This window comes from Methanobacterium sp. SMA-27 (assembly GCF_000744455.1).
In the GTDB taxonomy this organism is placed as follows: Archaea; Methanobacteriota; Methanobacteria; order Methanobacteriales; family Methanobacteriaceae; genus Methanobacterium_B.
Map to the genome: position 1 here is coordinate 2010172 of NZ_JQLY01000001.1, position 57671 is coordinate 2067842.

The window sequence follows — 57671 nt, forward strand, 5'->3', positions numbered from 1 at the left end:
TCTTCTACAATTAAAATTTTTGTATTATTCATTCCCTGCCCCATGTCTCACTAGAAATTTAATTAGATTCGAATAAATACAAATTTTATAAACATTGATATTAAATTATGGGATCAAATAGTTAGAAATTAAAAAATTTTTATCAGAAAAATATGTTTATTAAAAGATATAATTAACCATATGAACATGGACTGCATATGTGGAGCTGGGTGTGTCAAAGATTCCGCAACTATATTAAAACAAATTAAGAATAAATACCCAGCTTGTGTACATTGTAAAAATCCACATCTTAAAAAATTCAAACCACTTAAAGATCAAATAGAATTTAAACGATTGAATGAAAATTTTGGATTGTGTACTTGTGGAAAAAGACATTTAGATGTTGTTATGGCACATATACTAAAAATCATGATTCACGAGGGCATAAGAGATGAAAACTCCACTTTAAGAAATACATGCACACCCTTAATAACTCCAGCATATCCAACAAAATCCCCACCTTATCTTATGGAAAATTCAATGGTCATATTAACAGATAAAATAACAAAAAATTGTGCTGATAAAATAATAAATGAAATACCCGAAGTGAAAGGTATTTTATATGGAGATATACGGCAAACAGTTGGATTAAAAGATTCAGATTCTGAGCCTAATGTATATAAACTCCTTGCAGGGTGTGACATGAGATGTGATGTGGTTTTTACACCATATGGCGAATTATGTATCTATCGAAACCAAGCTGAAATTCATGTTGAGTTTTCTAAACCAGTATCACCCAAAGTTGAGATATTAAAACCGTTCTTAGACAAATATAAAAACCCAAGCATTCTTGATTGTACTTGTGGTCCTGGAACACTTGGAATAACATGTTTAAAAGCAGGTGCAAAAAGAGTTGTATTCAATGATATTTGGTATCCTGCAATAAAAATGACTTTACTGAATCTCCAAGTAAATGGATATGATACTGATTCTTTTGATGTTAATAAAGGTTTAATAGGATCAGGTGAAAATTTCCAAGTTTACTGTCAAGATATTAAGAAATTAGAAGAATCACTCCAAGAGAAGTTTGATATATGTATTATTGATACATTTCCTGGTGTTGATACAGAAAATTTCATTAATTCTGTAAAAGGATTTTGCAAAGAGGTTATTGTGATTAGTTAGGAGATTAATTCTATTATTTAATTTATTTTGTTTAACTCACAATTATAACCCCGCATAAATAATAATCGCTGGAACAATTAGAACTCCCATTAGATTAGATTTGTTAACTCCAATATAATGTGGTATTAAACCCAGAGAAATTGAAGTGATATATACTAGTAATATATACAAAAGATTTGTATGTTCAATAAGTGCGAAAAAAAATACTAATACGCTCATAAAAGTAATAACTAGTTTTGAAAGTTTGCTATAGTTTATTCGATTTATATGTTTTATTAACATATCTCCCAGCTTTAGACATAAAAAGGTTGATATTGCTACTGCAGTGAGAGAAACAAATACAAATAAGAGGAGGTAGTTCACGTCAAAATTCTCGATCATTCTATCAATAAATACTGCGATACCGCTTCGAGGATTTCCAATTAAATATATTGCCATGAGCGAAAATAACGCATCGGATACGTTCACTCCACTCATTGCTACCAAAAACCCCTCTCGATTATTTCCCATATCCCCTCCACCACTTAATTCCTGTGCCAAAATACTTCCCTGAGCTGGTCCCATTCCCGGTAAAAATCCAAGAATACTACCTGCTATCCCTCCAGCAATTATTCCCCTAATAACTTTTTTATTTACTTTTAAACCTAATAAAATGTCTTGAACCGGTACCATGGAGTTCTTTGATAGACTATAAATTAAAGTACTAACCCCAAAAAGTCCTGTAAACATTGTTAAAAGAGAAACATTAGAGGATATGGGTGTGTTCAGCATTACCCATCCCATAATTCCTGAAAAAATAAATAAAAATATTGACCATGCCATTGAATATGTATCTCCATTAAGCCGTATTATCATGAAAACTACGGCTAATATCAGAATTATATAGATATAAGGTTTTAATATGCCATAAAGTGGAGGTAAACACATTACAAAGAGAGGTAGTAAAATTACTGTAACAATCAACGAACCAAATCCTCCAATAGTCACTAGTCTTATTGCTTCTCTACCCCTCCCATGTAGAATAAAATAATGACCAGGTAAAATTGATAGAACAGTACCCTCTTCAGGCACACCCAAAAAAATAGAAGGTAAAAAATCTATCATTGAATGTGAAATTGACATTGAAAGTAAGAATACAGCAAGAAATGCCGGTGAAAATGATTCTAATAGAAAGGTTGATGAAGCAAAGATAAAGGCGTCAACTGTGTTAACATGAATCCCTGGAATGATACCAGTTATTGCACCACATATAACACCAATTAAACATGCTAATAATATATCAAAAATTTAATCACCTAAAATAATATTTGTGATTTATAATTAATAATATTAATTATTAAAAAAGTATTATTATGATTATTTAAAAAATTTGGAAAATTAGAATTTTAGTTATATAAATAAAGAAAATAGTTATTAGAAGGTTTACATTAACCTTCTTACATCAACAACTTCAATACTAGCTACATCTTCGAGTTTAGATAGGTTTTCTTCTATCTTTTCTGTGCCGCCTTCTGCATCATCTACAACAACCGTCACATTAAGGGCAACAAGCCCAAATGCTATTGGTTCTTCTTCAATGCTGTGCAGTTCTGTATTTTCAGGTATTGAATTTTCTATTCCTGCCTTAACTTTAGCCAGATCAATTTCAGGACTTTCTGGCATTAACTTGATTGTTGCTACAACTTCTCCCATTATTTCGCCTCCTTACAATCATCAATCTTAAGATTGATTTAAGGTTGAATATAATTAATACACCTAAATTTAGGTGTATGTTTTACTTAAAAATTAAAAAAGATCTAAGTTATTATGGTCCTTTAAAGCCACATTCACATTTGTATAAATGTCCGAATGTTCTGCATTTCTGGCATCTGTAGAGCATTTTCTCGCATTCTGGGCATGGAAACTTAACATAGTTTTCCACTGGTGATATTTCCTGTTTACAGGATGTGCATTCTATTTTCTCCATTTAATTTCCTCCAATGAGTGTATATTTCGAGCTTCGTCCTTCGATAATCGATATTACCCTATCAGGGTATTTGCCGTTAACAACATAGCAATTAGATTTATATCTGATTAAAAGCTCGGGTAAAAATTCATCAACCGATGTTTCACCAAAATTTAGTAGTTTTTTTGCACCTATAATTTTTATAAGTTTCGCACCATCTTGGCTTGGATCATGCGTGTATATTCCATCTACATCTGTTGCTATTAATAGTTTGGCCTTCAGAAGATCTGATAAATAAAGTGCAATTGAATCTGAGCTCACTCTCCAGCTATGTTCCAAAGGATCTTGATATTCCATTATGTCTGAAGGAATAAAAACAGGTATACTACCATGATCAATTACACTTTCGGCCTTTTCAATAGATTTTACAGCTTCAAACCCTTCAACCTTGTCTGCAAGGAGTGTTCCTATTATGTCCATGCATAATATTGCTGATTTATGGTTGGCTGTATTTGAAAATTGTAGATTTTTGTCATAATCTCTTATTTTATTTGCAAATATTCCCCCACCACAAATTATTAATATTTTTATAGGAATTTGATTGGAATTATTTAAATCTTTAACAGCTTCACATAATTTAATTGCTCTCTCAGGAAACAAACTTCCTCCCAATTTAATTACCCAATCCATACATAAACACCACTATTTCAGGAGCTTGAGATCCTTTGTAATTTTATCAATCTTCTCATCTTCATCAGGACCTATTCCAAGACAGGTTATGGTTGATCTGGGCACTTCTGTGTGACCTGCATCATATACCAGGTAGATTGGCATGTTGGTGGCTTTTACAAGTTCGTATATTTCAAATAATTCTTCAAGATCCTTTACTTTTAATACAACCTTTTTTTCACCTTCAGATTCCCATTTTTTTAATATACGGTCATCTGCTTTTTTATACGCACCCAAACAACCATGACATGCTTGAGCAGCGATTTTACCCCGGCTCATGTTTAGATCTGCTCTCATTACTATGACTTGTTTCATTCTTTCACCATTAATATTTGTTAAAAAGAGAAAAATATTGTATCAAATTTATCTTTCGAATTAAATTTAAGATCTTAAAAGCCTCTTACCAACTCTGTCCACATCAACTGAGTAAAGTTCCATTCCGGGAATTAAAACCCTTACAACAGGAATTTCAATCTCTTTTCTGGTAAGATCAACGTATAAAATATCTCTAAATCCACATTTGTTCAGGAGGAGTTTAGATGTTTCAATATCATCTCCAAAGGATTTTCCAGATATATTTTTTATACTATTTAGTTCCACCGTAGTTTCTGATTCACCAAACCAGTGACTGTTTATTCGTTTCATCCTTTCGTACCCTGCTTTTCTCATGAAAACTGCTCTAATAGTGTCTTCCCGTGTACCATGAATTTGTGTAGCCCTACTCTGTGCAACCTCAGTAAGAGCTCTAATCGCTGCAACTTCGGGATCAAGATGAGTTCCAACACCCAATGTTAAAAGAGCAGGATCTTTAAGAACTGTGTCATCTGAAACTGCCGCAATAGTAGTTATCTTTACATCAGCCGTTAAATCAACAAGTTTCACATTTATTCCGGCATTCTTGAACATGGCCAAAATATCCTTGATTATTGGATTCTCTGTATTTTCACAGTTAATCTCTGGTTTTGATATACGTTTAGATTCGAAAATGCTCCATGCATCCCTTTCAACTACTTCCATTATTCCATGGAATACAGCTTCCTCTAACCTATTACCCGATGCAAGGCCATTTGTATTGGATTGAAAAAGTTTAATATTATTTTTTGGAGTATAGGGATGATAAACGGCATTTGCAGGTATTAAAACATCAGAGTCATCTTTGAGATTTGTTGATGTAACCCATTCAAGATCAACTGTTTCAGGATCAAAGAGAACTTCGGGGAGAATCAAAGATCCAGGATGTAAATAATTATCTAATCTTTCATCTGAGCCTTCAAAGACACCACAAACAAAATTTTGTCTACAATCATCATGTAATTCTGCAGAGTATCTTTCAAATGATTCCATCATAGCAGATGCTTTTGCTTGAGGTTTAGTAGCACCTTTACCTGCATATATGCTAACAGCACCATCTGCTGCTCCAGGTCTTATTGCAGAATAAACTGGAATTCCAACTCTGTCAAGATGAGTAATCTCTGCTACCCTAGTTACCCCGGCTACCCTCAACTTAGTTTCAACATTTTTTATAGTCTCTTCCGGAGCTATCGCCCTATGAGTGCATCCAAAATATTTTATAGGTACTTCTTTTAACATTGAAATCACTTAGAAATATTAATAATCGGAATTAATCTTTTAATAACCTTTTTACATTTGTAAATCCATTATTTTATAGTATATTTTAGATGTTAAATTCTTTGTGTAATCTAATAAAATTATTAAAAATAAATAGTATTAATAAATACCGAAATATGCTTTTACAGCTAAAATTATAGCCACAACAAATGTGATTCCCCATATAATGGGATTCCATCTTAAAACCTTAGCACCGTCAAATATACCCAATGGAATGAGGTTAAACGCTGCTAATATACTGTTTATTATGAAACCGTATACAACAATGGTTCCAAATATGAATCCCATAATATCTGTGGGATTTTTGGTTACAAATGGTGTTAAAACCAGGAATAACAGTGCCAGTGCAATATTTACCAACGGGCCGGCGATGGATATTTTACCGTTCTGTTCTCTTGAAATGTACTCCCCATGAATATATACAGCACCAGGCGCCACAAAAACGAATCCTAATATAAAAGCCGTGAATAAGGCAAAAATTAATCCTTCTAACCACATTTTAAATTCTGCATAAAATCCATATCTAACTGCCACAAACTTGTGAGCAAGTTCGTGTAACACGAATCCCAATCCAACTGCAACGAGTAATGAAGGTATCAATAATATCAAATTCTCATTTATATTGCGACCGTTAATGAGGTATGCGAATATGACTGCAATAACCAACATTGAGATGATTATGTCCCTAACCTCACGGGCTGTAAAACTGACCATAATTTATAGACCTAACTTTACACATATAATGATTTCCATAATAAAATAATATTAAGATTCAATATAGAATAATACACTATTAATTAGTTCATATTTATCATCTCATGGAATGTAGTTATAAATTATTATGCTAGATATATAGCCTTCGTTTCAGTAAAGATGCTAATAACTAATTTTAATTAACCAAATCTTAATTTATTCTCAAAAACAATGTTTTTTAGAAAGCCAATTCCCATCACTTACAACTAGATTATTCATAATTACAAGCCATGTCATTATCCATATCACATGGGAATTCTATAATAATATTATCTCAGACCATATTAAATCATAAGATCGTGAGCATATAATAATTATCATCCAATTATTGAAATGAAATTCGAATTTAAATAAAACTTGAATACAAGATTTACAATGGGATTAGAAGTGATAAAATGGCATGTGAATACTGTGGAAAGGGAGGATATGGTAAACTCATATTAGAAAAACCAAATTGGAAAATTTTTCTTGCCCCAAGTCAGAGGTATATGGGAACATGTGTAATTGCAATTAAAAGACATTGTAGTAATTTATCAGAACTTAAAGATGTTGAGTGGATTGAATTTTCCAAAATAGTCAAAGAAATGGAATCTGTGTTATATAATATCTTCAAACCAACACTTTTCAATTGGAGCTGCTTCAAAAATGCAGCATTTAGGGTAGAAAATCCTCATCCAGAAGTTCACTGGCATTTGATTCCCAGATATGAGTTTGAAACTGAATTTAATGGTATTAAATTTGAAGATCCTGACTTTGGATATATTCCCCAACCGATAATAAGGGAAATTCCTGAGGAAGTTATGGAAAAAATGGTAAATAACATAAGAACCTATCTCAAATGATAAAATTTAATTTATATTAATTTTCTAAAAAAAATGAGGAGATCTAATGAATACCAAATTGAAACAAGTTATTGAATCAATGCACAAAGAGAATATAGATTCCATGATAGTATTAAAACCTGAGAATATAAGATATTTAACCGGATTCAGACCTTCAAGTTCTTCAATCTTGATATTAAAGGATAATCCTGTTCTTCTGGCATCCAAAATTGATCGGGAAGATGCATCTGGAAGATCATTGGTTAATCTTGAAGTATACAAAGAATTTAAGGATGTAAAGAATTATTTGGAAGGTAAAATTGGAATTGAAAATTCCATGAATGTTGAAACTTATAAAAAACTTACTGGAGATTTTGAACTTGAAACAACAGATATTATAGAAATTTCAAGAGCTGTTAAATCTAAATGGGAAGTTGAAAATATTGAAAAAGCCCTTCAAATAGCTGAAAAATCATTATTGGAATTGAAATTTTCAGGTACGGAAGTGGAGTTAGCTGCTCAGCTTGAATATAATATGAGAATTAATGATTCTGAAAGATCATCTTTTGAAACTATTGTGGCATCCGGATCCCGATCAAGCCTCCCACATGGTTCCCCAACAAAAAATGAAGTTGAATATCCAATATTAATAGATTGGGGTGCGGTTTACAATAATTATTCCTCAGATACAACTAGAACAATTATCGAAACAGAAAAACAGGAGGAAATATTTAACATAGTATTGGAAGCGCAGCAAACTGCGATTAAATCCATAAAACCCGGAGTAAAATCTTCAGAGATAGATAATATTGCCAGAGAGGTTATAACAGAATATGGGTATGGTGATGCTTTTATCCATTCAACAGGTCATGGTGTGGGACTTGAAATTCATGAAAAACCTTCTTTATCAAAAAATGATGAAGGTATACTTGAAAAGGACATGGTGGTCACTGTTGAACCGGGTATTTATCTGGAAGGAGAATTTGGTATTCGAATAGAAGATATGATTCTAATAAAAAATCGTGCCACAGTTTTAAACAAAACTAAAGCAAAGTTAAGCTTTTAATAAATTTTATATGATTTATATTTAATAATTTTGAAATTTTTATATCTAAACAATCAGCAACCTATATATGGATATAGTTAAAAATAGTAAATCATTATAAAAGGTGGAAAAAATGGCAATTATACCCCCAGCATTATCACCAATTTCAAGAGGCCTTGACAACGTTATACCCGAGAGGTATGTTGTTCTAATACAGGAAAATCTCATAAGATCAGGAATGTATGTTAAAGCATCAGATCTTTTGACGTTGATGCTACTAGGAGGTTTATTATTTGGTGTTCTTGGACTGGTACTTTTCATAGTGATCGGAATTAATCCAATCATTGGATTAGTTGTGGGTATTGTAACACCAACTGCCATAGTTTTCGGTTGGTTATTCTTTTTAATGGAACGTAGAGTTGATTCAATTGAACAAACTACACCTGATTTTTTAAGACAAATTGCCTCCTTATTAAGGGCTGGTGTTGGTATTGAAACAGCATTAGAGGACATATCAAAACAAGGCGCAGGACCACTGACTGATGAGCTTAAAAGAGTAGTTATTGAAATAAAAATTGGTAGTACATTCGATGATGCCCTTCTTTCAATGGGAGAAAGATTAAAATCAAAAACCCTTGATCGAACATTTAGGATGATTCTTGAAGGCAAAAGAGTCGGGGGAAGCCTATCAGACGTTATTGAAACAGTTGCAGAGGATTTAAGGTCAGTACTGGCTTTGAAACGTGAACGAAAAGCAAATGTTATGATGTCAGTTATGTTCTTGATTATAGCAGCAATTGTAGCAGCACCATTCGCACTTGGAATGATAATGATATATTCTAGTTTCATCGAATCTCTTGGTAAACATAATCCATTAGTTGATGCAGCAGCCATATCAGCAGGCGGATATATTATTATTCATTCAATTATAGCAGGTCTGTTAATTGGTATTGTTCTTTATGGTAGTGCAAGGAAAGGTGTGAAATTTGCACTTGTCCTTGTTCCTGTCGCTTATGGAATTTTCTACGTAATAAAAACCTTTGGAATGTTGCTCATAGGATTTTAATAAGAGTATTGGTAGGTGGAAATATGGATATTATAAATGAGGAAGCAGCACAAAGTTCAGCAGAATTAGTGTTACTATTTGGAGGCATTATAGTAATTGCAATTGTGGCTGCTCTTTTCTATAAGAATTACTTATCTGGACTTGGAAATGGGATAAACAATACAGATCTCCAGAATGTAAACAACAAAATTAACAACCTCAGTAATAAATTCAGCTGATTTAAAATATATAATTAAATTCACATTTTCAAATCAGTAAATTATTTTTTTTAACTTTTATTTAACCAAAAACCCAAACCATTTGTTTAAACACAAAATCATCATTTTAGGGGGTCCATTAAATGAAAATGGTAATAAATGGAAAATTAATCGATAAAGACGATAAAATTGATGTAATAAACCCTGCAAACAACCAAATGGTAGATACTGTCCCATCAGGAAGTCGTGAAGATATCAAAAATGCATTAAAGGCTGCTAATGATGCAAAAAAAGATATTAAAGAAATGTCTTCACGTAAAGTATCCAGGATCCTCTACAATATCTACGAAGATGTGTTAAAAAATTCAAATAGTCTTGCTGAACTTATAACACTTGAAACTGGTAAACCAATAAAAGATTCAAAAGATGAAATTAAAAGATCTGTAGAAACTATTTTACTATCTGCAGAAGAATCTAAAAGAATATATGGCGAAACCGTGCCTATGGATGCTTGTATTGGCGGCAGAACAACTCTAGGATTTACAATAAAAGTACCAATAGGAGTCGTATCAGCAATAACACCATTTAACTACCCTGTAAATCTTGCAATTCACAAAATAGCCCCGGCAATCGCAGCAAAGAACACAGTTATTTTAAAACCTTCAATAAAAGCCCCATTAGCTGCTTTGAAACTCGCCCAAATTATGGCTAGTCACCTTCCAGATGGTGTTTTAAATGCTGTAACAGGACACAGTAGAATTATTGGAAATGAAATGGTATTGAGCCCACTGGTTGACAAAATATCATTTACAGGAAGTGTTGAAACAGGCATTTCAATTTCAAATAAGGCAGGAATGAAGAAGATTAATCTCGAATTAGGTGGAAACGACCCATTAATTATTTTGGAAGATGCAAATATTAATAAAGCAGTCACAGCAGCTGTGAGCGGATCATTTCTAAATGCAGGACAGGTATGCATAGCTGTTAAACGTATAATACTACATGAAAATGTAGCAGATGAATTCATAAATAAATTAGTTTCTGAAACCAGCAAATTGAATATGGGAAATCCTATTGAAATAAAAACAGATATAGGGCCCTTAATTGATGAAGATGCAGCCATAAATGTCAGCACATTAGTTGATGATGCATTAAATAACGGTGCTGAGCTGTTATTGGGCGGAAAACGAAATGGTTCATTTTACTCACCCACAATTCTAGATCATGTTACCCCCAATATGAAAATTGTTAAAAATGAAACATTTGGACCTATAGCCCCATTAATAAGAGTTCAAAGTGTTGATGAAGCATTTGAAGTTGCAAATGATTCCAAATATGGACTCCAAGCAGGAGTATTTACTGGAAGCATTGAAAATGCACTCAAAGCAGCAAGAACAATTGAAGCAGGAAGTGTTATAATTAACAGACAACCAACGTTCAGAACTGACAATATGCCTTTTGGAGGATTTAAAATGAGCGGGATGGGTAAAGAAGGAGTTAAATATGCTGTTGAAGACATGACTAAAACAAAATTAGTAATTTTTGGATGAAATTTCTTTTTATTTTCATAATTTTTTTGATTGATGAGGATATACAACTTTTATACCATCTTCCTCAAGTACTTTGAAAAGCTCTTTGTTCTCTGTATGGATAGGATAGAGGATTTCAGGATGTACATCCCTTATCATCTCAAGTAACTCTGGCCCTGAAGCATGGCCAGAAACATGCATTTTGTACACCGGACACAGATTAAAATGTTTTAACCAGTTGTTTACACGTTTTTCATCAAATTCCATTTCATCATCAAAGGGTTCTGTAACCGATTTAATATAGATGGCTTTTTTCGGTTTTACATCTATTAATTCCTTTAGTTCGAAGAAATCACATCTAAATAAATATTTTTCAGGATCTTTACGAAGATCCATGTAGTTTACAGTATTGTCCCCTTCAATAAACTCTCTTTCCCAATTCTTGAAATCAGAAGATCTCTGGGATTCATCTATCTCTGATCCACATAACCATTCCCCATCCCAACAAACAAAAGAATCGTCACCAATTAACCCCCAACCTCTTTTAGGTACATATACACCTACATCTTTTAGCTCAGGATATCCCCTGCCACTGAAAAGTTTAAGCATGTATGCCTGTTTCAAATTGAGAACAAGAATTCTATCTGTTTCTCTGGCCACTTTATAAAATGTTAAAAGCCTATCAAGATCTCTAACTGGAAAATTGACAATAACTAGACCATTAAAACCTGATATGAGAGTTTTAGCTTTAATTTCTATGTCTTCCTCTGTTTCTGTACTTGGATTATCAATTCTTGTGCCTTCAGATATCATTACTTGAGGATTGGCTTTTTTTGATTCTTTAACAAATTTTTTTGTAATTTCCGGTTTTCTACCATGAAATCTAAGATCTCCTGTGTAAACCAATGTTTCTTTGTTATCTTCAATTATGAAACCAGTAGCTCCAGGAAGTGAATGATCAACAGGAGCGCTTTTAATTGTGAAATCACCTATTTCAAAGTTTTTATAAGGTTTAACAATATTCAATTCCCTTTCAATCCTAGCATCTTTTCCAGTAAGTCTTTTAAAACCTTCTACCCGTTTTTTTGGTGTGAAATGAAAGGTTTGCTTATATTCAAGTGTTTCACCAAATGAAATAACACTAGTATCTTCTAAAACCTTAAGAATTAACTGGGACTCTTCTGTCATGTAAAGAGGTATATCATGACGCAAATGATGTATATAAGCCGAATGATCCATATGTGCATGACTTAGTAAAAGCCCTTGTACTGAAGGCTTTTTCAAAGAGTTTAATCCACAGTGGCGAAGATAATCGTCCCTGTAGACTCCCTTAATCTTAGGTAAAAGTCCCATCTCAATAAAATCCATGATCCCATTGCCCTTACGGGGTTGAAGAAATTCTGAAAAGTAATCATTGGCTTTATTAAAGCTCATTCCAAAGTCTAAGAATATTGATGTAAAATTAGAGCCCAATAATATTTTATTTCCACCTATTTCGTCCACTCCGCCATAAAAATCAATTTTAACCATGTTTTTATTTGTGGGTAATCTTACATTAATTATTTTCTATTTGATAATTTAAAAGAATAAATGAGAATCTTTTAAAAAAGGTAGAATATCTATTTTAAAAAAGTCTCAACTAAGTTTCGGGTTTCATTAAGCGAGTCTAGAGGAATTCCACGAGGCATTTCACCTAAATCTCCTTCAACTTCTTTAAGAACACCATTACCCGAGCCAAGAAACATTCCTTCACTTGCAACTCCCATAAAAACCGATGGAGGTAAAATTGCAACTCCCACTCTGTTTCCCTCTTTAACTGTCAAATCATTGGTAACAACTGTTAATGCTGTGTCTCCAAAATTAACGTTGCATACTAATAATTTATCCAACTTTTGAATACTCACTATTTCTCCTGTTTTGATGTCTATACCAATAACAGGATCATTTATGGGTCCAAGAGATAAACGCTTGTTTACAGTTGAAATAGTGTTCAAAGCAAATTTCATTTTAGCTATAGATTCTTGAAGCTTTACCTTCTCATCCTTAGTTACAAGCTTTAAAAACTGAAGGTGCCAGTGATCCCCGCCGAGAGCCTCTTTTATCTCTTTTACTTGTTGTTTCATACTCTCTATTTGTTCAGAATTTGCAAGATCTTCTGGTTCCATATATGAGAAATACATAACTTGTATCTCGGGCAACATTGCTCTAGCAGTTGTTAAACATTTCTTTTTATTCCATATACCTTTTAAATTCGCACCTTCAGCTGTTTTTATGAATAATTCAACCGATTTTTCTAAAACACGTAATCTATAATCCTTACTTGTATCCCACATTTTTTCACCTGGTAAATAGTATAATATATGAATTAAATTCTCTAAAGCTTTTAGGAATTTATCCAGATAATTTTGTTTTGTTTTGATTTTAACCTTATTTTATTTTTATTTTTATGGCATTCTCTTGATACGCAAACTAAATAAACTATAATGTTCTCTGAAATATTTAAGTAACTCGAAATGTTCGATAGAAATAGCTATTAATATATATTCATAAATTTTGGTGCTAATAATGAAAGAATTCCATGCTGATAATTACGATGATTTTATTGTTATTTCATGTTCAGACAAATGTAATGATTGTCTTTTTAAATGTGAAGTTGTTGTAGCAGATATGAAGCAAGTAAACATTTCATGCAGACATCCCAAGGGTCCTGGAAATCCTATTCATTGTATATACTTTAAAAATCGAAGCGAAAATTAAAATTAATTTGTAAACCAATTTTTTAATAATTAATCATAATTTAATAGATTATCAATTCCAAAGGTTTTCTATCTGATTTCAAAAAATTATTGTTCAGTTTCTTAATTATCATCATGTAATAAAATCAAAGTTGATCAGAGAAAATTAATTGATGTTAAATGAAAATTAAAAAAATTATATATTTATATCTCTAGATTATATTTCTAAATATAAAAATAGGATTATAAAAGCAGTTACTCCACAATCCCGATTTTTAGGAGATCTTTGTGATCATCCCATAATAATCATAAGGTAAAATGCTGTTTAAAAACTAATAAAAAGTGGTACAGAAAAATGTCATACTCTAAAAAAATTTCAGCTTATTGGCAGTTGACTAGATAAATTTTAATTGTAAACTAATTTTTTTTTTATATGTAATTTCACGATTTATTAAATCTCTAAATGGAATTTTGTTTTTTTATTTGTTTAGTTCTGAAAATGGAGTTATTGACTTATTCGTCGTAAGGTTTAAGTATATAGAGGGATTTAAATTTATATTAGTTAATGAATTTGATTGAGACTTTGAAAAGATAAAATGGCAATCTTCTTTAGTATGTACTTGCCATAATAAAGAATAGGTGGTAGTAATGGTAGATTTATCAAGCCTGTACAATTTAGATGTATACACAACACGCGGAAAATACGTTGGAAGAATTCAGGACGTTGTATTGAACATTAAGAAAGGCAGGGTATCCATCTTAAAAACAACAGCAATGAAACCTGATAAAAAAAGTGTCGGAATAAAAGACGTAATAAAAACCAGCATAAGAATTGTTCCAGAAGGGGATGAAATTCGACCTCTTAAAGAGGAAGGAAGCATAGAAATACCATATGAACGAGTTCAAGCTGTTGGGGATATTTTATTAATAAGTCCAGAAATAGTGGAAACCCCTGTAAGTAATCCACAACTATAGGAAGACTGATATGAAGGTTGGTATCCTCGGATGTGGCGCCATAGCTAACATTATAACTAATTTTGCAGTTGAAGGCAAGCTCGGTGTTGATCTGAAATATTTTTATGATAGGGATATGGAACGGGCTGAAAACCTAGCATCACAGGTTGACGGAACTGTTGTACTCGACATAAATAATATGCTGGACAAAGTTGATCTTGTAATTGAAGCGGCATCACCCCAAGCAGTTTCAGAAACAGTGCCACAGGTGCTTGAACATGGTGTTGATATTATTATTATGAGCATTGGCGCTTTGATGGATCCGAAACTTAGGGAAAAACTTAAAACATTGGCAGCACAGAACAATGCAAAAATATATGCACCCTCCGGGGCAATAGTAGGACTTGATGGTATTAAAGCTGCTTCAATCGGGAAAATACAAAGTGCAACACTGGTAACCAGAAAACCTCCAAGATCTTTAGGGGTTTCAGCAGATGAAGAAACTATTCTATACGAGGGAAAAGCTGGAGATGCTGTTTTAAAGTTTCCTATGAATATAAATGTTGCTGCTGCACTCAGTCTTGCATGTGGAAGAGAAATTGATGTTAAAATTATAGCAGATCCCTCAGTTGACAGGAATATGCATGAAGTGCATGTTGTAGGAGATTTTGGAGATATAACAACCATAACTCAAAATGTTAGATGTGCAATAAATCCTAAAACAAGTGTTATGGCCGCCTATTCTGCTATAAAGCTGTTAAAAAGTTTAAATGAAACATTAAGAATAGGAACATAATTATATATTAATATTTTAAAATAATGTTTAAATAACACTTATTATATTCTATTTTATTCTTTCAGAATTTATTTATCATACTGATGCCATAATTTCACTGTGAATTATAAAAATAATAGAATTAAATGGTTACAAAATGAAGGAATGTGAGATATTTTCAAATTTAAGAGTTCCATGTGGTTCAAAAATTGTTATAAGGGCCGATGGTAGAAATTTTTCAAATCTATCTAATGATCTGAAACTTGAAAGGCCCTACGATCCTCATTTAGCAAATTTAATGGTTGATGTATGCAATGATTTTTTCATGGAATTCAGTCCTCAGTTTATATTTACCTTTTCAGATGAAATCAATATTATGCTTTCTGAGGTTCCATTCAATGGTCGTGTTGAAAAACTCGACTCTGTATTTGCCAGTTTTATGTCCGGATCATTCACTAAAAATTTAATTAAATATTTCAAGGATTATCCCACTTCTGAGCAAAACATTAAACCAATATCATTTGATTCCAGAGTAATACCCCTTTCTGGCCAGGGAGTCATCGAATATTTCAAAAATAGGCAAAACGAAGCATGGAGAAACTGCTTGAATGGTTACAGTTACTGGAAACTCAGAAAAGAATTCAGTAAATCGCATACTGTTGAAATTTTGAATAAAAAAAATAGCAGCGCCCTTCATGAAATTCTCTTTGAAAGAGGAGTAAATATGTCTGAACTACCCCTATGGCAGAGAAGGGGTATTGGAATATATAAAAAAGAAGTTTCAATCAATGGATACAATCCAGTAAAAAATGAAAAAGTTGTATCAAAACGTCTAAAGATCTATACAGATTGGGAATTACCAATGCTTAATAAAGAATTTTTCAATCAAATTCAATGAGTTTATTATAATTCTATAATCCATGATTAAATTTTCAAAATTGGAAGGTAACATAAAATGTTCGGATTAGAAAAGAAGAAATTCTCAGAAGTACACATTGACCATGAATTGATAGAAGAAATAATTGATATTGCAAAGGAATCTTATCCCAATGAATTCAGTGCAATGCTTCAGGGAAAAATTAAAGATAATATTCTAAAAATAGATGGCCTTATTTTCCTTCCAGGAGCTGCATCAGAATCTGGTGCAGTGATGGAAATATTTATGATGCCCATGTTATCGGATGCTGTTGGTTCTGTTCACAGCCATCCCGGTTACAGTGCTCAACCTTCTGATGCAGATCTACAATTCTTCTCAAAAAGGGGTTATTTCCATATAATTATTGCACAACCCTACAATGAAGAAAGTATACGTACTTATGATAGTTATGGAGATTTTGTTAACTATACAATCGTATAAATAAATCTTCTTTTTTTGGCTAAATATAAAAAATTAAAAAGAATATTTTATCTTAAAGATTAACAGCCACAGCATCATGGACATCTTCAAGCTTTTTAATTTCTAATATCACAAATTCTGGAACTATTTGGTCTACTTTAAGAACCATTACCGCTTCACCGCCAAGTTCCTTTCTACCAACTTGCATTTTAGCTATGTTTATATTATGTTCACCAATTTTTGTACCGATTGCGCCTATTATTCCAGGTTTATCCTTGTACTTTGAAATCAACATGGTACCTTCAGGTTCAACATCCACCTTATAACCATTTATCATGACTATTCTAGGCTGTTGATGAGTAAATATTCCCTCCACACTTACATCATTGTAATCCGATTTCATTTCAACCTTTATTAGGCTTTTGTAACCTTTAGCATCGCATCTTTTTCCTTCAGTTACAATTATACCCCTATTTTCAGCAACTGTGGTTGCATTTACAAGGTTAACTGGCTCGTTAAGAATTGGATTTAAAACTTCTTGAAGTATCATTCTAGTTAAAATATCATGTTTTGGGAATTCAGAAAGCTCTCCACAGTAAGTTACATCTATTTCGTTGATATTACCCTTGGCCGTTTGTATCATGAACTTTCCAATCTTTTCTATGAGAGCAAAGTATGGTTTTATTAAATTAAAGGTTTCAGGGTCAAGTACAGGCATGTTGATTACATTCTTTGGAGATATCCCTTTGAAAACTTTTTTTATCTCATTAGCTACAATTATGGCAGCATCTCTCTGAGCTTCAGACGTTGACGCTGCAATATGTGGAGTTAATACTACATTATCAAGTTCCAATAATTTACTGTTTTTTGGAGGTTCATTTTCAAATACATCAAGCCCTGCTCCCCTTATTTCATCAGTTGAAAGAGCATCGTATAGATCATCTTCGTTAATAATTCCTCCCCTTGCACAGTTGACTATAAATGCATTTTCCTTCATCATCTCAAATTGTGGTTTTGATATAAGGTATTTGGTTTCTGGTGTAAGTGGCACGTGTATTGTCATTACATCAGATTCTTTTATAAGGGTTTCAAGGTCTACTACTGTTACTCCCAATTCTGAAGCTGTTTTTTTGGTAATATATGGGTCGTAAACAATTGTATCCATTCCAAATGCCTTTGAACGTGTCACTACTTGACTTCCAATTCTTCCCATTCCAATTACACCAAGAGTTTTTCCATTGAGCTCAATACCCATGAATCTGCCTTTCTCCCATTTCCCATTTTTAACTGAACTATCTGCAATGGCTATTTTACGTGAGAGTGCGAGTATTAAACCCATTGTATGTTCAGCAACAGTTATTGAAGTTGATTCCGGTGCATTTATAACCATTATACCCCGTTCAGTAGCTGCCTGGACATCTACATTGTCAACTCCAACTCCTGCACGTGCAATTATTTTTAGCTTATCAGATGCTTCAATTACCTCACGGGTCACTTTAGTTCTGCTTCTTACTATTATGGCATCAAAATCCTTAATAACTTTTAATAGCTCTTCGTTTGATATTGTAAAGTTAGGAACTACTTCTGCGATATCTTTAAGTTCATCTATTCCTTTTTCGTTTATTTGATCAGCGATAAGTACTTTTTTATCCATCTTTTCACCTGCTCCCGTTCTTCTATATTATTATATGAAGTGGAATGAGATTAAATTTATAGGAGAACTTTCATTTATAAAATTCTATTGTGAATAATGATTTTGAATTCAATTTAAATTTAAATTTTGAATATCAATTATGGATGTTTGAATCTATGATTCAGTCTTAATAAAATTTAAGAAAATTAATGAATCCCATAAAAATTATTATCTTAATTGGAAAAATATATCAACTCTTAAGAAAAATGGATGTATAATGAAAGCACCGATTAAATAAAATGTTGGAGGTATTTGTTTGGTTTCTGTAGATGAATTTATAATTGTGAGCTCTAATTACGTACCAGGATATGAAATTTTAGAAACAAAAGGATTTGTATATGGATTAACTGTACGAAGTAGAGGTGTTGGAGGGCAGATAGGGGCAGGAATACGTTCCGTGTTTGGAGGAGAAATAAAAGAATATGTCCAGATGATGCAACAGTCAAGAAATGAAGCCCTAGAAAGATGTATTCAACATGCTCAAGATATGGGAGCAAACGCAATAATAAGTGCACGATTCGATTCTGATGCCATAAGTGATATTATGCAGGAAATTTTAGCATATGGTACTGCTGTTGTTGCTCAGCCAGTGGAGTAAATGAATGTTTGAAGGTAAAATAAAAATATCTCAATCGGAAATTCCAAGAACACTTCTTGGAACTTCTCCTTTTATTGCAGCGGCTCAATTTGGGCACAGAGCAAGACTTTATCAGCTTGATCTATACAATAATCCCGAAAATATACTTAAAATAATCAAAAAATCATATGAATTGGGTATAACTGGTATTCAAGTAATCCCTTACCCTCCTGTAGTAGAAGCACTTATTTGGGCTCAAGAAGCAGGGTATGATATGAATGTGATGGGTACAGTAAGACCTGGAAAGGAAAATGAAGACATAGAATTATTCTCTGATCTAAAGGCCAGTTCAATGCTTCTTCATGCAGATATTACAGATGACAAAGACTGGAATTTTATTGAAGAAAAATTACAATTAATTAAAGATGAAAAAATTGTGTCGGGTCTTGTTACCCATATGCCATTTCAAAACACGGACAGTCTACTTAAATCACCGGTGCTTGATCTATTTGAACTTTACATGGTTCCAGTTAACAAGTTAGGATATCTAATGGACTGTGATACTTATGGAATAGAAGAAAGAACCAATTTTAATAATATTATCAAAAGCATTAATAAAATTGTAATTGCAAAAAAAATTCTTGCAGCAGGAATACTTAAGCCCGAAGAAGCCTTTGATTACTTAAAAACAGCTGATTTTGTGGATATTGTTGCTATTGGAATTGCTTCTGAAAAAGAAGCTCAAGAAACATTCAATCTCTTGGCTTCTAAATAAATTTTTTCAAATTTGTATGTGTTATTTGTGGCACTTGTGAAAAGGTTTGTTTATCAGGTAAAATCAAAATCAACAATAAAAAACCTATATGGAATAATAATATCTCCTGTTTTTTCTGTCATGCCTGCCTTAACTTACTGTCCAGAACAATCAATTCAAATAAAATCCACTATGTTTTTAAAATCCTTTACAGATAAAAATGGAAGATATTTCAATCCAAATACTACTGTAGAAGATATTGCCTCACAAAAATTGATATAATTTGTTTTGAGACGAAGGTATAATTTGAATGAAAACCGGTTATTTATTTTCAGATACTAATTATCCAAAATCAAATCCAAATGTTATATGCTACTGTAGAATTAATATACTAAAAAAATTGATAAAAATTTAAAATATGTCCAAAAAAATAGCTTCTGTACTTAAATATCCCATAAAAATAATTTATTTCATTCTATTCCGAATATTAAGGATAAAATTTGCTACTTAGAAATTTCTAATTTTCAAATGATAATAATTCTATATAAAAGTGAAATAAATGTTCGATTATTTCAAAAAATTTAATAATCATATTATAGATATTAATAATTAATTTTTAAAAGTCCATAATAAATATTTTTAAAATCCTTTGGGAGGAAAAAATATGTTTGATGTCATGAATTTGATTTATGCCATAATTGGATTTTCTATTATAATACTTGGAGAGGGCGTTTTGGTATTATGGTTTATGGGTGAGGTGGAACCACAACATTAATCAATTTTTAAATAATTAAAATTTGTATTAGAACATTTTTTGTTTTACTGACTTATTATTTTTTTTAATTACAATCCCTACGTTCTCTTACAATATTTAAAAACTCTTTTGAATTTTCCATTTCTTTTATTTCCCAGTTATGTACAACTGGTATTCCTTCAATGCATTTTAAAGGTTTTTTACCTTTTAATAAAAACACTGCATCTGACCCTGTGATTTCAGAAAGATCCCTTACATTTAAAGCCATTTTTTTGAGTGCTTGTTGGTTTCTATTTTTCTCCATATTTGTTATAACTGTACTATCTTCTTTTGAAGTCTTTTTCTCAGATTTCTGTTTGGCAAGAGCATCGAATGGTGTTCTAGTTGTGGATATGATTCCAAAGCCAAGATTAGCTAAATTGGGTTGAATTTCAATATTTAACGGAATATTGGTTTTAGAATTATCTGAAATTTGAGTTTTATCTTTATCAAAGTCTGGAGCCCTTAATAAATTAACTGAAAGTGTTATCTTCATGTTTAGAATACTTTCAAGCATCATAGCGGTTTCGGGAAATGCCCTCACCATTCCTCTCTCATATTTATAAATTGTTTCCCTCGAAACATGAGCTTTATCCGCTAAATCCTTTCTTGAAATATTTTGAGATTCCCTAACAGATTTTATGACCTCACCGTCCATTTGAACATAGTAACCGCCACGATCTGCAAATACTTCTGGATAAACTTCATCAACAATCATATTTCTAAGTGTATCTTTAGCAATAACAGGAATACCATGCCGTTCATAAACAACATCTTCCTCTAAATATTCATTTTTAGATTTAATTCCAACTATAAGAGGTGATGCAAAAAATGAGCCTGCAACTTTCTTTATTTCTTCTGCCTGGTTACCTGTGAAGCCATCGATATTTATGAGTATCTTAAGAAGTAAAAGTTCCAGTTCCTTCCTAGCAACCATATCAAAACAACTTCTATCATATATATTAGAAGTTTCAAAACCATGATTGGAAAGAAGATCATTTATCTCAATGAGGATATGATCCCTTTGAGCTGGAATGTTAGCTTTCTGCAAATTAATCACCGGTGAAAAATTATGAACAATATATTATTATACGTTGGAATTGATGATACAGATTCCAGTTCAGGAATGTGCACCACCTATATAACTTGTGTTATAATCTCCAAACTTAAAGATTGTGGTTTTAACATTACTGGGCATCCACGACTTATACGTCTAAACCCATTTGCAAGATTTAAAACACGAGGAAATGGTGCTACATCCTTCAAATTAGAATTAAAATCATTGAAAGAAGCAGAAGAAGTAAAAAAAATAGTTTTAGAGAATGTTCAGGAATTATCAGTACTTGAAGATGAAAGAACAAATCCAGGAGTAGTGTTCTATAATAATAAAATAACTCCCGAACTTCAGGAATTTTCCTTAAAAGCCATTAGAAATATAGTTTCTATAGAAGATGCAGAAAATCTTTTAAATAAAGTAGGAGCTGATTTTTATAAATTCAAAAATGGAAGGGGTATAATAGGTGCTTTAGCTGCGATAAGCTGCCCTCTTAATGATAAAACCTATGAATTATTGGCATATAGAATTTCTGAAAACTATGGTAAACCCCGACAAATAAACCATGAGTCTGTTAGAGAAATGGATAAACATACCTATCCTAAAACGTTTGACAATTTAGATGAAGGATACATTGCAATTGAACCTCACACACCGTGTCCTGTGCTTTATGGTATACGGAGTGAAAATCCTGAAATTTTAATGAAAGCAAAATCCATTGTAAAAGTTACAGAACAAGTGGAAAGGTATTGTGTATACTTAACCAATCAACACACTGATATGCACCTACAAAAGGTCGCAAACATAGAAAATATGGAAAAATTCCAGTGTTACATAGTTGAAGGGGTTGTAAAGGATAAACCACATGTAATTGAAGGTGGACATTTGATCTTCACCCTTAAAGATGAATCTGGAGAAATAGAATGTGCAGCTTATGAACCCACTAAAAGGTTCAGGGATTTTGTGAGGGAACTTGAACCTGAAGACATTTTACGGGTTTATGGAGGGGTAGGAGAAGGAATAAATAAAAAAGGGACATTAAATATTGAAAAATTTGAATTATTAGAACTAGCGATACCTTTACGGTTATTAAACCCCATTTGTGATTGTGGTAAAAGAATGAAATCTGCTGGCGCTGGGAAGGGTTATAAATGTCCAATATGCGGTGCAAAAATAAGGGATGGAAAAAAAGAAAGGATTGAAATATCCCGGAATATTGAAAAGGGATTCTATGAAACACCACCCTCCGCTAGAAGACATTTAAGCAAACCAATTATAAGGAAAAAATGAAAAGATAATTTTTTTTATAATTCTTTTTACAATTTATGCCAAAAAATTTATTGTATGTATATATATTCTACCTACAATGATATCTGAGAAATTGGCTAGGATTATTGTAAATACAAATTATAACAAACTTCCTGAGAATGTGATAAACAAGTCAAAACTATGTTTCATAGATTTTTTAGCTGTTTCACTCAGAGGATCAAGAACTAAAAGTGGAAAAGCAGTTAAAAATTTGTTTGTCAATGGTGAATCATCTACTGTTTTAGGTTTTGAAAAAGCAAATTGCACAGATGCACCCTTAATTAACGGAGTTTTTGCCCATAGTCTTGATCTTGATGATGGACATCGTTTTGCACAACTACATCCAGGATGTTCTGTAATTCCCGCTTCATTAGCATTATCAGAAGCGTATGATAAAACAGGCAAAGAATTTATTAGTTCAATTGTTGCAGGTTATCAGATTTCAATCATCCTGGGTATGATCATAAATCCCGAACACAGAAATAATGGTTTTCATAGTACAGGTACTTGTGGAACCTTTGGTGCAGCAGCAGCAGCGTCTAAAATCATGTGTTTAAAACCTAAAGATATTATTAACGCATTAGGGCTTGCAGGGACCCAAGCTGCAGGATTATTAGAATCTGATCATTCAGGTACTATGGGGAAACATTTACATGCAGGTAAAGCAGCACAAGCTGGTGTGATCTCTGCAATGCTCGCTGAAAATGACTTTACTGGTGCTAATTTAATAATAGAAGGTAATGAAGGATTTTTAAAAGCAATGGTTTCTAAAAATCATTATGAAAATTATAAAATCAAAGCAGATAACCTCTTTAAAAGCAAAAAATATCATATAAATGATGTTTACTTCAAAAGATATCCTGTATGTAGACATCTTCATTCATCAATTGATGCCATAATTGACATTCATAAGCAGATGATTTTGGAAGGAACAAATATAGAAGATATACAATCAATTAGAATTAAAACATATGAAATCGCTTCTGAACATGATGATTACAACCCACAAACCATTGAATCAATTAGACAAAGTTTACCAGTTACATCTGCGATTTGTATTTTAAATGGTGAATTAAACTTAGAGAACATTGAAATTGATCATGAAATAATTTCAATGGCATCTAAAGTAAGCATAGATAACGATAACGATATTAATAAACTCTACCCTTGGAAAAGGCCATCTGAGGTTACTGTCATTACAAAAGAGAAATCTTATTTTTGTAGGGCAGATTTACCGCAGGGAGAACCAGAAAATCCTTTTAATCAATATGAAATAATGCATAAATTCCATAATCTAAATCCAAAGGTTGATCTAGATGTTTTAAACGTGATCAACAAACTTGAATCCTATAAAATGAATGAACTAATGGAGATATTGAACAATGCATTTAAATCTTGATAAAAAAAATTAAGAATTTAAATATATTAAAAATTTATTGAGAATATCTTAAATTTAAAGGTGAGTTAATGCGCACAGAAGATTTTTTAAGGGAAATTGGCATTGAAAGAATGGATGAAGAGTTAAAAGCATCAAAAAAACGTTTTCCAGACGGTGCACAGTATCGTTTCGAAGTTCCTGGTATTCAAAATCCTGGTGCTATGGCTGCATTAGTTAATGCAACAGATCAGTACGGTGTTACTGTTCACAGGGTAACTCAGACAAAGGGCATTATGCTTTTAACAGATGAAGAAATTGAAGAAATGGTCAAAATTGCAATAGATGCCCGTATGGAGCTATTTTTAAGCGTTGGTCCAAGGGCAACCTATGATACTAGTGCGTCTGCCAACACCCCCGAAGGAGCTAGGATAGGTTATAGATTGAGAGGATATGAAAATCTTTTATATGCAATAGAAGATGTTAAACGCGCCACAACCTTGGGGGTGAGGGGAATTGTGATCTACGACGAAGGATTACTCTGGGTACTAAATAAAATGAGAAAAAAAGGAGAGTTGCCAAAAAATACACATTTTAAAGTTTCAGCTCATTGTGGGCATGGCAATCCTGCATCTGCAAAGTTCCTGGAAGAAACCGGGGCAGATTCTTTCAACCCGGTTAGAGATCTTCAAATTCCAATGATGGCCTCTATTAGAAAGTCAATAAATATTTCACTGGATCTTCACATGGAAAATCCTAAATCTTCCGGAGGTTTTATACGGCATTATGAAGCACCAGAAATAATAAGGAAAGCATCACCAGTTTACCTTAAAACAGGAGGATCTATTGCAGCACATCATGGATGGGAAACAACTCAAAGCCAAGCCACCGAACGAGTGAGACAGGTTTTTCTAGTTCAAAGCATGATTGACCGTTATTATTCTGAAGCAAAGATTTCTAAACCTGGAACGGATGATATGGCCATACCAGAAATATAGATCAATCTGATGTAATATTATATAATAAATTTATATTTAAGAAATTTAATAGAAATACGTATTGGAGTTTAGATAATGGTTTTAGTTGATTTGATTAAAAAAGCAGTTATAGAAGCCAGCACAACTTTCAGGAATGACCAATTAGATTCTTATAGACGTGCAATTGAAATTGAAACTAATCCTAATGCTAAATGGGTTCTTGAACTTCTTTTGGAAAATGCAAAAATTGCTAAAACAAATAAAGTTCCATTATGTGATGATACTGGAATACCACACATCCTTATCGAAGTTGGGAATGAAAGTCAGCTCCCCCAGAGTTTTTTCAAGGATATAAATAATGGAATTGCTGAGGGTTTAAGTGAACTTCCTGCTAGACCCATGGCTGTCAAGGGAGATTCCATCGAAAGAATTGAACAATCAAAGGGATTATATAATAACCCTGAAAAACTTGTAGCTCCTTCTTTTATGGTTGATAGCATGGAGGGTAAGGGGGTTAATATACATATATTGATGCTTGGTGGAGGTCCTGAAATTCGTGCACATACATATAAGGTTTTCCACAAGCGAGATCATAGAAAAGTATTTGAAGAAGTTTTAACATGGTTGAGATCAGAGATTACAATGCTTGGATGCACACCTTGTATTCCAACTATTGGCATTGGTAGAACTCATTTTGAAGCTGCATCGCTTATGCTGAAGGCAATGGCATACGGGGACCTTAATAACCAGTCTGAATTAGAGAAAGACCTGACAGAATCACTTAATATCACTAATGCAGGTGCACTCGGAATTGGTGGTTCTATAACTGCACTAGGATCGTTTGTAAATATTGGACCTCAAAGGGCCAGTGGCGTGAGAATAACTTGTACACGTCCTTGTTGTTGTGTAGAACCAAGGAGATCATCCGTAAACCTGTCTTCCAAATATTTGGAGTGATTTTTATGGCAATTGGAAGAGAAACTGTGGAAAATATACTAAAATTAACTAACCCCAAGTGGAAAACCTCCATAACCCGAATTGAACCAAACAAGATAGTTACCCGGGGATATCCACAGGAAGACCTAATAGGAAACATATCCTATCCTGAGATGGCATATTTACTTATAAAAGGAAAAATGCCATCTGAAAAGGATTCAAAAATGTTTGAATCTGTACTTGTTTCATTTTGTGACCATGGTGTTACACCTCCTAGTACACAGGTTTCCAGACTTATGGCCTCCACTGGTTCTTCAATGAATAGCTGTGTTTCAGGAGGACTCTTATCCTTTGGAAAATATCATGCAGGAGCTCTGGAACGTTCAATGAAGATTTTACAAGAACTGGTTCAAAATGGGGTTATAGGATACAATGGACCACTTGAATCCCATCATGATATAAGAGCAGTTGCAGGTGTTGTTGTTGATGAATTTTTTAACAACAATGAAAAAATACCAGGTTTTGGTCACAGATATCATTCAGAAGATCCTCGTGCCAGTAAACTTATAAAAATTGCAGAGGAATATGGATGTAACGGTGTACACACCGAACTTGCACTTGCAATCGAAGAGATACTATTTGAAATTAAAGGAATCAAGATGAATATTGATGGAGCAAATGCAGGGATACTTTCTGACCTTGGCTTTGATTGGAGTCTTGGAACTGGTGTTTTTATGATGGGCCGACTTCCTGGAATTATTTCACATGTTTTTGAAGAAAAAACTATTGAACCCCCCTTCAGAAAAATATTTGACGTTGATGAAATACACTATCAAGACACAGAGGTGAAAACACGAAGTTTAGCTAGAGTGATGAATAAGAATAATAAATAAAATTGCATTTATTAGAGTTATTTTCTTATTGAAAATTAATTTAAAAAAATCAAATAGTAAAAGATAAATATAACTCAAAATAGATTTTCCAACATAATCATGGTGATTTAAATGACAACGATATCGGAAGCTATTACTACCATTAAAAAGGCTGAAAATGATGCTGAGAAATTAATAGAAGATACAAAAGAGAAATCGGTCCAAAAAATAGAAGAGTCCTGCTTAAAATCAAAGGAGATTATTGAAAAATCCAAGGAGGAATCTCTTGGTGAAGCTGAAAACATGTTGTTTGAAGCTGAAACTAATGCCAAAAAAGAAGCCTTGCATATATCCAATAAAACAGCTGAAGAAATTGAAATAAATAAAAAAACAGCAATGGATAAGGTAGATGAGGCATCGGACATAATTGTAAGAAGTATTTTATAGTGTGAGTACCATGTTCAAGCCGGCAAAGATGAAGAAGCTCAAGATAATTACTTTGGATCAGTATGCTGATTCTGTTGTGAAATCACTTCACGAATCAGGTTTAGTACAGATCTATGACATATCTGAGCGAATACAACAAGATGCAGAGTGGAAACAAATTCTAAGACCTTCTCATGCAACTCCTTTTCTAGGTAAAATTTCCTCCCTTTTAATGAAAGTAACTGGAACAGCAGACTTTTTAGATTCTGTAAGTAAGAAGGATGAAGGGATTTTAACTATTGCCAAAGGATTTATTAATCCTCCTCAAATTGAGAAAAAGGAAGTTGAACAAGTAGAAGTTGAAAAACTTTTATCAAATGCAGAAGAAATCCTAAATCAGGTTGAATCACAAACCAACCCCTTGGAAGAAAAGCTAAATGAACTTGAAACAGAAAATTCAAGACTGAAAAACGCCATTAATGTAGCTGAAAATTTAATAAAATTTGATGTTAATATTGGTGACTTGGCAGAAACAAAATACGTCTCTGTTATAGCAGGCAAAATTGCTTTAGATTCCTTTAAACAATTTAAAGAAGGTATGAAAGATTTACCCGATGAAATTGTGGTTTTTGATAATGACAGTACAGATAAAGAATTTAAAATACTATTGGTGGTTACCCTTAAACAAAACGGGGACAAAATTGCCAGTCTGTTAAGGAAATTAGAATTTGAAAGATTCGAATTAACTGGTCTCTCTGGTAAACCTGAGGAGATTATTGAAAATTCAGAATCAGAAATAGAATCCATTGCAAAAGAAAAAGAATTAATTTTAAACAATTTAGCAGAAATTTCTGCAGAATGGCATTCTGAATTATTGGTTTTAAAAGAACTGCTTGAAATTGAAAAACAACGCAGCGAAATATTCTCATCGTTTGGTGAAACCGAAAACACTGTTATGTTTGAAGGATGGGTTACAAAGAAAAATCTTGAAAAAACCCTCGGTATTATTGAAAACATGACTGATGGTCATTCAATTGTAGATGTATCCGATCCAGATGTTGATAAGGATAAAATACCAGTGCACTTGGATAACCCAAGGTTTGCCAAGCCATATGAAATGTTCGTTCATATGTACTCCCCACCAGATTACAGGGAGTTTGATCCAACAATTTTAATGGCAATTATATTTCCGTTCTTCTTTGGTTACTGTTTAACAGATGCCGGATACGGAATTGTTGATGCAATTTTAGGTTTAATTATATTTAGAGGACTGGGTAGAAACAGCAAACTCATGTCTAACATAGGTCTTATTCTGATTGCTTGCGGTGCATGGGCATTTATACTTGGAATGGTTACCAATGGTTTCATTGGAGATTTATTCCCAAGATGGATACTTGGCGCACCACTTCCAACAACAATTGGAGCTATTGATGCATTTGTTCATCCTGAGATCATCCTTGTAATCGCATTAATAGTTGGTGTTTTACATATAAACATGGGTCTGTTAATAGGATCATACAACAATATAACCCGTGGAGATGTAAGGGAAGCACTTGGTTCACAAATAGTTTGGTTTGTTCTCGAAGCTGGTATTATTATACTTGCATTGTTCTACATATCTGGTTCTATGATGAGTGGCGCCATATTTGGAGGTCCTATAATTCTTTTAAGCCTTATAATGCTCATTTACTTCAATGGAGCATTTGGTCTTATGGATCTTACAGGATTCCTTGGAACCATATTATCATACGCCAGGCTATTGGCATTGTGTCTTTCAACAGGCGGTATAGCCATGACAGTTAACATATTAACAGGACTCTGTGAAAGCATGATTCCAGTTATTGGTATTGTATTAGCCCCAATTGTATTCATTGGAGGACATATAGCCAATTGTGCATTCCAGAGTTTGGGTGCATTTATAAATTCATTACGTTTGCATTACGTTGAGTACTTTGCTCAGTTTTACATAGGTGGAAGTCAAAAGTTCAAAGCCTTCCGAACAAAAAGAAGACATACAGAATTAGGAGGTAAATAATATGGTAGAAATTGTATTAGGAACAGCATTAGCAGCAATCGGCGCAGGTATAGCGGTCGGAATGGCTGGTTTAGGATCAGGTATAGGACAAGGAATTGCAGCAGCAGGAAGTGTAGGTGCAGTAGCAGAAGACCCTGATATGTTTGCAAGAGGTATTATTTTCACAGCATTGCCAGAAACACAAGCTATATACGGTTTCTTGATTGCCATTCTGCTCCTGGTTTTCTCAGGAATTATGGGTACAGGAAATTCATTAACTGTAGCATCAGGATTAGTCGCTGTAGGTGCAGGTGCTGCAGTTGGATTTGCAGGTTTAGGTTCAGGTATGGGTCAAGGTATAACAGCATCTTCTGCTGTTGGAGCCGTTGTTGAAGAACCAGACATGTTTGCAAGAGGTATTATATTTACAGCTCTATCAGAGACACAGGCTATATACGGTTTCCTTATTGCTATATTGCTTATGGTCTTCGGTGGAATTCTTGGAGGATAAGACATGAGTGCCGGGACAGGGAAAATATTCTCAAGTATAATGTCAGATGCTCAATTCAAAGCGGATTCTGTATTGGAAGAAGCTGAGAAGGAAAGCACCTCCATTTTAGGAGAAGGCGAAAAGATTTCCATTATTGAAAAGGAAAAAATCTTAGAAGACGGTAAAAAACAGTCTGCAATGAGGTATCAACAGATAATCTCTGAAGCTAAGATGAACTCGAGAAGGATGGAACTTGAGGCAAGAGAAGAAATAATAGAAAAATCCTTTAAAAAAGCTGAAGAAAAGCTTGCAGAAATTGCGTCTTCAACATCCGAAGAATATAAAGAATCTCTTAAAAATATTATAACAGAAGCTGCATTGGAAATTGGAGGCGGAGAACTTATTATACTCCTCAAACAGGAAGATGTAGCTAAAATAAAAGATTCTATATCGTCAATAGAAAATGAAGTTAAAGAAAAAACAAGTAACGAAACTAAGTTAGAGATAGGGGATAACATCAACACCATTGGTGGATCTATAGTAAAAACTAAAAATGGTGATATAGAAGTTAACAACACTATCGAAGCAAGGATGCTTAGATTTAAAAAATCTCTAAGATCAGAAGTTGCACGTATACTTTTCAAATGATAGGGGAGATTTAAATGGTAGAAGATATTGCTACAATAGTTACTTCACTTGGATTTCCCTCGGTTGAAGCTTTTATCGGTGCAATGTTCCTAGTATTGGCAGTTGTGGCAGTAATAGTGGTTGTATCAACTATAAAACCTGTGTTAGATATGTTCCCCTACACTTATCCTAATGCTAGGGTAAGGGCAAGAACTGGAAGGTTGTTCACTGAAAAAGAGTTTTCAGAGATTGTTGAATCACAGAACATTGAAGAGGTTAAAAATTACCTACGAAGTGTACCTGATTATGCAAAGTACATTGATCAGTATCCTCTGGAAAAAGCACTGGACACTCAACTTGCAGAAACATACGATCTAATTGCAAGGATTACACCAGATAACAGTAAAGAAGTTTTCCAGTTTTTACTAAAAAAATGGGATATTAGGAATATCAAAAGTATTATAATCGCTAAAGAAGCAGGTCTAAGCTCAGAAGAAACTTTAAATCTAATAGTGCCATTTGGTGCACTTACTGATAAATTAGACAGCCTTATTGAAGCAGACAATGTTACAGAAGTACTTAATGCCCTTGAAGGCACTGAATATCCAAAAATTTTAGAGGATGCAATTCCTATTTACAATGAAACAGGCTTGCTGTTACCTTTAGAAGCATCTCTAGACAAATATTTATTAAAAAACCTCTTAAGAGCTTCAGCAACTCCTGAAGATGATAACACAAGTCTTCTTCATAACTATATTGGTACTATGGTTGATGTTGCAAATATCAAGATTATTATTAGGGCCAAAGCAGACGATCTTAAGTTTGAAGACATTGAAGCATATATGATTTCAGATGGTTATCAAATCAGGGAATGGAAGCTAAAGGAACTTATGGAAGCTGAAGATGTTGCTGGCGTTGTAAATGGATTGGAAGGTACAGATTATGCACCTATGCTATCAGATGCAATGTCAGATTATACTGAAACAAATTCCATGGCAAGTTTTGAAAATGCATTGGATAGTCACTTAACTAAAACAGCTAAAACCATATCATTGAAAAATCAGTTTGGGATAGGACCTATGATAGGATTTTTAAATAGGAAGGAAAGTGAAGTAAAGAAATTAAAAATCATAGCTAGAGGTAAAAGGGAAGCTGGATTCTCAACTTCAATGATTAAGGAGATGTTGATATGAAATCAAGTATAGCTGTGATGGCTGATGAAGATACAGTAACAGGTTTTATGCTCGGAGGTATTAAAGAAGGATACCCTGTTAAGGATATGGAAAAAGCTGGAGAAATTCTTGAAGATCTAGTAAAAAAGGATTTTTCAGTCATAATAACAACCGAGAAAATAGGTGACAAATTTAGAGACACTATAGATAAATTAACAAGTGAACGCGCACTGCCTATGATAATTGAAATACCAGACAAAACAGGCTCGATTGAAAGGGAATCTGATCCTATGAGAGAGCTAATAAGAAGAGTAATTGGGGTTGAGATGGTAAAATGATTACTGGAAATATAATAAAAATAGCAGGACCTGTTATTGTCGGAAACGGCATGAAAGGAACCCAAATGTATGAAATGGTTAAAGTCGGGAACGACAAGCTCATTGGAGAAATAATTGAACTCGAAGGTGACACAGCAACCATACAAGTATATGAAGAAACAGCAGGTATGAAACCTGGTGAACCTATTGAAAGTACAGGAGGACCATTATCAGTTGAACTGGGCCCCGGTATAATTGGATCAATATTCGATGGAATTCAGAGGCCTCTTGAAAAGATCAAAGTATTGACAGGAGATTATCTACAGAGAGGAGTGAGTGTTCCATCATTGAACAAAGAAACAAAATGGACGTTCAAACCAACTATAACAGTTGGAACCGAAGTTAAAGGTGGAGATGTTATAGGAGAAGTTCAGGAAACATCTGCGATTCTTCAGAAAATAATGATACCGCCAAAAGTGGAAGGTAAACTCATAAGCATTGTGCCTGAAGGACAGTATACTGTTGAAGAAGAAATAGCAGAAGTTGAAACTTCATCAGGTATTGTAAAAGTACCAATGATGCAAAAATGGCCAGTAAGAGTTGGAAGACCATACAAAGCAAAATTAGACCCAGATATTCCGCTCGTAACTGGACAAAGAGCACAAGACACTTTTTTCCCCGTTGCTAAAGGTGGAACATCAGCTATGCCTGGACCATTTGGATCAGGAAAAACTGTTACACAACAACAGCTTGCAAAATGGGCAGATGCAGATATTATTGTATACGTAGGTTGTGGGGAACGTGGTAACGAAATGACAGAGGTTCTAAAAGAGTTCCCAGAACTTGAAGACCCAAAAACAGGTAAACCACTTATGGACAGAACAGTCCTTATAGCAAACACATCCAACATGCCAGTGGCTGCAAGGGAAGCTTGTGTTTATACAGGTATAACCATAGCAGAGTATTTCCGTGATATGGGATATGATGTAGCACTTATGGCTGATTCAACCTCAAGATGGGCCGAAGCAATGAGGGAGATCTCAGGAAGACTTGAAGAAATGCCCGGTGAAGAAGGATACCCTGCATATTTAGCATCAAGACTTGCACAGTTCTACGAACGGGCTGGAAGGATAACTACAGTAGGTACAGAAGATAAAACTTCATCAGTAACAGTTGTTGGTGCAGTATCACCACCTGGTGGTGACCTTTCAGAACCAGTTACACAGAACACACTACGTATATCCAAAGTGTTCTGGGCCCTAGATGCATCACTTGCAGATAAACGTCACTTCCCATCAATAGATTGGCTCCAAAGCTACTCATTATATGTGGACAGTGTAGAAGACTGGTGGAATACCAATACAGGATCAGACTGGAGGGAAACAAGGGACGAAGCAATGGCCCTTCTCCAAAAAGAATCCGAACTACAGGAGATTGTACAACTTGTTGGTCCAGATGCACTTCCAGATCGAGAGAGAATTACTCTTGAAACAACCAGAATGATAAGAGAAGATTTCCTTCAACAAAATGCTTATCATGAAGTAGATACATACTGCCCTCCTAAAAAGCAGTACGAAATGCTTAAAACCATAATAATGTTCCATAAGAATGCAGAAGCAGCACTAGATCGTGGAGCAGCATCCGCAGACCTTATTACCATCCCTGCAAAAGATGAGATCGGTAGGATGAAATATCTGCCTGAATCTGAATTTTTTGTAAAGGTAAAGGAAATTCAGGATAGTATAGTTAAACAATGCAGTGAGGTATGAAGATGAAGATTGATATCAAAACAAGGGAATATACAACTGTTTCCGAAGTTTCCGGTCCTCTAATGATTGTTGAAGGTGTCGAAGGTGTGGCATACAACGAAATCGTTGAGATCGAAACACCTGCAGGTGATAAAAGGAGAGGGCAGGTTCTAGAAGTCCGAGGAGACCTTGCTGTTGTGCAAGTTTTTGAAGGAACTAGCGACCTCAATACCTCAACAACCAAAGTCAGGTTTACAGGAGAAACAGCAAAACTCGGTGTTTCACCAGATATGTTAGGAAGGGTGTTCAATGGAACTGGTCAACCAATCGATGGTGGTCCAGAAATCATTCCAGATAAAGAACTTGATATTAGTGGTAACCCAATGAACCCTTCAGCAAGGGAATTCCCAGCTGAGTTCATTGAGACAGGTATATCAACTATAGACGGTATGAACACTTTGGTACGTGGCCAGAAACTACCTATATTTTCAGGTTCTGGTCTTCCACACAACGAACTTGCTGCACAGATTGCAAGACAGGCCAAGGTTATAGGTGAAGAAACAGAATTTGCAGTTGTATTTGCTGCAATGGGAATTACTCACGAGGAAGCAAACTATTTCATGAGAGATTTCGAACGAACTGGAGCTCTTGAAAGAGTTACAGTTTTCATGAACCTTGCAGACGACCCAGCTATAGAAAGGATCATAACCCCAAAAATGGCTCTTACAACTGCAGAGTACTTTGCATTTGAACTCAACATGCACGTGCTTGTTATACTTACTGACCTTACTAACTACTGCGAAGCTCTTCGTGAGATTTCAGCAGCAAGGGATGAAGTTCCTGGAAGAAGAGGATATCCAGGTTACATGTACACCGATTTAGCTACCATGTATGAACGTGCAGGAAGAATTGTAGGCAAAGAAGGTTCTATTACCCAAATGCCTATATTAGTTATGCCCCAAGATGATATAACCCACCCAATTCCAGATCTTACCGGTTACATTACAGAAGGACAGATTGTGCTAAGCAGAGATCTGCACAGGAAAGGTATATACCCTCCTGTAGATGTTCTACCATCACTGTCAAGATTGATGAGTGGTGGAATTGGTGAAGGTCAAACAAGAGAAGATCACAGTGGTGTTTCAGACCAGCTATACTCAGCATATGCTGAAGGAAGGGACCTGAGAGATCTGATGGCAGTTGTGGGTGAAGAAGCACTTACAGAGCGTGACAGGAAATTCCTGAGTTTTGCAGATGAATTTGAAAAACAATTTATAACTCAGACAAAGGATGAGGACAGATCTATTGAAGAAACACTCAACCTAGGTTGGGAATTATTAAGCCTTTTACCCGAAGCAGAACTGAAACGTGTAAGGGCAGAACACATCCCAAAATATCACCCAGCATACAAATAAACCCCCTTAAAATCTATTTAAATTTTTAAATTTTTTAAGAGGACAAGAGGGATAAAATGGCACAGGAAATGATAGAAGGAATCAATCCAACAAGGATGGAACTTCTAAAACTTAAAGATAGGGAAAAACTTGCAGTAAAGGGCCACAGCCTCCTTAAAGAGAAGAGAAATGCCCTTATCATGGAGTTTTTCAACATATTAGAGCGTGTTAAGGGTTCAAGGGAAGATGTTGAAAAAACACTCCAAGAAGCCTACAAGGATCTTACAGCTGCACAGATTGTGATGGGGGATTTAGCCGTCAAAAAGTCAGCCATGTCTGTTAAAGAATCTGTTGAGGTAGATATTGACTCCAGAAGTGTAATGGGTGTTGTTGTGCCGGTGATCGATTCAGATATCCATCAACGAACCATGGTTGAAAGAGGATATGGATTCCTGGACACCTCTGTTAAACTTGATGAAGCCGCACGCAAGTTTGAAGAATCTGTTAAACTCATAATAGAACTTGGAGAAATAGAAAAAACCATAATACTTCTTGCAGGCGAGATAGAATCCACTAAGAGAAGGGTTAATGCACTGGAACATATCATCATACCAAAACTTGAAAATACTGTAAAGTATATCGAGATGAGGCTTGAAGAAATGGAAAGGGAAAACTTTGTAAGGTTGAAGATGATCAAAAAAACCATGGAGATGGAATAATTGGTTAGGATTATAACAAGATTAGATGCAGTTAAAAAGGAACTAGCAGAATCTAAATCAAAACATCTTGATTTCCAAATAGGAACCATTTCAGGTAATCTGAGGGCAATAATTGCCGATGAAGACATGATGTTCAAATCTGGAAATATAAAATCCATTAAAATCAAGAAAATCCCCATACCTGCAAATTATTTGAGTTTCCTTAGTGGATACGGTTCAAATAGTTATGGACATGCAATTGCTGTTGATGAGGATGTTCCCCTACCTGTTAGCATGAAACGTATGGGAGATCATGCAATGTTTGCAGCAGCAGAAACATGTGAAATAAAAAAGGATGATTTATTGGGTGTTTTGATACTATTACCTGTACATCTAACACACTAATTGAATCCTATTTCTTTCTATTTTTTTCTTTTCATGAGTTTATTTAAATTTTTTTAAAAATTAAAGATCAATAAAAATGATTTAACAAAAAAACCTATATATCTGGAAAATTTTCAATTTCCAAATCTTGCTTTGATTGATTTGTTTAATGGTTCTCTCATAGAATTGAACTGTAATAACAGATCGTCTATAATATATTTTATTTCTTTTAAATCATCAATATTTTTATTTGATTTGGATTCTAACTTTTTGAGTTCCTTTATCAATTTACTTTTTGATGAACCTCTTATTATATTGGTAATACCATTTTTTTGGTTCATATCATATTTTTTTCTGAGAAACGCCTTTCTTTTAATATAATCCGACTCAGCAATACGTATGTCTTTTACAATACCTTCTTTAAGTTTTATGAGAATGGCTTCTCTCTCATTTATTTCAACAAGTAAACGTCGAGAATCCGCTATAGAAGATAGTTCAGTATCTATATCTATTATTTCTGCAAGTAATTTGTGATAATCTTCAGCAAGCATTTATTACTCCTTTTAACTGTAATTTCATCTAATTACACTATTTATAAATGATGCCTATAAAAATTTATCCATCCATTACCTTAATCTGAATCTGTAGCATACCATCTACTACATTACTCTTAGTTTCAATATCACTATTTTCCTTTTCCATATCTTTTATTCGGAATAGAATATTGGTGAGGGATATTGTGTTAAAATTTCCTTTTTTGTTGTCTGGTTTTGACGAAATAAGAAGGATTTTAACTAGACCATTCTCTATAGTAACATTGTAATTAATTGCGTTGATGTATATGGCGTCAGAAATTCGAAGTAAAAGCTTTATATATTTTATTGGAAGGCCACTTTTACTTATAACATCTTTAATCTTGTCGTTTTCCCTACATTGTTCCACATTTATTTGCATTTTTACACTCCATAAATTATATTAAAACTAGATCATAACAAACTAAAATTAATATATAATCCCATGCAGATATAATTTACAAATGAGACATGATAACCGCGGAGATAGATTAATAAAAAAACAGATATTAAGCCTCAACAAGCATTTACCTCGCAAACGAAAGTTCCTTGATGAACTTCTCCTAGAAGAAAGACCACATGTTGTTGGAGGAGATAATAGCAGACATAGATTTAAAAGGGATGAACTTAGAAGATTATCTCAAATTATCGAAGAATCAGAATACCATCTACTGAGATTACCAATATACATTGAGATTGATTCAAATGCTTCGGGTTCCAGAATATCTGGAAGACTCGAAAACAAAGTAATATGCAATATACTAAAGATTAAAGACTGTAGCTCAGAGATATATTTGTACAGAAAAGACATCAAATTACTACGAAAAGAGCTCCCAACTACAACACAGTACGTATTTCTAGTGAGGTAAAATAATGACTCGAGACCCATTAAATGAATTATTTAAAGATATTAAAGATCCTGATAACCGTGCAAAGATGTTCCTTCTATTTGCTGGAGCCATGATAATGTCAACCATTTTAATAGTGGTTGGGACCATCATATTCATTCTTAGATTACTACATATATTTTGAACAGATCTATCAAAATTGAAATTAAATTATTGGATTTAAATTTTGGTATACATTGGAAACAATCTTTTTTGCTGAAAAAATAGTATTTTCAAGTAATTTTCCTGAGGTTAACACAGTAGCTACAGGTTCTCCCTTTTCAATAATTACGTCTGAAACAGGTATATCATTCAAATCTTTTAAGTCAAGATTTCCTACCAAAGAACGATACTTTGCATGAATTATCATCTTTGCAGCAAATTTTTGAGGTTGAGGAATATTATTTAGATCTCCCTCACATGCGTGTATATGGGCTTCTGCCATGTTTATCCCCAAAGATAGTTCCGCTACTTCAAAAGTTCCTTGTGGTCTAGGATTAACTTCTATAAGGTAGATATTTCCATTATTTATTTTCATATCAACACCATTGGAACCTATGAGTTTCAAATCCTTTATAACATCTTCAGCAACTTCTTTAAAATCTTTTTGTATATTTATAGATTTATTTGCATCGAATTTTTCTGTATATGGGGCAATGTTACCACAGTACCCATATATTCCCATTTGTCCCAACCAGCTTTTTCCTATTAATTGCTGGCTTGTTAAAATTGTTGTTGTCTCATCTCCACTCGAGAGCACTGAAGCACTAACATCATTGCCTTCAACAATTTCCTGCAATACTGCATCATGGATCTCAACATCTTGATCAGTTGGATCAAAGTTCCGGATACCTAACCCTCCTGATCCTACAAGTGGTTTCAAAAGAAAATTTTTATTGCTTGCTGCATCTATTTCAATAGCCTCTTTAAGATCATTTACCAAGTAAGTTTCAGGCAATTCAAATATACCTTCAAATTTCTTTGAAAGGCGTTTATAAAGTTTATATTTATTTTCGATATCAGTTACATCTTTATTTCCAATTAATTTATTCTTGGGAAATTTTAATGGAGAGACACCAGAACAGCAAAGAATGAAATCTACAAGCTCAATATATTCTTCAGCCATATTAACAAGTTTTTGTGAATCGAATTGTTGAGAAAAATAGCCACACGAATTAAATGGTTTTTGTGATAAAAAAGATTTTTTATCTGTAACACATTGATTGATATCTTGACATCCAAAATAATCTACAGAATAAACATTATACCCCATATTTTTAAGAGAACATGCCATAGGTCGGGTATTTACACCTATAACGAGAATATTTTCCATATAATTACCTTTGAAAATTTAAATAGTCCCGAGCGGAGTCGAACCGCCGTCGCCGGTTCCAAAGACCAGCAGGATTACCACTACCCCACGGGACTAATATAGAATAGACTGCATTGCAGTAATCTGTTTTTCGCTTTGCTTATATTTAAAGGTATCGACATGGATTAATGGCCTTAGAAATCCATTTTCCTTTCACATATAGTGTTAAACCTGCAGCTTCTACATTTATTAGGATTATCGGTTGCTTTGAATTCTATTTCACCTTCCAATAATCTATGCATGCGATTAATAAGGTTAATAATATCTTTTTCAGCCTTTTCATCAAAGTAAGATGCCCAGTAAATATTTTCTGTACCTCTTTGCCTAAGAGATGCAACAATCCTTCTTTTCTCGGGTATCATTTCCTTAAACGCAAGACAATATCCAAAAACTTGATTAATACTTGAAGAGTAAGCCCTTGTACCTGGTTTATCATCAATGATAACAAATTCATCTGGTGTCATCCATACTTCATCAATAAATCCCCTGATACCGTGTTGTTTGGACATTACAGGTAATTCTCTTGAAAGAATTTCACCTGTTTTGGATGTTTCTAACATCTCATCAAATGTTGTAGGTTCTGCATCCTCCCTGAAATTCGTTTCAAGAGTTGCATGTACCTTTGTTCCTTCCAACATAGATTTAGTTGGTTTTATCTCGATACCTTTGACATTTTCAAGATAGATCCCATATTCACAGAAACCTTGTTTGTTAAGCCAGCTAATTGGAAAATTATTTCTTTCTTCAATTATTTTAACCTGACTTATGGTTGGATGTGGAGTAGTATTGGATTTCTTTTTCATTATTCTCCTTCACCATCCTTTTTACTACCTAAGCGACTTTTTAAACTCGTCCAAATATCTTTATCCTTTTGAATATTCAACTCATCTTCAAGAACTTTATTCTTTTCAGATTCAAGTTCATAATTCGTTTTCAGGGTTTTATATGCCCCACTAACTTCCTCTAATTTATTCATGAGCTTTTTTTTATCTTCTTCTAAAGATTTGAGACGCTCATCCTCAAGTCTTAACTTTTTGTTGGTTTTAGTATGTTTACTGACGAGTTCCTTGTATGATTTTGATAGTTCGTTGTGTTTCCATTCCAATTCAGCAAGTTCCCTTTCATATGCTTTAATGTTGCTATCTTTAACCCCTAGGTTTTTGAGGTATTCTTCTGCCATAGAGATATCCTCTCCAACTAACTCTTCAATTTGCCTCTGGGGTATAATGAAAACTTCCTCACTGCACTCAAATTTATCAGACCTTTTTAAAGGCACCAGATATTGATTATACTCGTATATCTTCCTTTTACCGCCAACAGTCTTCTTGGTCTTCTTTTTATAGCATTTAACAGCTGATTTTATTACTTTTACCATTAACACTGCTCCAGTTGCAATTAACAATCAAAAAAATCTATATGATTATTATTAACTTTTTATTATTCATCTTATTCTAATGTAGAACAGAATTATATTGATTGAACCTTCTTTTATCCTTTTTGAAATAAAAATTTAGAAATGATTCAATTCAAAAAAAAATTATATTAAAAATATTCTTTTACATTTGAACAGCTTAAAAAACAATAATACATAGTATTAGAATTGCAGGCCAAAACATGAATTCAAAATCAGCAATTGAACCCAATTTAACCCATAACTTATCATCATAAGATTTTTTTGCCTTTATAAGATAATATAAGCTATAAAAATAGAAAACAATTAATGAAATCGTGAAAATTGGAATTATTTTAAGATAAACTCCAATTATCAATGGAAAAAATGCAGCGATGTTTAACAAATGTAATAATTTTATTGATTTATCTTTACCAATTATAACCGGAAGTGTCTTTAATCCCTCCTTTGAATCTGTTAGATGGTCCTTTAAATCAAAAAATATTGCGTTTATCATACCTTTCATATATATAAAAATAAAAACAATTAGAATTGGAAAAGAAAAGGCTAAAGAGTAATGTAATGGTACAAAAAAAGTTCCTCCCATAGACCAGGTCAAAACAGTGTAAATATTTTTAAATATGGGAATTTTCTTTGTTAGACCCTTAAATGCTGTTGCATAAAAAACCCCACCTAACATCATTAAAATTATAAAAATAATAAGTTTAAAGTTAGTAAAAATAATTAGAAGAACTATAAGCAATAAAACGTAAAAAACTAGAATTATTGGATAATATTTTTTCTTCTTTTGCAAATGTTTGTATCTATCTGAATTGGTTTCATGATCTTTGTCCAAATCACTCATATAATCATAGCTGTAAATAATTAATGGAATTAAATAAGATATAGTTAATAAAGGAATATTAATTCCAGAATTAATAATTATTGAAGTTGATAAAACTAGTGCTGGAGCCCCCAAAGCTGTTAAATATCCCCCATGAACAATTTCCTTAAAAATCATATTAAAGTGACGGGAATAATCATTTTTTGAATTGATATTTAAAACCATATGCCCCCACATTAAATTAAAATGGAATATATCCAATATATTTTATAATTAAGAGTAATTATTAATTAATAATTATTTTTAGACAATAATATGGATTATGTAATTAATAAATATATTTATTTTCCAAATTTATTCAAAAACTTGAAATAATTTATTAAAGAAAAAGATTTATTTGTAGATCTACAAATTATTTATTACGATCTGGAGTAAAAAAATATGAACATATTTTCATATATATCACTGATAGCATTTTTACTATGTTTTTTTCTTGGTAATTTCATTTATCATAAAAATTCCAAAAGTCAGTTAAATTTAATGATAGCTCTGCTATGCATATTAGTTGGGTTTTTAGCCTTTGCAGAGTTTCAATACAGACAAACAACAGATTTTCAAACAGCTTATATATGGCTTAAAATTAGTGGATTATGGCCAATTGTACCCGCTGTTCTCTTGCATATCTCACTGATATTTACTGGGAAAACAGATATTCTAAAAAACAAATCCACCTACCTACTGATTTATATTCCTGCAATTATTATTTCTTTCTATGCTGTAGACACTAATTTAATGTTAATGGGAATATTAAAAGAATATTGGGGTTGGACATATGTATTTCCAGAAAATTCCTTACTTTTTGATATTATGAGTGTTTGGACTCTTCTCTGTGTGTTTTTAGCCGGGGGTCTTTGTTTAATATATTATTTAAAAAACAAGAATATTAAAAAGCACCAGGCAAAATATCTTTTAATTGGCCTTTATTTTCCACTTTTAATTACTATGGCAACGGATCTTATACTTCCAACAATGTCGATTAGAATTCCTGAAACTACCATGGCCATGTCCACAGTAGGTATTGGATTCATCAGTTATGGTGTATGGAAATATAGATTCCCTGCATTAACAACCGCTGTTGCTGCAGATGAGATAGTTTCCACAATGTCTAACTTTTTAATTATGTTAGATCATGACAAAAACATTGTAACCATCAATGATGCAACAATAGAACTTTTAGGATATGAAAAAAAAGATATTATAGGAAAGTCTGTGAAATATTTATTCGCTGACAATAGTCTGGAAAATGCAGGAAAACTTTTTGATTCAAATTCTAATTCAATTATTAATTTTGAAACTCGTTTAAAGTCCAAATATGGGGAAATTATACCTGTTTTACTTTCTAAATCTGTAATTAAAAATGATGATGGTAACATTATGGGTATTGTTTGTATAGGCAGTAACATAGTGGAAATTAAACATGCCGAAGATAAAATTAAAGCTTCTTTAAATGAAAAAGATATTTTACTTAGGGAATTACATCATCGTGTTAAAAATAATCTTCAAATAATTTTGAGCCTTATAAATCTCCAATCAAATGGGATTAAAAACAAGGAAGATCTCGAGATTTTTAGAGAAAGCCAAAGCAGAGTTAAATCCCTCGCGATTATACATGAAAAGTTATATAGATCTGAGGACTTCGCAAATATTAATTTTGAAGAATATATTGAGAGTTTGGTAAATTATCTCCTTTCATATTATTCTGCAGATTCGATAGAAGTTATAATCGATGTTAAGAAAGATATTATCTTGAATATGGATACAGCAGTGCCTTGCGGGCTTATTATAAATGAATTGGTTACCAATGCAATAAAACATGCTTTCAATGAGAGTAAATCGGGTCAGATCAAAATTACTCTTAAATCTGATAATGGTTGTTTTACCCTTATCGTGAGTGATAATGGTGAAGGCATTCCTCCAGAAGTAGATTTAGACAATCCTCAAAAATTAGGATTACAGTTAGTAAAATCATTAACTGATCAGCTGGAAGGTAAAATTGAATACAATGGATCAAAAAATACAGAATTCAAAATACAATTCAGAGAACTGATCTACAAAGATAGAATGTAATTCCAATTAGATATCTTATTCGAACTTACTATCTAATTTATCTGCTATTTCATTCCATTTTTTAACCCTATCCTCTAAATTATCTTCTTTTTGTGGAATTTGGTTCTCCATCATCTTTTCTAGATTTTTAAGGAAATCTGGATCATCTTTAATTTTTAAACATGTAGTTATTTCTGTAATGGCCTTTTGAACCACAAATTCTATTGCATATTTACAGAAATGGTTCGGTGTAAACACATATTCATTTTCATTTTTAATCAATATTGGAAATGCTCTACACACAGCAGGTCGTTGATCGTATATATCACATTTATTTGTTTTCCTAATGAAATGTTCGCACGGACGATCCTCTGTAAACCTGTAACCCTCTTTGTAAGGCTTAATATCTGCAGTTATAACTTTATCCGAACTTTTATAACCCTCATATTCTTTTTCTGTAATATATATTGGTGAACAATTTTCACAACACCATCCACATCTTTGACAATATTCCAAACGTAACGCAGCAACAAGCGATCCTTCTGTGAATGCAATGGAAGAGAAATGTATAATTTTTTTAATATCCCTTTTTTCAACATCTTTTAATTGGCCAGACTTCTTTAATATTTTTTTAACCCTTTTATAAACCATTCTCTCAAATATGAATAGCTCAGATTCCATGTCCGGTTGTTTTTTAACTAATTCTTCATACTGATTAAACACAGAATCGATATACTCTCTCTTGTGTAGTTCTTCTAATAACATTTGTTCACCATGAATTCCAATAAAATATTCTTAGATATATTAATTTGATTATCAGTTATAAACAATTAGATTGTAAATTGATGTATTTAAAATAAAGACAGGATTTTAATTTTAAACAACCCTCTATTTTATCCCTGTTCCCTTAAAAAAATTATAAAAAAACACTCCATCATTTTCTGTAGTTTTATATAGATCTTTTATTCCTTTTTCCCATGATTCAATGGAAATCATACCAGAATCAATTGTCTGATCTTTAACTCCTTCTACCATAGCAATAATTGTCTTTTCATTAAATCCTTCGACTAATTTGGGGTTACTTGAATCTACATAAACAATTTTGGGCAATACTTGAATATTTTTAAATCCTGAATTTTTGAGTATGGGATAAATTTCCCTTCCAATCACAGGGTTACAATTAAGTGTTTTTTGACATTCAATAAGACATTCCCATGTTTTTAAGGCTTCATTAGACTCTGGATAAAAATAACATGACCCATGATCCCCTTCTATTACAGTTATCGAACCATCTTTTTTAAGAACTCTTTTTAAACTTTTTAGTGCGTTTATTGGGTCTTCAAGATGTTCTAGTACAAAACAAACAAAAATATGATCATATGTTTCTTGTTCAAAAGGTAAATTAAAAATGTCAGCTACCTGAAATTCCACATTTGAAATAAACTCTTTCTTCAAAAGAGATTTTGCCATGTTTATTGAAGTTTCAGAAATATCTATAGATATAATTTTTGAATCTGGACTATTTTTAGCTAGTATTAATGTCTGTGCACCTACTCCACATCCTACTTCTAAAACTTTGCTTCCCTTTGGGTAAGTAGTATTGTTGTGGAGAATATCTGCAAGTATATTTGCCTGATCAACCAATCTATCCGATTCTTCCTTTGAATATCCATGTACATATCTCTCTTTCATAAAATCTATCCTCACTATTACTATTTTTATGTTAATTATTTTCAATTCGATTATATTTAATTTTCATGGATATATTCAGTAATTATTCAATTTTAACTGAAATATAATTAAATAAATCAGTTTATGATAAATATATTTTTAAATTTGGTTAATATTGATTAAAGGCTTTGAGATGTATTGTTTCTAATTTAATCTTAAAAAAAAATTAGATTTAATCTTACATTAAATTTTGTTCCCTCTTACTGAACAATACAGCTGACAATATTATGGTTAATAATGCAAAACCAACAACAACCAATGAACTAACATATAGTGGAAGTGCACCATGACCTAAAATCACTTGACGAAGTGCATCAACACCATAGGTAAGAGGATCCAAATATACGGCTACTTGAAGAAAAGATGGTAGTCCAGTTACCGGGAACAATGCTCCACTTAAAAGGAACATAGGTAGAACAATGAAACTCATTATTAAGTTGAAACCTTCCATACTGTCAGTAAATGTGGCAATTAGTAAACCCACACCCGCAAGTCCGACAGATATTGGAATCATTAGGAGGAAGCTTGCTATAAAAATTATTGGCGTCATTTGAACGCCTACTACAAAGGATAATGCAAGAAGGATTACGCCCTGAATTATTGAAGCCGTTGCAATGCCTAAAGCTTTGCCAAAGACTATTGAAGGACGACTAACTGGAGCAACCATGATTTCCTTTAGAAAACCATATTGTCTGTCCATGATAACTGAAACCCCTGAAAATATTGCAGTAAATAATATGGTTTGACCTATAATCCCAGGATATATAAATGCTTGGTAACCACCAGGAACACCACTAAATCTTATTGCAGAACCTAAACCTGTTCCAAAGATCAAAAGCCATAATAATGGGGTTACAACAGATGAGATTATACGAGAACGATATCTGACGTATCTTTTAGCCTCTCTAAACCATATCGTATATATTCCTTCCCATTCCGCCATATTATGCCTCCTCAATAATTCGTTTTCCTGTGTAATTTATGAAAACATCTTCCAAGTTGGGATGTTCCAGTTCTATTGAGTTTACAATGATATTGTTTTTATTTGCAAAATTGACGAGAGTTGCAACCAAATTTTCACCGCTTTCCACCATCATTTTAATCTCATGATCAATTGTAACGATACTTTTGATAAAATCTAATTTTTCAGCTTCTTTGATAAATTTTTCTTCATCATCAACCTTCATTGTTATGACATCTGCTTTCAGCTCACGTTTAAGATTTTTAGGTGAATCTGATGTGATAATATGTCCTCTGTTTATGATAGCAATTTCATCACACAGTTTATCAGCCTCTTCCATATAATGGGTGGACATTAATACAGTAATATCTTCTGTTTCGTTTAATTTCTGTATATAATCCCATATATTCTCTCTTGTTTGAGGATCTAATCCCAATGTGGGCTCGTCTAGGAAAAGAACTTTGGGATGATGGATCAAACCCCTTCCAATTTCTAGCCTTCGTTTCATACCACCAGAATATGTCTTAGTGTACTCATCGGCTTTGTTTCCGAGTGCTATTAAATCTAAAACTTCTTCTATTCGTTGTTTTCTTAATTCGGTTGGAACACCATACAATGCTGCATGCATTTCTAAATGCTCTCGACCAGTCAAAATATCATCAAGGGCTCGAGATTGAAAAACAACTCCTATAGATTTTCTGACCTCTTTTGAGTTTTTCATAACATCATATCCATTAACAGTTGCAGATCCTGAGGAGGGATGAAGAATTGTACAGAGCATTGATATTAGGGTAGTTTTTCCCGCCCCATTTGGACCTAAAATGCCATAAACACTGTTTCTGGGTACTTTAAGATTTACTGAATCAACTGCTTTAAAATCTCCATATATCTTACTAATATTATGAGTTTCAATTATATAGTCCATAAGGGCACCTTCAAAATAGTTTTTTTACTTACATTCATATTTTTAGTATTCCTGTGCATAAATTATTTTTGATTAGAAAAAGATATATAATTACATACAATTCTTAATAACAATCGACCCCAAAACAGTGCTAACTGAAATAAAAACAGGAATTTATTTAAAAGTACAAATCTGTATGAAATGGCTTTAAAATTATTCAAAGGTGATAAGTGTGATGTTTGAAATGGTGAAATCCAATGGAATTGCCCATAAATCCTATTTTTTAGGTTCAAATGGAATTGCTGCAGTTATAGATCCTCGTAGAGATTGTGATATCTATATTGACATTGCAGAAAGAAATGACATGAAAATTGAATATATTTTTGAGACCCATAGAAATGAAGATTATACAATTGGATCCATAGAACTTAGGGAAATTGTTGGTGCAGATATTTTCCATGGAAATGGTATTGATTTTGCTTATGGAAATTCTGTAAACGAAGGAGATAAATTTCAGATAGGATCTCTGGTTTTGGAGATTATTGAAACACCAGGACATACAGATGAAAGTATTTCAATAACTGTTAAAGATAGGGATGTTTCTGATGATGTTTACATGATATTAACTGGAGATTGCCTTTTTGCAGGGGAAACTGGAAGATGTGACCTTTACGGTGAAGAAAACAAAAAGAAAATGTCTGAAGCATTGTACAACAGTATTTTCAAAAAAATACTTCCTCTAGGTGATAATGTTATTATATGCCCTGCACATGGCTCAGGATCCATATGCGGCGCAGAGATTCGTGAACAAGAATTAACCACTGTTGGGTATGAGAAAAAAACCAATAAAATACTTAAATATGATAAAAAAGGGTTTGTAAATGCCAAAATTAAAGAAAAGTTATACAAACCTCCTTATTTCCAAAAAATGGAGAAGAATAATTTAGAAGGTCCTGATCTAATATGTAAACTTCCTTACTTGAAACCCTTAAGCATGCATGAGGTTAAAGAGTTAATGGCAAGGGAAGCCCAAGTTATTGATGTTAGAGATCCTACAGCTTTTAGTGGAGGTCACATACCTAATACACTCAATATATGGAATGACGGCCTTCCCGCATATGCAGGATGGTTTTTGAACTATGAACAACCAGTGATAATTATTGATGACGATAACAGCCACATTGATGAAATTAAAAGATATTTGACAAGACTTGGATACGACAACATATACGGATACCTATCAGGAGGATTCAAAGTATGGTTTGAGGGATCTGGAGATTTTGAATCTGTTCAAACATGGTCTGTTCATGATTTACTTCCAAACATGGGTAAAAAATCTTTATTTTTACTGGATGTAAGAAAAGAGAATGACTGGATAAAAGAACATATTGATGGATCCCATAATGTATATGTAGGACTATTGAAGGATAACCTGGATAAAATACCCCAAGATAAGCATGTGGTTGTTTCATGTGATACAGGATATAAAGCAAGTATAGGAGCATCAATTTTGCAAATGAATGGTTACAAAAATGTTACAAATGTCCTCGGCAGTATGGCGGCATGGAAAAAAGCAGGTTATCCCGTTGCAATGGGTAATTTAGATAACATTTCTTAATAACTGCTGAAGAAATTATTATTGTATACATTTCTAAAACTAATTTATTCAAAAAAATTTATAAATGAAAATTAAAAATGAGGCAGTGAAAGATGGTTAATTACAAATTAAGTACAGTTCCAAAGTTTTTTATATCCATATTTATTCCATTGATAATTGGATATATAGGATCAATAATAACAATTACAGAAATTTCTACATGGTATGCTTCACTTTCCAAACCATCATGGGCACCTCCAAATTGGTTATTTGGACCTATTTGGACCACATTATATGTTTTAATGGGAATATCTTTATTTTTAGTTTGGCGTGAAGGTTTCAACAGAAGAGACGTTAGATTTGCACTTTTAATATTTGGAGTACAATTAGTTTTAAATCTACTATGGTCAATTGCATTTTTCAGTTTCCATTCATTATTTGGTAGTTTTATTTTAATAATGATACTCTGGATTGCAATATTTGCAAACATAATTGCTTTTTATGTGATTTCAAGACCCGCTGGTTTACTATTAGTGCCATATATAATATGGGTGAGTATAGCAAGTTATTTGAACTACAGTGTTTATTTATTGAATCATTAATAAATTTAAGGGTTTTAAACCTTATTTTTTTAAATAGTTCCATTTCGAAACTAGTAAACTTTTCAATAAGTCTATGAATTTTTTATTTAAACTAAAACAATCCCTTATTATTTATTTAATCGTTTTTGCACCTTTTCACTTTTTAATTCTCTTAATGCATCTTTAGCAATCCATTTAGCGCTTTTAGAATTTATTTCATGAATCTCTTCAGCAATGATTATAGCCTTTTTATTTAGATAAATATTTTTCTTCCCTATATGTCTTAAGGCCCAATTCACCGCTTTTTTAACATAATTTCGATCATCAGTAGATTCTCTTTTGATTAATGGAAAAAATTGCTCAAATTTGTCATCTGCAGCTTGTTTATCATGCACTGCTAAAACAGCTATTAAAGTAAAAGCAGCTCTTTTAACAAATTCTTCTTCTCTATTACTCCATTCAAAAATCTTTTTGTAAGCAAATGAAGTTTTTCTAAATAGGTTCATACAACATTGGTCACAAATCTCCCAATAATCAAATTCTACAACCCAACTGTCCATTTGTGCTTCAGAAACCATTTCAGGATCATCAATAATACAGGCCAATATTTTTGTTTCCCTATAATCTGCTTTCCAAAGTTTATGTGCTAGATCATGATCCTTACCAACTTTATTTGCTATTCTTCTTAATTCGGGTATTCTTACTGCATATGTTCTTTTAGGGGAGATACCAAAACTTGCCATAACCTCTTTATCTTCCGGATTAGACAAAGCTTCGAGTTCATTTATTATTTCTTCAAATTTCAAAGTAAGCACCATTAATGTTTTAGAAATCCATCAATACCCTAATATTTTCCTAAATTTTCTATGAAGATATTATTCGAATATTAAATTAATTAAAATGTTTATTTACTTTTGTTCTATTGGCTGTCTGATCACTGTTTTAAGCCTTTCTGGTTTGGTTCTACGCATATCGCTTATGTAAATCTCATGATGTTTATCTCTTATTTTGTATCCGCTTTTATCGATAAAATCATGGAGCTTTTCTACTGTTTGAGCTTCAGCTGCCCCATATGGCCCTATATGCATTATTTGTGCAGATAATCTCTCACTGAATTTTTCAAATCTTACTTTTGATATTGAAGCAAGATTCTTTTTACCTTCCACATCTTCTATGGCCATACTTATAAGTTCTTTGGTAATGAATTCTGGTTGCATTATCATAACTGTCCATTTCCATGATCCTTTATCCTCAATACTGAACTCTTCCATATTTTCAGCCCACCAGAGCCCTTCAAGCGGCATTACAACATAATCTTGGTTATTTTGTTTCTTGGATAAGAATTTTGTTTTGTAGGACACAGGAAACAACGTTTCCATTGCATCTTGATATTCTTGGGATGTATTGGGATCACCTTGACCATCGATCATCAAGAAATTCATCCTTGGAACATCTACAACAGAAACTAGTTTCTCTGAAGGATAGTATAAGTTCTTTTTTTCCTTTTTAAAGTCATATTTTACCATTTAAACACCTTTTACGATTTTTTAAGTGATACAATCTTATGATTCAATTTAAATTGTTTCTTCAGTTAATAACAAACTCATAAAATCATAAACCCATTCTTTTTCTGCTTTCAAAAGCGCAATGGGACGTGAAAACAGAGCAATTATACTGGGTGATGAATTATTGCTTTTTTGATTCAAAATAGAGTTTTCAAGCAATTTAATACGAGCATCTGTTGATTTCAAATAGCTTTCCAGACATTCAATTATCTCATTATGGTTTAAAATCTGGATATTTGCCATTGCAAGGTCAAATGATGAAATTTGTTTTTGATTTATAGATAAAATATGTTTAATCTTTTCTTCCATTGCTAATTTACCATTATCTGTTATATAATAAACTTTTCTCGAAGTTTTACCTTCCGTTTTTCTAAGTTTGGCTTCAACTAATTTTTTTTCTTCCAGCCTTTTTAAAACGTAATATATTGATGAAAACTCAATTTTTATAAAATTACGCATCCCTCTCTTTTCAATTATTTGTTCAAGTCTATATGCATAATGATGATGTTCGTTAAGCAGTCCTAGTATAGCAACATCTTGGTCGGATAATCTAGTCATAGTATATTCTAAGAACTAAAAAATATATAAAACTAATTTTAAAATTAGGTAAATTATCTGTAATTTTCGTACAGTAATTCATTAAAATTATAAAAAAGGGATTATTTTATTATCCTGATTTATGAAAATATTAATGCATAAGAAATAATAAATAAATTGATAACAAATTATCAACATTAAAATTGAATGAAAGGAGATTCAATTGAAATTTATAAAATCTAGAAAAGGATTTACCCTAATAATTATATTTTTACTGCTTATTGGAAGTTTAACTGCCTTTTCAATCTACGTTTCCGATTATTATCATTCAGATAGCACTGCTTTAGTAGCATTGTCCTCTTCAGGATCATATACTGTATCGGACACAACAAATTCCATTACATTTACCCCCAATTCAAATAAAAGTAAAACAGGAATAATATTTTATCCTGGAGCTAAAGTTCAGCCTGAATCTTACTCTGTTTTGGCTTCTAAATTAGCACAAAATGGTTATACCACTATAATTGTAAAAATGCCTTTTAATTTAGCATTTTTCGGTGCAAATAAAGCTAATGAAATCATTGATCAACATAATGATATTAACACTTGGGTAATAGGTGGGCATTCTCTTGGAGGTGTTTTTGCTTCGGATTATGCTGTAAACCATCAGGATAAAATTAAAGGAGTAATCTATTTAGCTGCTTATCCAAATATCAATGCTTCAAATGCCACTTTTAAAGCATTGTCAATTAGAGGCTCAGAAGATGGACTTACAACAAGTGGAGATATTTCTAAAAATCAAAATAAATATCCAATAAATACTACTTTTATCACCCTAGAAGGTGGCAATCATTATAATTTTGGTGATTATGGAATACAGGCTGGAGATAATAACAGCACCATCAGCAGACAAGAACAACAAAACATGACAATTAACTACATATTAACCTTTTTAAAAGATCTTAATCCATAAAATTATCTAATTTTTTATTTTAATTAATTATGACTCTTTATTTCTTAAATCAATGCCAAAATCATTGCAAAATTTGCTCATAAAATCTACTATTTATATGATTTCTTTAAATATAAATCCATTTTATATTTTTTTTATAGATCCCTTGGATGAGAAAACATATAATTCTCCTAAAACAAAGTATTAATAGAAAAAAATCTGGAGGTTACACATGGATAGAAATCAATACTTGTTATCTGGAATAATAATTCTGGTAGTTTTTGTAGTGGTGTTGATTGCCTTTGCTTTCTCAGGAAATAACACTTTCAACTCAGGAACTGTATCTTTTGAATACCCAAAAGCATGGTCTCAAAATTCTATGGTAGGAAATTTTAATAGTAGCTCACTGTATTCAGAAGTCACTTTTACAACAAATTATCCAGATGCAAATGGGCAGAATCAACCAGCATATATTATAATTCAAATGCAACAAAAAGCTAAAGGTACCTTAAACCTTCCAAGCACTAATTCCATAGTTATGAATACCTCTAATTCTTCAGTGTCTTCAACATCAGTAAATAATGTATCAGCAGCCCAAATTGGGAATTTTGGAAGTAATTTGGCATCTAAATATACAGTAATAGATAAAAACAATTTTTACTATGTTTTAACGTACATTTGTCCAATATATGCCGTTAATCAAACAGAACAATCGTACAATAACATTTTAAAAACTCTGAAAATCAGTTAATCTCATATCTATTATTTTTTTTTTAATCATTAAGAAAATAGATAGAAATATTATTTTTTTATTTAAATAATTTAGGTTATGGAAGCTAAAATACATAACTCCGTATTTTTATAGTACTCTGGTTGATATTTGTCACTATACAATAGCCATAATCTAAGTGGAAATTATTAAATAAAAAGAAATGTGGAAGAACATTCCTCTTTATCTTTTTATTCCAAAATCAAGTTCTTTCTATCATTTTGATAAACTACTTATTGATGAAAAATATTCATTTTATTAGTGATATTTATGGTCTTAATAACAGACGTGGCCCTTGTTTTTTTAATGAGTATTTTTGAATTATGGATAGGAATACCATTAGGGTTATTTCTAAATTTAAACCCAATATTAGTTGCGATATCTGCAGCAGCAGGTTCAATTTTATCTGCTTTCATAATTGTAATCCTAGGTGATGGTTTAAGAAAAAAGTTTTTGAAATGGCGATACCGGGGAAAATCCCCAAATGAAGGTAGAATATATGATATCTGGAAAAAATATGGTATAGTAGGTTTAGGGTTATTATCTCCGCTCCTTTTTGGAGCACCACTTGGAGCTGCTCTAGGTATTGGTCTTGGATCCCCAAGAAACAAGTTATTAGTGTGGATGATTATTGGAATTATTATTTGGAGTATTTTTATAACTGTGGCTTTAACTTTAGGTTTGATTCTGCTTTGAAATCTGATTATTCAATGAAGAACCTATTAACTCAAGATTTCATTCATATGTAAATTTTTACTATTAAAATAAAAGAAATAACATATACTTCATTCAATTAAAAATGAAATTAATTAATCATTAAGGGTATAAACCACTAATAACCAGTTTCTTTATCCTCAATGAATTTATATGATTTGATCGAAACATTTAATAGTATAATAAGCAAACTTTCTTTAAAGAGATAGAAGGTCATGAATTGAATTATGTATTGATTTTAGAATAAATTAACATGGCACAATTAATGTTATATAACGGTGTTTTAGAAGGTGTTGTAGTTGAAGAAGATAAAAGTAGCGATAATCGGTATTGGTAATTGTGCAAGCTCACTAATACAAGGAATACATTATTATAAAGATAAAAATCCAGAAGAAGCCATTGGATTAATGCACTGGAGCATTGGAGGCTATACTCCTTCAGATATAGAAGTAGTAGCAGCCTTTGATATTGACAAAAGAAAGGTTGGTAGCGATGTAAGCGATGCAATTTTTGCAAAACCCAACTGTACCCAGGTTTTCTGCAGTGATATCCCTGAGATGGGTGTTGAAGTTAGAATGGGCCAAGTATTAGATGGTGTTGCACCACATATGGCAGATCACAAAAACGATTACACATTTCTTGTGTCTAATGAAGAAGAAAATGATCAAACTGAAATTGTCAAGATATTGAAGGAAAGTGAGACAGATGTTCTTCTGAATTATCTTCCAGTAGGTTCTGAAAAAGCAACTAAGTTTTATGCCCAATGCGCACTTGATGCTGGAGTGTCATTTATAAACAATATGCCAGTTTTTATTGTAAGCAACCCCGAATGGGCAGCTAAATTTGAAGAAAAAGGAATACCAATTGTTGGGGATGATATTAAGGCCCAAATTGGTGCAACTATTACTCACAGGACCCTTGCAAATCTGTTTCGTGAAAGGGGAGTGAAACTTGAGCGTACATACCAACTCAATACTGGAGGTAATACCGACTTCCTTAACATGCTAAACCGCAGCAGATTGGATTCAAAGAAAGAATCCAAAACAGAAGCTGTTCAGTCTGTGCTTGCTGAAAGGCTTGACGATGAGAATATCCATATCGGACCTAGTGATTATGTCACATGGCAAAAAGATAATAAGATATGTTTCTTAAGAATGGAAGGTAAGACCTTTGGAGATGTTCCAATGAACATTGAGTTGAGGTTAAGCGTTGAAGACTCTCCAAACTCAGCAGGTTGTGTTATTGATGCAATTAGATGCTGTAAATTGGCACTTGAACGAGGAATTGGCGGACAATTAGAATCTATTTCAGCATACACAATGAAACATCCACCAAAACAATACACAGATGATATTGCAATGGAAATGGTTGATGAGTTCATAGCAGGAAAAAGGGAACGGTAATTTTCAAAATTAAAAATTATTTCTAATTTACTTTTTCTAAATTAATTTTTATTTTTTTAGTGTTGGTAAACTATAGAATGAATAAGATTTATGTGATCAAATGTATTTGTCTAAAACACATCAAAAAAAATTGTTTCTCATTTTACCTGCGATTTCAATATTTTTAGTCACATTGATCCCAACGTTAACACATAACTGGCCATTGAGTTGGGATGTCATATATCATGTGTTATATGCAAAAGTTTATAGCCAAAATGGATTTGTACTTGTTAATCCTCTTTTAAATTCTCCAATAGGTCAAAAAATTGGATATCCTCCTTTATTCCACTTTTTAATTGCTGCCCTAGGCAAATTATTGAACATTGATTATATGGAAATTGCAAGAGCAATCCAACCTATTATTGCATTTTTCGTTGTCTTATCTGTTACCTACGTTGCAAAGCGATTTTATGGCACAATTGCCGGGATTAGTGCGGGTTTTTTAATGGTATCCAGTACTATAATCTACAGAATCATGCTACCTGTACCTGAAAACCTTGCCCTTATATTTTTACCAGTTGCTGTTTATCTATACTATGCATCTATAAAAGAAAAAAGGATAAAATATGCATTTATATCCGGGATATTACTGGTTTTAATCGCTGCAACACATCAAGCAGCACTTTTATGTTTAATTTTAATAATAACCACATTCACGGTTGTAGAACTAGTAATATATAAAAATAAGGGTGTTTTAAAAAATTATGGAGCTTTCTTACTTTCTCTAATTGTTATACTAGTTATTACTTTGTTAGCAATCATAATTTTCAAACCCGCTTTGATACAGAATTTAATTAACCAAGGGATAACAGCAACATTAGGTTTTGGAACCTCGTTGAACTACAATCAACCATTAAGTCTTCTTAAATATCTTCGTAACTTTGGTTTATTACTTACAGTATTTTCTGTGATAGGAGCCATTATCGCAGTGAAAATGAGACGAAAGAAGGATGTTTACATTTTTGCATGGATAATTATCATGTTATTATTAAGCAAAGCTTACTGGATTGGAATCAATGTGATATCAGCACGAGTTCTCATATATATGGTCATTCCTCTTTCAATACTTGGAGGATTTGGTGTGAGCCAAATTTACTACAGACTCAAAGATTATAATAGATTTTCATCAAAAAGATTTAGATCAGCATTTTTAATATGTGTTTTTTTATTGTCCACGTTATTTGGAGTTTTAAATGCCTCCGATCCAAATATGGGTTCATATTTTGCAAAAACAGTATTTGGGTCTGTGCAAATAGCACCTCCTACCTCCTCAGAAACAGATCTATCAAACTGGTTTAAAATAAATGGCGATAAAAATAAATCAATATCAATATCAAATCTTTATACTGGTGTTTTCATAGCTGCAGAAACAGGAATGCCAATTAATTATGGATTTGCAAATATTAATAATGAAACTCCCAAAGCATATTTTGAGAGTAATAATATAGGATACATTGTATATGATAAACGTTTAACACTTCCACCAGATTATAATACTTTAAATAGATACCAAGCCAATTCTGAAATGTTTCCATTGTATTATTACAATAAAATACTTTACCAAAATATTGATAAATTAAAACCAAACTTCACACAAGTAGTATACGAAAACAATGATTTTATTGTCTGTAAAATAGAAGATTAGAATATTTTACTCGTCAATAATCAATATTCAAATTAAAATCTAATATCTAAATTCATTTAATTATTTTTTCATATAATTTAAAAAAATTAAAAATTGTATATTGTTCAATTAAAAATGATATCATAATTTTTATTTAAATTTCAATGATATAATTGCGAAATATATAAGGAAGTTAGGACTATTTATATAAAGACATTTGAACTTAATCCAAGCTTACTGTGAGGGTCAAAATGAAAAAGATAAAGATCATTGAAACAGCATTTCGAGATGCACACCAATCTCTCCTTGCCACAAGGATGAGGACAAGGGATATGTTACCTATTGCCGAGAAAATGGACAATGTTGGATTTTTCTCATTGGAGGCATGGGGAGGTGCTACATTTGATACCTGTATAAGGTACCTAAACGAAGATCCCTGGGAACGCCTAGTAGAAATCAAAGATGTGGTAAAGAAAACTCCATTACAAATGTTACTGCGAGGACAGAACCTTGTGGGATATAAACACTACCCAGACGATGTCGTAAGAAATTTTGTTGAGAAATCATATGAAAATGGGATAGATGTTTTTAGAATATTTGATGCACTTAACGACATAAGGAATATGGAACTTTCCATTAAAGTAGCAAAAGAACAGGGCGCGCATGTTCAAGGAACTATAAGTTACACAACTAGCCCAGTACATACATTAGAGAAATATGTAGAATTTGCAAAGGAACTTGAAGCACTTGGATGCGATTCTGTTGTGATAAAGGATATGGCCGGACTTATATCTCCCCATGATACCTATGAAATTGTAACAACTTTAAAAGAAGAA

The 57671-nt window shown here is 32.7% G+C and carries 65 protein-coding genes and 1 tRNA gene (2 of these 66 only partly in view); 40 read left to right on the forward strand and 26 right to left on the reverse strand.

Translation table 11 applies throughout. From position 1 onward, the window contains the following. Window positions 1-32 carry the beginning of a response regulator gene (locus DL91_RS10080; protein ID WP_048192715.1) on the reverse strand. It extends 424 nt beyond the left edge of the window, so the window shows 32 of its 456 coding nt (coding positions 1-32); its start codon is at window positions 30-32; its stop codon lies beyond the left edge, outside the window. Between the two features lie 148 nt (window positions 33-180). On the opposite strand from DL91_RS10080, the gene DL91_RS10085 reads away from it, so the two are divergent. Then, window positions 181-1164, forward strand: coding sequence for a 50S ribosomal protein L11 methyltransferase (locus tag DL91_RS10085; RefSeq protein WP_048191455.1), 984 nt, complete (start codon window positions 181-183; stop codon window positions 1162-1164). A 42-nt stretch (window positions 1165-1206) separates the two neighbouring features. On the opposite strand, the gene DL91_RS10090 is transcribed toward DL91_RS10085, so the two are convergent. The 7 genes from DL91_RS10090 to DL91_RS10120 all read right to left on the reverse strand — a co-directional run bounded on the left by DL91_RS10090 (window position 1207) and on the right by DL91_RS10120 (window position 6181). Further along, the gene (locus tag DL91_RS10090) at window positions 1207-2451 is read right to left on the reverse strand and encodes a tripartite tricarboxylate transporter permease (protein WP_048191457.1); all 1245 of its coding nucleotides are present in this window, start codon (window positions 2449-2451) and stop codon (window positions 1207-1209) included. Window positions 2452-2586: 135 nt separating this feature from the next. Then, window positions 2587-2856 carry an elongation factor 1-beta gene (locus DL91_RS10095; RefSeq protein WP_048191459.1) on the reverse strand — a complete coding sequence of 90 codons (270 nt, stop codon included), beginning with the start codon at window positions 2854-2856 and terminating at the stop codon, window positions 2587-2589. Window positions 2857-2968: 112 nt separating this feature from the next. Further along, on the reverse strand, window positions 2969-3130 hold the full coding sequence (locus tag DL91_RS10100) for a zinc finger domain-containing protein (protein ID WP_048191461.1): 162 nt from the start codon (window positions 3128-3130) through the stop codon (window positions 2969-2971). Beyond that, complete coding sequence (locus DL91_RS10105) at window positions 3131-3799, reverse strand: delta 1-pyrroline-5-carboxylate synthetase (protein WP_048191463.1); 669 nt, start codon at window positions 3797-3799, stop codon at window positions 3131-3133. 12 nt (window positions 3800-3811) lie between these two features. After that, window positions 3812-4153: a peptidyl-tRNA hydrolase Pth2 gene (gene pth2 / locus DL91_RS10110; RefSeq protein ID WP_048191465.1), complete on the reverse strand. Its 342-nt coding sequence runs from the start codon at window positions 4151-4153 to the stop codon at window positions 3812-3814. Window positions 4154-4219: 66 nt separating this feature from the next. Next, window positions 4220-5428 carry a YcaO-related McrA-glycine thioamidation protein gene (locus DL91_RS10115; protein ID WP_048191467.1) on the reverse strand — a complete coding sequence of 403 codons (1209 nt, stop codon included), beginning with the start codon at window positions 5426-5428 and terminating at the stop codon, window positions 4220-4222. A 138-nt stretch (window positions 5429-5566) separates the two neighbouring features. Then, complete coding sequence (locus DL91_RS10120) at window positions 5567-6181, reverse strand: metalloprotease (RefSeq protein WP_048191468.1); 615 nt, start codon at window positions 6179-6181, stop codon at window positions 5567-5569. A 434-nt stretch (window positions 6182-6615) separates the two neighbouring features. On the opposite strand from DL91_RS10120, the gene DL91_RS10125 reads away from it, so the two are divergent. The 5 genes from DL91_RS10125 to DL91_RS10145 all read left to right on the forward strand — a co-directional run bounded on the left by DL91_RS10125 (window position 6616) and on the right by DL91_RS10145 (window position 10899). Next, window positions 6616-7062 (forward strand): HIT family protein, encoded by a 447-nt coding sequence (locus tag DL91_RS10125; protein WP_048191469.1) that lies wholly within the window; start codon window positions 6616-6618, stop codon window positions 7060-7062. 46 nt (window positions 7063-7108) lie between these two features. Continuing rightward, window positions 7109-8107, forward strand: coding sequence for a Xaa-Pro peptidase family protein (locus DL91_RS10130; RefSeq protein WP_048191470.1), 999 nt, complete (start codon window positions 7109-7111; stop codon window positions 8105-8107). A gap of 112 nt (window positions 8108-8219) precedes the next feature. Then, entirely contained in the window at window positions 8220-9152 is a 933-nt protein-coding gene (locus DL91_RS10135; RefSeq protein WP_048191472.1) for a type II secretion system F family protein, read from the forward strand. A gap of 23 nt (window positions 9153-9175) precedes the next feature. Further along, a complete protein-coding gene (locus DL91_RS10140; RefSeq protein WP_048191474.1) occupies window positions 9176-9370 on the forward strand; it encodes a hypothetical protein in 195 nt (64 codons plus the stop codon). A gap of 122 nt (window positions 9371-9492) precedes the next feature. Next, window positions 9493-10899: a lactaldehyde dehydrogenase gene (locus tag DL91_RS10145; RefSeq protein WP_048191476.1), complete on the forward strand. Its 1407-nt coding sequence runs from the start codon at window positions 9493-9495 to the stop codon at window positions 10897-10899. 15 nt (window positions 10900-10914) lie between these two features. On the opposite strand, the gene DL91_RS10150 is transcribed toward DL91_RS10145, so the two are convergent. Together DL91_RS10150 and DL91_RS10155 are read right to left on the reverse strand one after the other, a co-directional pair. Next, the gene (locus DL91_RS10150) at window positions 10915-12408 is read right to left on the reverse strand and encodes an MBL fold metallo-hydrolase (RefSeq protein ID WP_048191479.1); all 1494 of its coding nucleotides are present in this window, start codon (window positions 12406-12408) and stop codon (window positions 10915-10917) included. An 89-nt stretch (window positions 12409-12497) separates the two neighbouring features. Further along, a complete protein-coding gene (locus tag DL91_RS10155) occupies window positions 12498-13211 on the reverse strand; it encodes a tRNA-binding protein (RefSeq protein ID WP_048191481.1) in 714 nt (237 codons plus the stop codon). A gap of 232 nt (window positions 13212-13443) precedes the next feature. On the opposite strand from DL91_RS10155, the gene DL91_RS10160 reads away from it, so the two are divergent. The 5 genes from DL91_RS10160 to DL91_RS10180 all read left to right on the forward strand — a co-directional run bounded on the left by DL91_RS10160 (window position 13444) and on the right by DL91_RS10180 (window position 16699). Further along, the gene (locus DL91_RS10160) at window positions 13444-13635 is read left to right on the forward strand and encodes a hypothetical protein (RefSeq protein ID WP_048191483.1); all 192 of its coding nucleotides are present in this window, start codon (window positions 13444-13446) and stop codon (window positions 13633-13635) included. Between the two features lie 626 nt (window positions 13636-14261). After that, a complete protein-coding gene (locus DL91_RS10165) occupies window positions 14262-14588 on the forward strand; it encodes a PRC-barrel domain-containing protein (protein ID WP_048191485.1) in 327 nt (108 codons plus the stop codon). A 10-nt stretch (window positions 14589-14598) separates the two neighbouring features. Further along, window positions 14599-15363 carry an aspartate dehydrogenase gene (locus DL91_RS10170; RefSeq protein WP_048191488.1) on the forward strand — a complete coding sequence of 255 codons (765 nt, stop codon included), beginning with the start codon at window positions 14599-14601 and terminating at the stop codon, window positions 15361-15363. A 136-nt stretch (window positions 15364-15499) separates the two neighbouring features. Then, window positions 15500-16240, forward strand: coding sequence for a tRNA(His) guanylyltransferase Thg1 family protein (locus DL91_RS10175; RefSeq protein ID WP_048191490.1), 741 nt, complete (start codon window positions 15500-15502; stop codon window positions 16238-16240). A gap of 57 nt (window positions 16241-16297) precedes the next feature. After that, window positions 16298-16699, forward strand: a complete 402-nt coding sequence (locus DL91_RS10180) for a Mov34/MPN/PAD-1 family protein (RefSeq protein ID WP_048191491.1) — start codon at window positions 16298-16300, stop codon at window positions 16697-16699. 52 nt (window positions 16700-16751) lie between these two features. Here DL91_RS10180 and serA read toward each other — a convergent pair whose 3' ends face one another. Continuing rightward, complete coding sequence (serA, locus tag DL91_RS10185; RefSeq protein WP_048191493.1) at window positions 16752-18332, reverse strand: phosphoglycerate dehydrogenase; 1581 nt, start codon at window positions 18330-18332, stop codon at window positions 16752-16754. A gap of 295 nt (window positions 18333-18627) precedes the next feature. Between serA and DL91_RS10190 the strand changes: the two genes are divergently transcribed. The 3 genes from DL91_RS10190 to DL91_RS10200 are packed head-to-tail and all read left to right on the forward strand — an operon-like array spanning window position 18628 to window position 19984. After that, window positions 18628-18969: a heavy metal-binding domain-containing protein gene (locus DL91_RS10190; protein ID WP_048191495.1), complete on the forward strand. Its 342-nt coding sequence runs from the start codon at window positions 18628-18630 to the stop codon at window positions 18967-18969. A gap of 4 nt (window positions 18970-18973) precedes the next feature. Then, window positions 18974-19723, forward strand: a complete 750-nt coding sequence (locus tag DL91_RS10195; RefSeq protein WP_048191497.1) for a hypothetical protein — start codon at window positions 18974-18976, stop codon at window positions 19721-19723. Window positions 19724-19750: 27 nt separating this feature from the next. Further along, complete coding sequence (locus DL91_RS10200; protein ID WP_048191499.1) at window positions 19751-19984, forward strand: hypothetical protein; 234 nt, start codon at window positions 19751-19753, stop codon at window positions 19982-19984. A 557-nt stretch (window positions 19985-20541) separates the two neighbouring features. Here DL91_RS10200 and DL91_RS10205 read toward each other — a convergent pair. Further along, window positions 20542-21546, reverse strand: coding sequence for a transcriptional regulator (locus tag DL91_RS10205; protein WP_081882659.1), 1005 nt, complete (start codon window positions 21544-21546; stop codon window positions 20542-20544). 21 nt (window positions 21547-21567) lie between these two features. On the opposite strand from DL91_RS10205, the gene DL91_RS10210 reads away from it, so the two are divergent. The 15 genes from DL91_RS10210 (at window position 21568) to DL91_RS10280 (ending at window position 36308) form a co-directional block, all read left to right on the forward strand. Next, window positions 21568-22839 (forward strand): tRNA(Ile)(2)-agmatinylcytidine synthase, encoded by a 1272-nt coding sequence (locus DL91_RS10210; protein ID WP_048191501.1) that lies wholly within the window; start codon window positions 21568-21570, stop codon window positions 22837-22839. Window positions 22840-22930: 91 nt separating this feature from the next. Further along, window positions 22931-24256, forward strand: coding sequence for an MmgE/PrpD family protein (locus DL91_RS10215; protein ID WP_231551448.1), 1326 nt, complete (start codon window positions 22931-22933; stop codon window positions 24254-24256). Between the two features lie 68 nt (window positions 24257-24324). Then, window positions 24325-25230, forward strand: a complete 906-nt coding sequence (locus DL91_RS10220) for a hypothetical protein (RefSeq protein ID WP_048191506.1) — start codon at window positions 24325-24327, stop codon at window positions 25228-25230. 75 nt (window positions 25231-25305) lie between these two features. Beyond that, window positions 25306-26166 carry a fumarate hydratase gene (locus DL91_RS10225; protein ID WP_048191508.1) on the forward strand — a complete coding sequence of 287 codons (861 nt, stop codon included), beginning with the start codon at window positions 25306-25308 and terminating at the stop codon, window positions 26164-26166. Window positions 26167-26171: 5 nt separating this feature from the next. Next, window positions 26172-27038, forward strand: coding sequence for a citryl-CoA lyase (locus tag DL91_RS10230; protein WP_048191510.1), 867 nt, complete (start codon window positions 26172-26174; stop codon window positions 27036-27038). 111 nt (window positions 27039-27149) lie between these two features. Next, window positions 27150-27464, forward strand: a complete 315-nt coding sequence (locus DL91_RS10235) for an ATP synthase subunit H (RefSeq protein ID WP_048191512.1) — start codon at window positions 27150-27152, stop codon at window positions 27462-27464. Between the two features lie 10 nt (window positions 27465-27474). Beyond that, a complete protein-coding gene (locus DL91_RS10240) occupies window positions 27475-29478 on the forward strand; it encodes a V-type ATP synthase subunit I (RefSeq protein ID WP_048191514.1) in 2004 nt (667 codons plus the stop codon). Between the two features lies 1 nt (window position 29479). Beyond that, window positions 29480-29968 carry an ATP synthase subunit K gene (locus DL91_RS10245; RefSeq protein WP_048191515.1) on the forward strand — a complete coding sequence of 163 codons (489 nt, stop codon included), beginning with the start codon at window positions 29480-29482 and terminating at the stop codon, window positions 29966-29968. Window positions 29969-29971: 3 nt separating this feature from the next. After that, the gene (locus DL91_RS10250) at window positions 29972-30595 is read left to right on the forward strand and encodes a V-type proton ATPase subunit E (RefSeq protein WP_048191516.1); all 624 of its coding nucleotides are present in this window, start codon (window positions 29972-29974) and stop codon (window positions 30593-30595) included. A 14-nt stretch (window positions 30596-30609) separates the two neighbouring features. Continuing rightward, complete coding sequence (locus tag DL91_RS10255) at window positions 30610-31767, forward strand: V-type ATP synthase subunit C (protein WP_048191517.1); 1158 nt, start codon at window positions 30610-30612, stop codon at window positions 31765-31767. Then, the gene (locus tag DL91_RS10260) at window positions 31764-32084 is read left to right on the forward strand and encodes a V-type ATP synthase subunit F (protein WP_048191518.1); all 321 of its coding nucleotides are present in this window, start codon (window positions 31764-31766) and stop codon (window positions 32082-32084) included. The genes DL91_RS10255 and DL91_RS10260 overlap by 4 nt, the downstream gene beginning before the upstream one ends. Beyond that, a complete protein-coding gene (locus DL91_RS10265; RefSeq protein WP_048191519.1) occupies window positions 32081-33832 on the forward strand; it encodes an ATP synthase subunit A in 1752 nt (583 codons plus the stop codon). The genes DL91_RS10260 and DL91_RS10265 overlap by 4 nt, the downstream gene beginning before the upstream one ends. Window positions 33833-33834: 2 nt before the next feature. Continuing rightward, a complete protein-coding gene (locus DL91_RS10270) occupies window positions 33835-35226 on the forward strand; it encodes an ATP synthase subunit B (RefSeq protein ID WP_048191521.1) in 1392 nt (463 codons plus the stop codon). Window positions 35227-35282: 56 nt separating this feature from the next. Then, the gene (locus DL91_RS10275; protein ID WP_048191522.1) at window positions 35283-35924 is read left to right on the forward strand and encodes a V-type ATP synthase subunit D; all 642 of its coding nucleotides are present in this window, start codon (window positions 35283-35285) and stop codon (window positions 35922-35924) included. After that, window positions 35925-36308 carry a DUF22 domain-containing protein gene (locus DL91_RS10280; protein ID WP_048191524.1) on the forward strand — a complete coding sequence of 128 codons (384 nt, stop codon included), beginning with the start codon at window positions 35925-35927 and terminating at the stop codon, window positions 36306-36308. Window positions 36309-36421: 113 nt separating this feature from the next. Here DL91_RS10280 and DL91_RS10285 read toward each other — a convergent pair whose 3' ends face one another. After that, complete coding sequence (locus DL91_RS10285; protein ID WP_048191526.1) at window positions 36422-36838, reverse strand: hypothetical protein; 417 nt, start codon at window positions 36836-36838, stop codon at window positions 36422-36424. A 64-nt stretch (window positions 36839-36902) separates the two neighbouring features. Next, a complete protein-coding gene (locus DL91_RS10290; protein WP_048191527.1) occupies window positions 36903-37241 on the reverse strand; it encodes a hypothetical protein in 339 nt (112 codons plus the stop codon). A gap of 82 nt (window positions 37242-37323) precedes the next feature. On the opposite strand from DL91_RS10290, the gene DL91_RS10295 reads away from it, so the two are divergent. Together DL91_RS10295 and DL91_RS13940 are read left to right on the forward strand one after the other, a co-directional pair. Beyond that, window positions 37324-37728, forward strand: coding sequence for a DUF61 family protein (locus tag DL91_RS10295; RefSeq protein ID WP_048191530.1), 405 nt, complete (start codon window positions 37324-37326; stop codon window positions 37726-37728). A 4-nt stretch (window positions 37729-37732) separates the two neighbouring features. After that, window positions 37733-37891, forward strand: a complete 159-nt coding sequence (locus DL91_RS13940; protein ID WP_197050640.1) for a hypothetical protein — start codon at window positions 37733-37735, stop codon at window positions 37889-37891. Window positions 37892-37912: 21 nt separating this feature from the next. On the opposite strand, the gene DL91_RS10300 is transcribed toward DL91_RS13940, so the two are convergent. The 5 genes from DL91_RS10300 to DL91_RS10320 all read right to left on the reverse strand — a co-directional run bounded on the left by DL91_RS10300 (window position 37913) and on the right by DL91_RS10320 (window position 41577). Then, a complete protein-coding gene (locus DL91_RS10300; protein ID WP_048191532.1) occupies window positions 37913-39079 on the reverse strand; it encodes an ATP-grasp domain-containing protein in 1167 nt (388 codons plus the stop codon). Window positions 39080-39102: 23 nt separating this feature from the next. Next, window positions 39103-39174, reverse strand: a tRNA-Gln gene (locus tag DL91_RS10305). 78 nt (window positions 39175-39252) lie between these two features. Then, window positions 39253-39921 carry a CRISPR-associated protein Cas4 gene (cas4, locus tag DL91_RS10310; protein WP_048191534.1) on the reverse strand — a complete coding sequence of 223 codons (669 nt, stop codon included), beginning with the start codon at window positions 39919-39921 and terminating at the stop codon, window positions 39253-39255. Then, window positions 39921-40493 (reverse strand): hypothetical protein, encoded by a 573-nt coding sequence (locus DL91_RS10315; protein WP_048191537.1) that lies wholly within the window; start codon window positions 40491-40493, stop codon window positions 39921-39923. The genes cas4 and DL91_RS10315 overlap by 1 nt, the downstream gene beginning before the upstream one ends. Before the next feature lie 196 nt (window positions 40494-40689). Next, entirely contained in the window at window positions 40690-41577 is an 888-nt protein-coding gene (locus tag DL91_RS10320) for a UbiA family prenyltransferase (protein ID WP_048191540.1), read from the reverse strand. A gap of 216 nt (window positions 41578-41793) precedes the next feature. Between DL91_RS10320 and DL91_RS12970 the strand changes: the two genes are divergently transcribed. Then, entirely contained in the window at window positions 41794-43479 is a 1686-nt protein-coding gene (locus tag DL91_RS12970; RefSeq protein ID WP_052374373.1) for a sensor histidine kinase, read from the forward strand. 15 nt (window positions 43480-43494) lie between these two features. Here the strand turns inward: DL91_RS12970 and DL91_RS10330 are convergent, their stop codons facing one another. The 4 genes from DL91_RS10330 to DL91_RS10345 all read right to left on the reverse strand — a co-directional run bounded on the left by DL91_RS10330 (window position 43495) and on the right by DL91_RS10345 (window position 47075). Continuing rightward, window positions 43495-44223, reverse strand: a complete 729-nt coding sequence (locus tag DL91_RS10330; RefSeq protein ID WP_048191542.1) for a YkgJ family cysteine cluster protein — start codon at window positions 44221-44223, stop codon at window positions 43495-43497. Window positions 44224-44346: 123 nt separating this feature from the next. Next, window positions 44347-45150, reverse strand: a complete 804-nt coding sequence (locus DL91_RS10335) for a class I SAM-dependent methyltransferase (protein ID WP_048191545.1) — start codon at window positions 45148-45150, stop codon at window positions 44347-44349. A gap of 217 nt (window positions 45151-45367) precedes the next feature. Beyond that, window positions 45368-46132 carry an ABC transporter permease gene (locus tag DL91_RS10340; RefSeq protein ID WP_048191547.1) on the reverse strand — a complete coding sequence of 255 codons (765 nt, stop codon included), beginning with the start codon at window positions 46130-46132 and terminating at the stop codon, window positions 45368-45370. Window position 46133: 1 nt separating this feature from the next. Continuing rightward, on the reverse strand, window positions 46134-47075 hold the full coding sequence (locus DL91_RS10345) for an ATP-binding cassette domain-containing protein (RefSeq protein WP_048191549.1): 942 nt from the start codon (window positions 47073-47075) through the stop codon (window positions 46134-46136). A gap of 214 nt (window positions 47076-47289) precedes the next feature. On the opposite strand from DL91_RS10345, the gene DL91_RS10350 reads away from it, so the two are divergent. After that, window positions 47290-48672 (forward strand): rhodanese-like domain-containing protein, encoded by a 1383-nt coding sequence (locus tag DL91_RS10350; RefSeq protein WP_231551449.1) that lies wholly within the window; start codon window positions 47290-47292, stop codon window positions 48670-48672. A gap of 92 nt (window positions 48673-48764) precedes the next feature. After that, the gene (locus tag DL91_RS13190; protein ID WP_081882660.1) at window positions 48765-49253 is read left to right on the forward strand and encodes a TspO/MBR family protein; all 489 of its coding nucleotides are present in this window, start codon (window positions 48765-48767) and stop codon (window positions 49251-49253) included. Between the two features lie 107 nt (window positions 49254-49360). On the opposite strand, the gene DL91_RS10360 is transcribed toward DL91_RS13190, so the two are convergent. From DL91_RS10360 to DL91_RS10370, 3 genes are all read right to left on the reverse strand, one after another. After that, window positions 49361-50050: a DNA alkylation repair protein gene (locus DL91_RS10360; RefSeq protein WP_048191553.1), complete on the reverse strand. Its 690-nt coding sequence runs from the start codon at window positions 50048-50050 to the stop codon at window positions 49361-49363. Window positions 50051-50140: 90 nt separating this feature from the next. After that, the gene (locus DL91_RS10365) at window positions 50141-50758 is read right to left on the reverse strand and encodes a GyrI-like domain-containing protein (protein ID WP_048191554.1); all 618 of its coding nucleotides are present in this window, start codon (window positions 50756-50758) and stop codon (window positions 50141-50143) included. 48 nt (window positions 50759-50806) lie between these two features. After that, window positions 50807-51355 (reverse strand): PadR family transcriptional regulator, encoded by a 549-nt coding sequence (locus DL91_RS10370; protein WP_048191557.1) that lies wholly within the window; start codon window positions 51353-51355, stop codon window positions 50807-50809. A 202-nt stretch (window positions 51356-51557) separates the two neighbouring features. Between DL91_RS10370 and DL91_RS10375 the strand changes: the two genes are divergently transcribed. The 6 genes from DL91_RS10375 to oadA form a co-directional block, all read left to right on the forward strand. Continuing rightward, entirely contained in the window at window positions 51558-52307 is a 750-nt protein-coding gene (locus tag DL91_RS10375; RefSeq protein ID WP_048191559.1) for an alpha/beta hydrolase, read from the forward strand. Window positions 52308-52518: 211 nt separating this feature from the next. After that, window positions 52519-53037, forward strand: a complete 519-nt coding sequence (locus DL91_RS10380) for a hypothetical protein (RefSeq protein WP_048191561.1) — start codon at window positions 52519-52521, stop codon at window positions 53035-53037. Window positions 53038-53325: 288 nt separating this feature from the next. Beyond that, window positions 53326-53751, forward strand: coding sequence for a small multi-drug export protein (locus DL91_RS10385; protein WP_048191562.1), 426 nt, complete (start codon window positions 53326-53328; stop codon window positions 53749-53751). 317 nt (window positions 53752-54068) lie between these two features. Next, the gene (locus DL91_RS10390; RefSeq protein ID WP_048191563.1) at window positions 54069-55172 is read left to right on the forward strand and encodes an inositol-3-phosphate synthase; all 1104 of its coding nucleotides are present in this window, start codon (window positions 54069-54071) and stop codon (window positions 55170-55172) included. A 226-nt stretch (window positions 55173-55398) separates the two neighbouring features. After that, entirely contained in the window at window positions 55399-56856 is a 1458-nt protein-coding gene (locus tag DL91_RS10395; protein ID WP_231551450.1) for an STT3 domain-containing protein, read from the forward strand. Between the two features lie 230 nt (window positions 56857-57086). Further along, a protein-coding gene (gene oadA / locus DL91_RS10400; protein ID WP_048191566.1) for a sodium-extruding oxaloacetate decarboxylase subunit alpha crosses the window boundary here: on the forward strand, window positions 57087-57671 show its beginning. The gene runs 1131 nt beyond the window's last position; 585 of the gene's 1716 nt are visible here — the first part of the coding sequence; its start codon is at window positions 57087-57089; the stop codon falls past the right edge of the window.

Bases quoted from the DNA above. Each gene is read 5' to 3' on its own strand.
- DL91_RS10225 (WP_048191508.1), top strand. From the start codon at position 25,306: ATGGTTTTAGTTGATTTGATTAAAAAAGCAGTTATAGAAGCCAGCACA.
- DL91_RS10290 (WP_048191527.1), bottom strand. From the start codon at position 37,241: ATGCAAATAAATGTGGAACAATGTAGGGAAAACGACAAGATTAAAGAT.
- DL91_RS10170 (WP_048191488.1), top strand. From the start codon at position 14,599: ATGAAGGTTGGTATCCTCGGATGTGGCGCCATAGCTAACATTATAACT.
- DL91_RS10275 (WP_048191522.1), top strand. From the start codon at position 35,283: ATGGCACAGGAAATGATAGAAGGAATCAATCCAACAAGGATGGAACTT.
- DL91_RS10240 (WP_048191514.1), top strand. From the start codon at position 27,475: ATGTTCAAGCCGGCAAAGATGAAGAAGCTCAAGATAATTACTTTGGAT.
- DL91_RS10165 (WP_048191485.1), top strand. From the start codon at position 14,262: ATGGTAGATTTATCAAGCCTGTACAATTTAGATGTATACACAACACGC.
- DL91_RS10150 (WP_048191479.1), bottom strand. From the start codon at position 12,408: ATGGTTAAAATTGATTTTTATGGCGGAGTGGACGAAATAGGTGGAAAT.
- DL91_RS10180 (WP_048191491.1), top strand. From the start codon at position 16,298: ATGTTCGGATTAGAAAAGAAGAAATTCTCAGAAGTACACATTGACCAT.
- DL91_RS10265 (WP_048191519.1), top strand. From the start codon at position 32,081: ATGATTACTGGAAATATAATAAAAATAGCAGGACCTGTTATTGTCGGA.
- DL91_RS10345 (WP_048191549.1), bottom strand. From the start codon at position 47,075: ATGGACTATATAATTGAAACTCATAATATTAGTAAGATATATGGAGAT.
- DL91_RS10295 (WP_048191530.1), top strand. From the start codon at position 37,324: ATGAGACATGATAACCGCGGAGATAGATTAATAAAAAAACAGATATTA.
- cas4 (WP_048191534.1), bottom strand. From the start codon at position 39,921: ATGAAAAAGAAATCCAATACTACTCCACATCCAACCATAAGTCAGGTT.
- DL91_RS10380 (WP_048191561.1), top strand. From the start codon at position 52,519: ATGGATAGAAATCAATACTTGTTATCTGGAATAATAATTCTGGTAGTT.
- DL91_RS10145 (WP_048191476.1), top strand. From the start codon at position 9,493: ATGAAAATGGTAATAAATGGAAAATTAATCGATAAAGACGATAAAATT.
- DL91_RS10335 (WP_048191545.1), bottom strand. From the start codon at position 45,150: ATGAAAGAGAGATATGTACATGGATATTCAAAGGAAGAATCGGATAGA.
- DL91_RS10340 (WP_048191547.1), bottom strand. From the start codon at position 46,132: ATGGCGGAATGGGAAGGAATATATACGATATGGTTTAGAGAGGCTAAA.
- DL91_RS10285 (WP_048191526.1), bottom strand. From the start codon at position 36,838: ATGCTTGCTGAAGATTATCACAAATTACTTGCAGAAATAATAGATATA.
- DL91_RS10270 (WP_048191521.1), top strand. From the start codon at position 33,835: ATGAAGATTGATATCAAAACAAGGGAATATACAACTGTTTCCGAAGTT.
- DL91_RS10155 (WP_048191481.1), bottom strand. From the start codon at position 13,211: ATGTGGGATACAAGTAAGGATTATAGATTACGTGTTTTAGAAAAATCG.
- DL91_RS10250 (WP_048191516.1), top strand. From the start codon at position 29,972: ATGAGTGCCGGGACAGGGAAAATATTCTCAAGTATAATGTCAGATGCT.
- DL91_RS10235 (WP_048191512.1), top strand. From the start codon at position 27,150: ATGACAACGATATCGGAAGCTATTACTACCATTAAAAAGGCTGAAAAT.
- DL91_RS10370 (WP_048191557.1), bottom strand. From the start codon at position 51,355: ATGACTAGATTATCCGACCAAGATGTTGCTATACTAGGACTGCTTAAC.
- DL91_RS10160 (WP_048191483.1), top strand. From the start codon at position 13,444: ATGAAAGAATTCCATGCTGATAATTACGATGATTTTATTGTTATTTCA.
- DL91_RS10115 (WP_048191467.1), bottom strand. From the start codon at position 5,428: ATGTTAAAAGAAGTACCTATAAAATATTTTGGATGCACTCATAGGGCG.
- DL91_RS10245 (WP_048191515.1), top strand. From the start codon at position 29,480: ATGGTAGAAATTGTATTAGGAACAGCATTAGCAGCAATCGGCGCAGGT.
- DL91_RS10365 (WP_048191554.1), bottom strand. From the start codon at position 50,758: ATGGTAAAATATGACTTTAAAAAGGAAAAAAAGAACTTATACTATCCT.
- DL91_RS10125 (WP_048191469.1), top strand. From the start codon at position 6,616: ATGGCATGTGAATACTGTGGAAAGGGAGGATATGGTAAACTCATATTA.
- DL91_RS10330 (WP_048191542.1), bottom strand. From the start codon at position 44,223: ATGTTATTAGAAGAACTACACAAGAGAGAGTATATCGATTCTGTGTTT.
- DL91_RS10120 (WP_048191468.1), bottom strand. From the start codon at position 6,181: ATGGTCAGTTTTACAGCCCGTGAGGTTAGGGACATAATCATCTCAATG.
- DL91_RS10320 (WP_048191540.1), bottom strand. From the start codon at position 41,577: ATGGTTTTAAATATCAATTCAAAAAATGATTATTCCCGTCACTTTAAT.
- DL91_RS10100 (WP_048191461.1), bottom strand. From the start codon at position 3,130: ATGGAGAAAATAGAATGCACATCCTGTAAACAGGAAATATCACCAGTG.
- DL91_RS13940 (WP_197050640.1), top strand. From the start codon at position 37,733: ATGACTCGAGACCCATTAAATGAATTATTTAAAGATATTAAAGATCCT.
- DL91_RS10350 (WP_231551449.1), top strand. From the start codon at position 47,290: ATGTTTGAAATGGTGAAATCCAATGGAATTGCCCATAAATCCTATTTT.
- DL91_RS10230 (WP_048191510.1), top strand. From the start codon at position 26,172: ATGGCAATTGGAAGAGAAACTGTGGAAAATATACTAAAATTAACTAAC.
- serA (WP_048191493.1), bottom strand. From the start codon at position 18,332: ATGGATAAAAAAGTACTTATCGCTGATCAAATAAACGAAAAAGGAATA.
- DL91_RS10135 (WP_048191472.1), top strand. From the start codon at position 8,220: ATGGCAATTATACCCCCAGCATTATCACCAATTTCAAGAGGCCTTGAC.
- DL91_RS10210 (WP_048191501.1), top strand. From the start codon at position 21,568: ATGAACAATATATTATTATACGTTGGAATTGATGATACAGATTCCAGT.
- DL91_RS10385 (WP_048191562.1), top strand. From the start codon at position 53,326: ATGGTCTTAATAACAGACGTGGCCCTTGTTTTTTTAATGAGTATTTTT.
- DL91_RS10360 (WP_048191553.1), bottom strand. From the start codon at position 50,050: ATGGTGCTTACTTTGAAATTTGAAGAAATAATAAATGAACTCGAAGCT.
- DL91_RS10085 (WP_048191455.1), top strand. From the start codon at position 181: ATGAACATGGACTGCATATGTGGAGCTGGGTGTGTCAAAGATTCCGCA.
- DL91_RS10220 (WP_048191506.1), top strand. From the start codon at position 24,325: ATGCGCACAGAAGATTTTTTAAGGGAAATTGGCATTGAAAGAATGGAT.
- DL91_RS10105 (WP_048191463.1), bottom strand. From the start codon at position 3,799: ATGGATTGGGTAATTAAATTGGGAGGAAGTTTGTTTCCTGAGAGAGCA.
- pth2 (WP_048191465.1), bottom strand. From the start codon at position 4,153: ATGAAACAAGTCATAGTAATGAGAGCAGATCTAAACATGAGCCGGGGT.
- DL91_RS10315 (WP_048191537.1), bottom strand. From the start codon at position 40,493: ATGGTAAAAGTAATAAAATCAGCTGTTAAATGCTATAAAAAGAAGACC.
- DL91_RS10140 (WP_048191474.1), top strand. From the start codon at position 9,176: ATGGATATTATAAATGAGGAAGCAGCACAAAGTTCAGCAGAATTAGTG.
- DL91_RS10300 (WP_048191532.1), bottom strand. From the start codon at position 39,079: ATGGAAAATATTCTCGTTATAGGTGTAAATACCCGACCTATGGCATGT.
- DL91_RS10130 (WP_048191470.1), top strand. From the start codon at position 7,109: ATGAATACCAAATTGAAACAAGTTATTGAATCAATGCACAAAGAGAAT.
- DL91_RS10255 (WP_048191517.1), top strand. From the start codon at position 30,610: ATGGTAGAAGATATTGCTACAATAGTTACTTCACTTGGATTTCCCTCG.
- DL91_RS13190 (WP_081882660.1), top strand. From the start codon at position 48,765: ATGGTTAATTACAAATTAAGTACAGTTCCAAAGTTTTTTATATCCATA.
- DL91_RS10195 (WP_048191497.1), top strand. From the start codon at position 18,974: ATGTTTGAAGGTAAAATAAAAATATCTCAATCGGAAATTCCAAGAACA.
- DL91_RS12970 (WP_052374373.1), top strand. From the start codon at position 41,794: ATGAACATATTTTCATATATATCACTGATAGCATTTTTACTATGTTTT.
- DL91_RS10260 (WP_048191518.1), top strand. From the start codon at position 31,764: ATGAAATCAAGTATAGCTGTGATGGCTGATGAAGATACAGTAACAGGT.
- DL91_RS10095 (WP_048191459.1), bottom strand. From the start codon at position 2,856: ATGGGAGAAGTTGTAGCAACAATCAAGTTAATGCCAGAAAGTCCTGAA.
- DL91_RS10175 (WP_048191490.1), top strand. From the start codon at position 15,500: ATGAAGGAATGTGAGATATTTTCAAATTTAAGAGTTCCATGTGGTTCA.